The organism is Pseudomonas sp. yb_9 (assembly GCF_043103635.1).
GTDB lineage: Bacteria > Pseudomonadota > Gammaproteobacteria > Pseudomonadales > Pseudomonadaceae > Aquipseudomonas > Aquipseudomonas monteilii.
The window spans coordinates 54,518-109,861 of the sequence record NZ_JBICKA010000012.1 but is presented as its reverse complement, the minus strand read 5'-3'; the positions used below and the strand labels follow the sequence as shown (position 1 = coordinate 109,861).

Sequence of the window (55,344 nt, the reverse complement as noted above, 5' to 3'; positions counted from 1 at the left end):
TTGCACATCCCAGAACTTCACCCCATACACCCGTTCGGCCGGTGGTATCTGATAGGCCGGTCGTGGGTCCTGGGCCAGGCACTGCTCGATCAGCTCTACCAGTGGCTCAGCCAGGCGTAGTGCGTGCTCGCGAGCCTGGGGCAGGGCGTTTTCACCCCACTGCACGGCAATCGCAGCGGGTGCTTCACTGGCCATCTGGTTGCTGGCGCCCGGGATGCTGTCGGCGTAGGGCACATAGGGCTTGATGTCCAGTACCGGCGTGCCATCGAGCAGGTCGATCCCGGACAGCAACAGGCGGCCAGGCTCTACCCCCTCCAGACGCACCACTGACTGGCCTATGCCGTTGGGCCTGTGGGTGGCGCGGGTCGCGAACACACCCATGCTCTTGTTGCCGCCCAGGCGCGGTGGCCGCACTTTCAGGCGGGGTTTGTCTTCCAGGGCCTTGTGGAACAGGAACAGTAGCCAGACATGGCTGACCTGCTCCAGGCCTTCGACCGCATCACCCTGGTCGAACGGCGGCAGCAGTTCGAGCACGCCGCGCGCCGCAGGCGCCAGCTGCGGCTGGCGCGGGATGGCGAACTTCTCCTTGAAGCAGGAGCGCACAATACCGACCGGGGCAACCGTGTGCTGCATGGCCACTCAGCCGCGCACGCGTAGGGTCAGGCCCTTGAGGAAGTTGCGCAGCAGCTGGTCACCGCACGGGCGGTAGTTGTCGTGGCCGGCCTTGCGGAACAGCGCGCTGAGCTCTGGCTTGCTGACCGGGAAGTTGACCGACTTGAGGATCGCGTGCAGGTCGTCTTCCTTGAGCTCGAAGGCCACCCGCAGCTTCTTGAGGATGAGGTTGTTGGTCACCGGCAGCTCGACCGGCAGCGGTGGGCGGCTGTCATCCTTGCCGCGGCGGTGAATCACCAGGCCATCGAGGAAGTGCGCCATCACCCGCTCAGGGCAACGTACGAAACCTTCCTCTTCTTCTTTCTTCAGGTAGGTGGCCAGCACCAGAGGATGCACTTCGAGGCCGGAAAGCCCGATGATTTCAGCCATCTTGGCGTCGTTCACCTTGAGCATGTAGCGCAGGCTGCGCAGGACATCGTTGTGGTTCATTGCTGCAGAATCCTGTTCAGGTGCCACGCGTGTGCGTGGCGTATTGCTTAGAAACGTTCGGTAGTGGCCAGGTAGCGCCATTGGCCTAGCGGCAGTTTGCCCATCGATACGCCACCCAGGCGAATACGGCGCATGCTTACCAGCTCCAGGCGCAGGTAGGCGCACAGCTCGGCGATTTGCCCGGGCTGCGGGTTTTTCAGCACCATGCGCAGGTGGGTCTCGTTTTGCCAGCTGGCTTTGGTCTTAGGCAGTTCGCGATCATTGCGCGTGGCCCCGCGCGCCAGGCGTTCCAGCGCCTGGGGCGTGGTTTCGCCGCGCACTTCGACGATGAACTCCTGCTCCAGGCGGCGCAGGTCGGCGTTGATCTTGCGCGTTACCCGCCAGTCCTGGGTGAATACCTGCAGGCCGGTGGCGCCGCGCTCCAGCGGCGCCACGCACTCCTGCCGGGCAAAATGCCCGTGCAGGGCGCGTACGCCTTCGCGGTGAGCCTCGCTGAGGTTGCCCATGTTCATGCTGGCGCGGGCGGTTTCACTGTCGATACCGGCGGGTTGGTTCATCAGCAGGGTCACCGGTTCCAGCGTTTCGGCGCGGGCGCCCGGTAACAGCTCGACGCGCTGTTGCTCAACCTTGAACTGCGGCTGCTCGACGACCACGCCATCGACCGTCACCCAGCCGCCTTCGATATACAACTCGGCCTCGCGACGGGAGCAACCCAGCTGCTCGATGAGGCGTTTGGACAGGCGGACGGGTTCAGACATGACGGTAATTCGCAAAGGCAGGGAAAGACCCGCATTGTACCTGCCTGCGCGGCGCAGGGGCTGGGAATCTGTGTCATTTACGCCGTTTTGCGCAGGCGCATGTGCAGCAGCGGGTAGGGCTGGCCCAGGCCATCGGTGTCTGAACGGCCGAACACTTCGAAACCTTCATGCAGGTAGAAGCCCAGGGCTTGCGGGTTCTGCTCGTTGACGTCCAGGCGTTCGGCGTTCAGTTCGTCGATCGCATAGTGCAGCAGGCGCTTGCCAACCCCTTGGCCGCGGTACTCAGGTGCGACGAAAAGCATGTCCACGCGCCCGTTGGCGACCCCGGCGAAGCCACAGATACGTTGCCGGTCCTTGCAGCAGACCAGCATCACCGCATCCAGGTAGCGGCGCAGCACGTGGTCGCGCAGCAGCAGGATGTAGCCCTCTGGCAGGAAGTGATGGGTGGCGCGTACCGAGTCCTCCCACACCTGTACCAGCTCGCTGTAGTCGCTCAAGCGCGGCGTTTGCAACGTCAGTGGCGCAGGCATGCCGGTGGTCCTCCATGGCGATAGGGAAAACATAGCAGCCCAACCACCGGTCGGCTTGTCTGTGTAGCGCTTGAACGGCGGGGGGTAGGGGTCTATTAATTAAGCGTGGGAAAAAATCCCACGCAAAGAAAAACTAAAACTGACAACAAGACTTTTACTGATTTGGCGTTCTCGTGGCGACAACCTGGAGACGGACTATGCAAATCCACCTGCTGTTCAAGAAGGCCTTACTGGCGGTTGCCGTAGCTGGCGTGCTTTCGACGTCCATTGTGTTGATCCCTGACACGATTTCTCACAGCTCCAGCGCCTATGCCAAAGATGGTGGCGGTGGCGGTGGTCACGGCGGCGGTGGAGGCGGCGGTCACGGTGGTGGTGGAAGTGGCGGTGGAAGTGGCGGTGGCGGCGGAGGCCACGGCGGTGGTGGGAGTGGTGGCGGAGGCGGAGGCCACGGCGGTGGAAGTGGTGGTGGTGGCCACGGTGGTGGCAGCGGAAGTGGCGGTGGTGGCCATGGCAGTGGCGGAGACGGTGGCGGCCATGCCGGCAACAGTGGCAGCGGCCACGACGGCAATTCAAACGCTGGTCGCAGCAGCAACCATGCTGAAGCGGGTGACGATCATGGCAATCACGTGGGTGGAGAGCCCGGTGACGATCACGGCAATCACGTTGGCGGTGAGCCCGGTGACGATCATGGCAACCATGTTGGCGGTGAGCCCGGGGATGATCATGGTAATCATGTCGGCGGCGAGCCTGGCGATGATCACGGCAATCACGTGGGTGGTGAACCTGGTGACGATCGCGGCAACCCTGTGGGTGGCGAACCGGGTGATGACAACAGCAGGAGCTGACAGGCGTTGATCAGCCCAACTTCTCCCCCTTCGATGTTAAGCGCACTGCGGCGTGTCATGCGTCCGCTGGTGCGCTTGATGTTGCGCAAGGGGGTGACCTACACGGTGTTCGCCGACCTGCTCAAGGACGTGTTCGTCGACGTAGCCCACCGCGAGTTTCGCCTGGACGGCACCCCGCCCACCGACAGCCGTGTCAGCCTGCTCACAGGCGTGCACCGCAAGGATGTCCGGCGGATTCGCAGTGAAGGCGGCACGGCGCTCGCAGCCTTGCCGGCAAACATCACCCTGGGTGCACAGTTGGTCAATGTATGGACCACCAGCCCGCCGTTCTGCTCGGCACCTGGCCAGGCGCTGGCACTGCCGCGTTTGGCCAGTGTCGGCGGCGACTGTTCATTCGATGCCCTGGTGGCCAAGGTCAGCACCGATATCCGTGGCCGGGTTGTGCTGGATGAGTGGTTACGCCTTGGCATCGTCCGGCTCGACGAGCAGGATTGTGTGCACCTGGAGGCCCAGGCATTCGTGCCGCAGACGGGTTTCGATGAAAAAGCCGCCTACTTTGGCCACAACCTGCATGACCATGCCTGCGCAGCGGTGCACAACCTCAGTGGCGAAGGCCAGCCGTTCTTTGAGCGCAGCGTTCACTATGATGCCTTGAGCCTGGCCAGCGTCGAACACGTGCGTGAAGTGGTTTCCACGAATGGCATGCAGACGCTGCTTGCTTTCAGCCGGCTTGCAGCAGAGCTGGAGGGCGCTGATGAGCCCGCCGTCGAGCAGCGTCAGCGCATCACCGTAGGGCTTTATTTCTACACTGAAGCTACCCAGCCCGATTTGTCGAAGACACCCGGCCCATGACTTCTCTTGCGCGCTGCCTCAGTGCTATCACGCTCGCCCTGGTTTTCGGGTTGAACCTGATGGCGCCTGCCGAGGTGGCCGCAGCGCCGGTGTGTGTCAGCCGTGATGAAGTGGGGATGGCCGGTGCCGCAGGCGTGCAGTTTCCGGGAGGGACGGGCGGCACCGGTGTGCGCAGTGAAAACGGTGGTGTTGGCGGCACTGGCGCACCGCATCCGCAGCGCCCCGGTGGCACAGGCGGTACGGGTGCAGTGGCGGAGGGTGTGGACGGCACCTACTTTGATCACAGCAGTGGCGGTGTTGGCGGTACCGGTGCGCCAATCCTGCGCCCGGGCGGTACCGGCGGTACCGGCATTGTCGGCACCATCACCGGGTTTGCCTCGATCTGCGTCAATGGCATGGAAGTGCACTATGGCAAAGACGTACCGGTGAGTCAGAACGGTGCACCGGCCAGCAGTGCTCACCTGGCCATCGGGCAGGTTGTGGCGGTGGAGGCCATTGCCACCCAGCGCGGCCTGCAGGCTGGGCGTATCTCGATCCTCAACGCCTACGAAGGGCCGCTGACGGCGCTCCCCAGCGCTTCGGCCCCGCTGCGGGTGATGGGGCAACCGGTGCGCCTTGCCGCAGGCGCGCGGGTGGCGCAAGGGCTGCGCCCGGGCGAGCCGGTCCGGGTCAGCGGCTTGCGCGATGCCAGGGGCGAAGTGGTGGCGACCCGTATCGAACGGGCCCCGGGGCTGCGAGAGGCCAGTGCCATTGGGGCGATTGATCGCCCTGGTAGCCTTCAAGGGCTGCAACTGGGTACCCGCGTAGCTCCGGCACGGGAACTGCTGGTGCGCGGCCAGTGGACCGGGCGTCAACTGGAAGTGGCGCAAACCCGCCCTGACCCTAGCCTGCCGTTTGCTGGCCGTGTGCAGCAGGCGGTGGTCGAAGGGCTGGTGCAGCGCGCGCAGGCTCGGCAACTGGTGGTTGCAGGCATCAATGTGACGCTGGGGCAGGGCACCGTGATCGTTGGTAAACCGGCGGCGGCGTTGGCGCTCGATCAGCGTGTGCGGGTGAGTGGTGTATTCAATGGCGCTCACGAACTGCGGGCAACGCGTGTGGAGTTCCAGGATGACCGCGCCGACAACCCGGACAGAGGCCATTCGGGGCGTGGCAGCGAGCACGGCAGCAGTGATTCCGGCAGTTCAGGCAACAGTGGCCATGGCACACGCGAAGCGACCGCTGTTGGCACCGAAGGCCGTGAGGATCACAGCGGTGGCAGCGACATTGAGGACGCCAGCGGGCACGGCAAGTCAGACAACGTGGACAAGTCTGGCAAGGCAGAGCCTGTCGAAACGGTAGAGCAGCCTGAAAGCAGCAACAGTGGCCGTTCTGACCGGGTAGAGCGGGTCGAAGTCGAAAAGGTAGAAAAGGCCGAGAAGGTTGAGAAGGTTGAGAAGGTTGAGAAGGTTGAGAAGGTTGAGAAGGTTGAGAAGGTCGAAAAAGTAGAGAAAGTCGAAAAGGTGGAGAAAGTCGAGAAGCCTGAAAAGGTCGAGAAGGTTGAAAAAGTCGAGAAGCCCGAAAAAGTAGAGAAAGTCGAAAAGGTGGAGAAAGTCGAAAAGCCTGAAAAGGTCGAGAAGGTTGAAAAAGTCGAGAAAGTCGAAAAACCGGAGAGGATAGAGACCGCCGAAAAAGTCGAGCATCCGGAGCGTTCCGGGCGTTAGGCAACTAGGCTGGGTAGGTCCGCTCACACTTCCCGACGGGATACCGAGGTGCCGATGAGACCGACCCTCCCGCTTCTCGCCTGCCTGCTGTCATGCACCAGCGTATCAACCTTGGCTGACACCTTCAGCGCGGCCATCGGCATGGACTATTCAAGCGGCGACTATGGCACGGGCACCACGTCGGAAATCTGGTACGTGCCCGTGGTCGGCAAGTATGAAACCGGCCCCATGACCTACAAGGTCACCGTTCCCTGGCTACGCATCACCAACCCGGAAGTCGGCCCGAATGGTGACCCCTTGCCCGGCGGTTGCCGGGATGTGGAAAGCGGGCTGGGCGACACGGTTGCCAGCGCCGGGTACGCTCTGCTCGATGGCATCGACGGCGGCCTGATGCTGGACCTGATCGGCAAGGTCAAATTCCCCACCGCTGATGAAGACCAGTGCCTGGGTACCGGCGAATACGACTACACTGCCCAGGTCGACATCACCAAGGGCTTTGGCTCGGTCACCGGCTTCGCGACACTGGGCTGGAAGAAGTTCGGCGACCCACCCGACAGCGATTTCGACGACCCGGTATTCGCCAGCCTCGGCTTTGCCATGCCTGTGGCTACGGGCACGTCGGCGGGCGCGTCCTACGACTGGCGGCAGAAGGTGGTCTCGACAGGGTCGCAGATCAAGGAACTGACCTTGTTCCTGACCCACAAGCTCAACCCGCAATGGAAAGTGCAACTGTATGCGGTCAAAGGCTTTTCGGACGCCAGCCCGGATGCAGAGGGGGGGCTGATGCTGTTTCGCACGTTCTGACAAAAAAGCCCCTGCGCCGGCTTACCGGGGCAGGGGCTTTTCAGTGTTTCAGCCGCTTCAGATAGGCTCGGCCCACATGTCGTACTCGTCGGCATCCACCACACGGCAGCGTACTTTGTCGCCTGGCTTGAAGCCATGATCGCCGTCGATGAACACGCTGCCGTCGATTTCCGGGGCATCGAAGAAGCTGCGGCCAACTGAACCTTGCTCCTCGACTTCGTCGATCAGCACGTCGATTTCCTTGCCGATGCGCAGTTGCAGGCGGGCGGCGCTGATGGCCTGCTGGTGGGCCATGAAGCGGTCCCAGCGGTCCTGCTTGATGTCGTCCGGCACTTCTTCCAGGCCCAGGTCGTTGGCCGGTGCGCCCTCTACTGGCGAGTACTGGAAGCAGCCCACGCGGTCCAGCTGGGCTTCGGTCAGCCAGTCCAGCAGGTACTGGAAGTCTTCCTCGGTTTCGCCCGGGAAGCCGACGATGAAGGTGGAACGGATCACCAGCTCGGGGCACTGTTCGCGCCAGTTCTTGATGCGCGCCAGGGTGCGGTCTTCGAAGGCCGGGCGCTTCATCGACTTGAGCACTTTCGGGCTGGCGTGCTGGAACGGGATGTCCAGGTACGGCAGGATCTTGCCGGCGGCCATCAGTGGGATCACGTCGTCGACGTTCGGGTACGGGTACACGTAGTGCAGGCGTACCCAGGCGCCCAGGCTGCTCAGTGCTTCGCACAATTCGAGCATGCGGGTCTTGACCGGGCGGCCGTTCCAGAAGTCGGTCTTGTACTTGACGTCGACGCCATAGGCGCTGGTGTCCTGGGAAATCACCAGGATCTCCTTCACCCCGGCCTTGACCAGGCGCTCGGCCTCGCTCAGCACTTCACCCACCGGGCGGCTGACCAGCTTGCCGCGCATTGACGGGATGATGCAGAAGCTGCAGCTGTGGTTGCAGCCTTCGGAGATTTTCAGGTACGCGTAGTGGCGCGGGGTCAGCTTGACGCCCTGAGGCGGCACCAGGTCGATCAGCGGGTTGTGGTCCTGGCGTGGCGGTACCACTTCGTGCACGGCGTTGACCACCTGCTCGTACTGCTGCGGGCCGGTGACCGACAGCACGCTCGGGTGCACATCACGGATGCTACCTTCTTCGACACCCATGCAGCCGGTGACGATGACCTTGCCGTTTTCCTTGATTGCTTCGCCGATCACTTCCAGCGATTCTGCCTTGGCGCTGTCGATGAAGCCGCAGGTGTTGACCACCACCACGTCGGCGTCCTCGTAGGTGGGCACGACTTCATAGCCTTCCATGCGCAGCTGGGTCAGGATGCGCTCGGAATCGACCAGGGCTTTAGGGCAACCCAGGCTTACGAAACCTACCTTGGGGGTGGCGGGCGTGGTGGACATGACTAACCTCGGTATTGAATGCAGGTCGCCCGGCCGGAATCGGGGGCGATCTTGACGGGCGCTTTGGGCGCCTCTGATCAAAAAGTGCGCAATTCTAGCGAGCGTGACGTCGCTTGACCAGCAGAAATACGACGAACGCTGCGCTATGCAAGCCAACCGGACTGTGCACGACTGGTAAAACCTCGAAACACAGCCAGGCAATGCCTCCCCTTGAACCGATGAGCTCCTGTCATCACCCTCTTTCACGCCTATGAAACCTTTTCTTGAACTTATTCAATTCTTATAGTTTTCTTATAAGACTGGCGTGGATATGAATACGATCAACTGGTCACGCAACGCAGTGAAGCAACTCAGGAAAATCGACAAGGTTGATCAACCCAAGGTCTACGACGCCGTTCAGGCGTTGGCGCACATGCCGCACGCTCAAAGCGTCAAGGCGCTGGTCAACCACCATTATGGTTACCGGCTAAGGGTAGGTAACTACCGGGTTCTGTTCGACTGGGATGGAGGCGTGAAAATTGTCAGCATCGAGGAGGTCAAGAAGCGCGATGAGCACACCTACTAATGTACAGATCATCAATGGCGCCGACGGTCGTCCTGCCTTTGTCGTGTTGCCCTATGCCGATTACATCGCCAGCCGCCCGCAACCGGACTTGGTGCCCAACGAGGTGGTTGGCTATATGGTGAAGGACGGCATGACTGCCATTGCTGCCTGGCGCAGGCATCTTGACCTGACTCAGGCTGAAGTCGCCCAGCGCCTGGGGATCTCGCAGTCAGCCTATGCCCAGCAAGAAACAGCAGAGCGCCCGCGTAAGGCTACTCGCGAAAAGATTGCCGCTGCCTTGGGCATACCCATGCAGTGTCTGGACCTTTAGTTTTTGCCGCCATCTCGCTCTGACAAAGGTGGACCAGCAGAAAATCGACGAACGCTGCGCTATGCTTCGCGCCATTGCGTCCGGGGTGTCAGTGTTACCTCGGCGCAGGTGAGAATTCTACTGGCCTAAAAGGCCGTCTGCGGGAGTGGTCGATGGTTCAGGCAAGCAGTCACGCCGAGGGCGGGCACGAGGGGAAGCAGGGCGCGGCGCGGTCGCTGGGCCTGCTCGTGGCGGCGGTCGGGGTGGTTTATGGCGATATCGGCACCAGCCCGTTGTACACCCTGAAGGAAGTCTTCACCGGCGGTTATGGGGTGCCGGTCAACCATGATGGCGTGCTGGGGATCCTGTCGCTGATCTTGTGGTCGCTGTTGTGGGTGGTGTCGTTCAAGTACGTGATGTTCATCCTGCGTGCCGACAACCAGGGCGAGGGCGGCACCATGGCGTTGACCGCGCTGGCGCGGCGTGCCACGGCGGCCTACCCGCGGTTGCGTACGCTGATGGTGATCTGCGGCCTGATCGGCGCTTCGCTGTTCTATGGCGACAGCATGATCACCCCGGCGGTGTCGGTGCTGTCGGCGGTGGAGGGCATGGGCCTGGCGTTTGACGGTATCGACCACTGGGTGGTGCCGATTTCGCTGGTGGTGCTGGTGGCATTGTTCCTGGTGCAGAAGCACGGTACCGAGAAAATCGGCAAGCTGTTCGGCCCGATCATGGTCACCTGGTTCGTGGCGCTGGGCGCACTGGGCGTACATGGCATCTCGCAGAGCCCGGAAGTGCTGAAGGCCTTCAACCCGGGTTGGGCGATCAATTTCTTCGTGGTGCACCCCGGCATGGGCGTGGCCATTCTCGGCGCAGTGGTGCTGGCGTTGACCGGCGCCGAGGCGCTGTACGCCGACATGGGCCACTTTGGCCGCAAGCCGATCGCCCGGGCCTGGTTCATTCTGGTACTGCCCGCGTTGGTGCTCAACTATTTCGGCCAGGGTGCGCTATTGCTGCAAAACCCAGACGCAGCTCGTAACCCGTTCTATCTGCTGGCACCGGGCTGGGCGTTGCTGCCGTTGGTCGGGTTGGCGACCATGGCCACGGTGATCGCCTCGCAAGCGGTAATCTCGGGGGCGTTCTCCCTGACCCGCCAGGCCATCCAGCTGGGCTACATTCCACGCATGCAGATCCAGCACACCTCCAGCGACGAGCAGGGGCAGATCTACATTGGGGCGGTGAACTGGACGCTGATGGTCGGGGTGGTGCTGCTGGTGATCGGTTTCGAGTCGTCCGGCGCCCTGGCGGCGGCCTACGGTGTGGCGGTGACCGGCACCATGCTGATGACCACTATTCTGGTGTCGGCCGTCATGTTGCTGCTGTGGAAATGGCCCCCTGTGCTGGCGGTGCCGATCCTGGTGGGTTTCCTGTTTGTTGACGGGCTGTTCTTCGCTGCCAACGTGCCGAAAATCGTCCAGGGCGGTGCCTTCCCGGTGTTGGCGGGTGGTGTGCTGTTCCTGTTGATGAGTACCTGGAAGCGCGGCAAGCAGATACTGGTCGAGCGTATCGACGAAGGCGCGCTGCCGCTGCAGCTGTTCATCAGCAGTATCCGTATTCAGCCGCCACATCGGGTCGAAGGGACGGCGGTATTCCTCACTGCGCGGGCCGACGCTGTACCCCATGCGCTGCTGCATAACATGTTGCATAACCAAGTGCTGCACAGCCAAGTGGTGTTGCTGACGGTAGTCAGCGAAGACCGGCCGCGCGTGCCGGAGCAGGAGCGTTTCGAAGTGGAAGCTTACGGTGACGGGTTCTTCCGCGTGTTGCTGCACTTTGGCTTCATGGACGAACCGGACGTGCCGGCTGCGTTGAAACTGTGCCATCTCGATGAGCTGGACTTCACCCCGATGCGCACCACCTACTTCCTCAGCCGCGAAACGGTGATTGCTTCACGGCTGGAGGGGATGTCGCGCTGGCGGGGCAACCTGTTTGCGTTCCTGTTGAAGAATGCCAACGGTAACCTGCGCTTCTTCAACCTGCCGCTGAACCGGGTGATCGAGCTGGGGACCCAGGTCGAGATCTAATGGTCAAGGGGCCGCAAAGCGGCCCCAATTATTGTCAGTTCTGTTCGGCGACGCTCGATTTGCCTTGGCGCGTCTCGATCTCACCAATCAAGCGCTTGGCCAGCGCCGGATAGTTCTCGTCGAAGTGGTGCCCGCCTGGCAGTTTCAGGCGCTCACCCACCGCCGTCTTTTCCGTGCAACCGCTTTCATCGGTTTCTTCAACGCCATACACACACACCACCTTGGACGCCGGCAGCCTGGCCATCTCTGGCCCGGTCGGTGCTTCCTGACCTTCCTTGCCCAACCAGCCCTCGACCTCGATCTCGAAGCTGCCACTGCGGGCAAACGCCAGCAGCATTACGGCATCGATACGCTGTTGGTCCTCTGCCGGCAGGCGGTTATAGATGGCTGGCAGCACATCGGCACCGAACGAATAACCTGTCAGCACGAAGCGCTTGGTGCCCCACTTCTGCCGGTAATGTTGCATCAGCTCGGACAGATCGGCGGCGCTTTGCTCCGGGGTCTTGTGCTGCCAGTAGTAGCGCAGCGTGTCGATGCCTACCACCGGGTAGCCCAGCTTGGCCATTTCCCCGGCCACATCACGGTCCAGGTCGCGCCAGCCACCATCACCGGAGAGGAACAGAGTGACTGTGTCGGTCGTCTGCCCGGCCGGTACCTCGACCACCGGAATAGCCAGGGCGTTGCCGTCACGGCCAACCAGGGCCTGGGTCAGCTGGGCCTTGAGCACTTGTGGCAGGTGAATGTCGTAGTCGCTGATGCTGGTTTCGGCGTTCGCCTGGTCACGTACGAAAGCGGCGCTGGCGTCATCCGGGTTGTCGTTCCAGGCGACGTTCCAGTGGCCATGAGGTGCCGCCTTGGGCAGTGGGGCCTGACAGCCGGGTTGCTCCAGGCTGAAGTCCACTGAAATGGCCCGCGCCTTGTCATCGCTCTGGCTGGCCAGCCAACGCCAGGCCTGGGCGGCGCCAGGGCCTATGCCGGCGACCAGCGTCGGCTTTTCCGACAGCTCTGCCAGGGCCTGGTCCATGGCCTGCTGCTGTTTGCTACAGTCGTTCGGCGGCAGCACCACCTGCACCAGCTGGGCTTCGCCGGCCTGGCTCAGGTCCAGCAGTTGCTTGTCGGTCAATGCCTGGTCCTGCGGTACGCCAATGGCCACCCGGGCCTTGGCGTGCACGCCAGGTGTCACCCGGGTGATGTGGGTGTCATTGAGGCTCAGTTGCTCCAGGCGCGCCTCGGGGGCCGGGCGCGTCCACAGCCAGAACGCCAGCGCGCCACCCAGGGCGGCCAGTAGCAGGGGAACCAGCAGGTACAGCCAATAGCGTCGGGTCATCAACGTTTCACCAATCCAGTCAGGCCGCCTGCAATCAGGGCGGCAGTGTCGGCCAGTGCTACCAGCGGGTCGAGCCCGGCCGGCACGGCCATGTAGCGGGGTTCCCAGTCCGGTTGGAACTTGTCCTTGAAGCGGCGAAGCCCCTGGAAGTTGTACAACTGCTCGCCCCGGCGGAACACCATCGAACCCAGGCGCTGGGTCAAGGGCGCACCTCGCCGCGGTTGCAGGCCGGAAAGCGGCACCATGCCAAGGCTGAAGCGGGCGTAGTCATGGCTTTTGTAGTGCAGGATCAAGCCGATCATCATGAACTCCATGGTCAGCTTGGGGGCCTCGGGGTGCGCACGCATCAGGTCGAGGCTTGCCAGTTCGTTGCCATGGGTTTCCAGCAGGTTGGCGAAGGCTACCGGGCGGCCCTGGAAGCGAATCAGCGCGATGCGGAAGTGTTGCAGGTAGTCCGGGCTGAAGCGCCCCAACGAAAAGCCTTTCTCTCGCACGTTCTTGCCGCCGAGCCAGGCATCGGAAATTTCCTTCAGCTCTGCCAGCGGGGCGTGGCCGGGTTCATGGATTTCCAGGCTCAGGCCGTCGCGACCACCGCGATTCCAAGTGTAGCGCAGGTCTTTCATCTCCTTGCCTTTGGCTTCCAGATCGAAGCGGCGCAGGTCGACACGGGCTTCTTCACCCAGCTTCAGCGCTGTCAGGCCAATATCCATGTAGAACGGCAGGTTTTCGGCACGTACTTGGTAGAACACCGGGCGAGCGTGGTGCAGGTCGCACAGATCGCGGAACTGCCAGATCATCTCGGCGCGTTCCTGGGCCGGGCCGATGGGGTCGTATAGGGCCACCAGGCTGCGGCCACGCCGCGCGTACATGAGGAAGGCATTGCCACGCGGGTGGAACAGCAACGCTTTGTCGCCCGTCAGGGCCAGGCCGCCGTCGGGCTGGTCGGAAGCCAGCAAGATACGGTTGGCGCGCTGCAGTTCCGCTTCGTCGGGCAGGTGGATCACAGGAGGGGCGGTGCGCAGCAGCCAGGTCAGCGCCACCGCGGCCAGCAGCAAGGCGCTGCCCATGGCGGCGCGCAGGCCGCGTGGGGCATCGGCATCGAGGGTGAACTGCCACCACAGCTGATGGCTGTAGGGCACATCCTGGTAGGCGAACAGCAGCAGCCACACCGAAGCGCCGACTGCGCAGGCACTGGCCACCAGGAACACCGGCGAGAAGGGCAGCTCCAGCAGGCGGCTGGGGCGGTAGAACGAGCGACGGAACAGGGCAAGCAGGGTCGCGGTAAAGGTCAGCAGGCACGCTTCTTCCCAGTCAAACCCCTTGAGCAGCGACAGCAGGGCGCCCACCAACAACAGCACGGTAGTCAGCAACCAGGCGGCGGACAGGCGCCGACGCAGGCCCTGGGCCAGCAGCAGGCACAGCACGCCGATCAGGCTGGCGCCGAAGTGCGAGGCATCGATCAGCCGGTGCGGCACCAAGAAGCCCATGTGTTCCAGGCGCGTGTCGATTTCGGGTGTGGCGCCCGAGAACAGCAGCACCACGCCGGACAGGAATACCAGAATTGACAGGATCGGTGCGGCCAGTCCGGAAGCTGCCTTGATGGCCTGCTGGGCGAACAGCAGGCGCCGGGCTTCGTTGGCCAGCAACAGTACACAGGCCAGCAGCAATGGCAGTACCACGTAGATCAGCCGGTACAGCAGCAGGGCGGCCGCCAGCGGTGCAGCACCGAGCTGGTCGGCAAAGGCTGCCAGCAGGATCGCTTCGAACACCCCGACGCCGCCCGGCACATGGCTGAGTACGCCAGCGGCCAACGCCAGCAGGTACACCAGCACGAATGCCCCGAAAGGTGGTGCTTCGGGCAGCAGCAGATACAGGACGGTGGCGGCGGCTGCCACATCCAGCGCGGTGATCAGCAGTTGCAGGGCCGCCAGCCGTGTGCCTGGCAGGCGTAGCGTGCGGCGGCCCAGCTGTACCAGCAGGTTGTTCGACAGCGGTTGCTCGGCCAGGCGCCGGCGGTACAAGCCGAACACCAGCAGGGCAGAGGCTACCAGCACGGTGGTGGCGATGCCTGCCAGCAAGCCCGGCGCCAACCCCAGTGCAGCCGAGGCTGCCGGCAGGTCGCTCAAGGTCGCCAAGGCTGCCAGGGGAGGCAGCGCGCAGCCCAGCGACAAGCTGGCAAACACCGTCATGCGAGCGACTTCGCCAGCCCCCAGCCCTTGGCGTGCATAGAGCCGGTAGCGCACCGATCCGCCTGACAGCATCGACAGCCCGATGGCGTTGCCGATGGCAAAGGCACTGAAGCCGCCCAGCACCAGGCTGTGCACTGGCAACTTCACCCCGGCATAGCGGCTGGCCGACCACTCGTAACCCAGCAGGATCACGAAGCCCGCAACCGTCGCCACACAGGCGCCCAGCAACGACTGGGTCGGCACACTGAGCATGGCGTCGTGCAAGGCATAGATATCCAGCTCGCTCAGCAGGTGGCGGCAGGCAATCAAAGCCATGGTGAACAGCACCAAGGTCACTGCCAGGCCGATGGGCTGGCGGTAGCGGCTCAGGCGTTCGAGCAAGGGCAGGCGTTGCACGGCACCGGGCAGTGCCGAGGCGAGCGGCACCTGAGGTTCGGGGTTATGGGAAGTCATGAGTTGCCCCGGGCATGCTGCGCGAGGTAGAGGGAAGGTGCGGCCAAGTGAAAGTCCCTTAGGAAAACGTATCCAATATTACTCCGGCCTCAGGCGCTTTCAGCGGCCTGGCAGGGTTAAAGATAGTTCATCCTGGGGACGATGCCTCAAACCTGCGGGATGGCTGGAGGGGCGGAGAAAATGAAGCGATGAAATGCAGGGGCGTAGAAACAACAAACCCCGCGCTGCTGTTAAACAGGCGGGGTTTGTTCTGACGAATATGGTTGCGGGAGCCGGATTTGAACCGACGACCTTCGGGTTATGAGCCCGACGAGCTACCAGGCTGCTCCATCCCGCGTCAGAGGGGCGAATTCTACAGTCTGCCAATTGAATGTCAAGCATTCGGCTTCAGTTTGAGCGTTTTTATTCGCTGTGCTTTTGAGCGAGCAAAGAAAAAGGCCACTGTGTTAACAGTGGCCTTTTCTTGAATCTGGTTGCGGGAGCCGGATTTGAACCGACGACCTTCGGGTTATGAGCCCGACGAGCTACCAGGCTGCTCCATCCCGCGTCAGTGGGGCGAATTCTACAGTTTGTAATGTGTATGTCAAGCGCTACGCTTTGATTTTTCGAGCTTTTTTTAAAGTTGCCTTTCAGCAGGCAAAGAAAAAGGCCACTGCGTTAACAGTGGCCTTTTCTCGAATCTGGTTGCGGGAGCCGGATTTGAACCGACGACCTTCGGGTTATGAGCCCGACGAGCTACCAGGCTGCTCCATCCCGCGCCTGTGAGATCGAATTCTACGGATTTACTTCCTGCTGTCAAGCAAATATTCAGGAAAAACCTTTTTTGTTCAAACCCTTAGCACTCGTTGGCAAGATGCAGCTCAGGCGCGGCGCGGCTTTCAGGCCAATTGTCGAATGCTGGCGCGGGTAGCTGTTTCAGGGCAGGGCGCATGCGATACTATCTGTATGAATTTACAGTGCTGACGGTCATCCATGTCCTTGCGCAAGATCATCCACGTCGACTGCGATTGCTTTTACGCTGCGATCGAGATGCGTGACGACCCGCGTCTGGCCGGGCGCCCCATGGCGGTGGGAGGTTCACCCGACCACCGTGGGGTGATCGCCACCTGTAACTATGAGGCGCGTGCCTATGGTGTGCGCTCGGCCATGTCGTCGCGCCATGCACTTAAACTGTGCCCCGACTTGCTGATCGTCAAGCCGCGCTTCGAGGCTTACCGGGAGGCCTCGCGCGAAATCCATAGCATTTTCCGCGACTACACCGAGTTGATCGAGCCGTTGTCGCTGGACGAAGCCTATCTGGACGTGAGCGATAGCCAGTGGTACTCGGGCAGCGCCACGCGTATTGCCGAGGATATTCGCCGGCGGGTCGCCCGTACCTTGCATATCACCGTATCGGCGGGGGTGGCGCCGAACAAGTTCCTGGCCAAGATCGCCAGCGACTGGCGTAAGCCCAATGGCCTGTTCGTGATTACCCCGGGTGAAGTGGAGGCGTTCGTGGCTGCCTTGCCGGTGGCCAGGTTGCACGGGGTGGGCAAGGTGACGGCAGACAAACTGGCACGGCTGGGTATTGAAACCTGTCTGGAACTACGCGAATGGTCGCGCCTGGCGCTGGTGCGCGAGTTTGGCAGTTTTGGCGAGCGCTTGTGGGGGCTTGCGCGGGGGATCGACGAACGTGCGGTGCACAACGACAGCCGTCGACAGTCGGTGAGTGTGGAAAACACCTACGACATCGACCTTCCAGACCTGGCCAGCTGCCTGGCGCGGCTGCCCGAGCTGCTGGAAAGCCTGAACGAACGCATCGCCCGCATGGACAGCAGTTACCGGCCGGACAAACCCTTCGTCAAGGTGAAGTTCCACGACTTCAGCCAGACAACCATGGAGCAGGCCGGGGCGGGCAGAGACCTGGAAAGCTATCGACAGTTGCTGGGGCAGGCGTTCGCCCGTGGAGGCAAGCCGGTACGCTTGCTGGGCGTGGGGGTGAGGTTGCGCGATTTGCGCGGGGCGCATGAGCAGTTGGAACTGTTCCCGCCCAAATGAAAGGGGCCGCGACGCGGCCCCAGTGTGTTATTGCGCGCCCGGATCAGCCACCAAACGGCCAGTGGCCTTGGTCAGCGACTGCAGAAACTCCTGCTGCAGTTCTGGATCGTTGCGGGTCAGCTCGATCAGGCTTTGTTCCATTTCACTGGCTTCTTCTTCAAGGCCGAGCTCGGACAGGCGCTTGACCCGGTGGACCCATTGGCCGACATCGTCATCTTCGAGGTCATCGAAGATCAGCTCATGGGCTTCGAGCAGCTTGTTGCGCAGGGTGGCGCTGACCAGCAGGCTGGCATCGCCACGCACCGCGTTGTCCTCGTCGAGTACCTGCAGGTGCAGGGTGCCGATGTGGTTGAGGTTCTGCTCCGAGAACGGGCTGTCGAGCAGGTTCAGGCGCAGCACGCCGTTCCTGTCGGTAGTCAGTTCGTGGGTCATCTTGCCAGCCTTGACCTCGACCAGGCGTTCGCTCCAGGGCACGCTGGTCGATTCCTCACGCTTGCCTTTCTGCACCTCGCTGATCCCGGCCAGGTTCTGCTGGGCGCGGCCGTTGGACGGCACGTTCATGAACGGGTTGAGCCCGTCCACGCCGTAGCTGAGCCAGTCGTGAGTGATACTTTGCGGCAGGTTGCCCAAGGCGAAGACGTTGACCACGTTGGCCCCGACGCCCGCCACCACGGCCACTGCACCCAGCGGGATCTCGTAGATCTCGCGCCAGGGCTGATACGGCGTGTAGCGGTCGTAACGACGGGTAACTTCGAACTCGGTGACTTCGAAGCGCTTCTGCTCATGCACACGCACACGTCGTTGCGGAAGCTCCATCACCTTCGGCTCGCCGACATCGATCTGCAGGGTGTGCTCGAGCAGTTTGCGCTCGACGCGCTCCTCATGGTCGCTGCGCTGGGACATTTGGTTGGCGCAGCCGCTGACGAGCAGGGCGCCGCACAGTGCGGCGCCCCCCAGGGTAAAGGTACTTCGCTTGAACATGATCACTCGTGCATTGGTTATCAGCGGCGAACGCGGGCCTGCAGGAAGCTCAGCACTTCACTGAGCGGCAACGCCTGGGCGTCCTGCTCGGTGCGGTGCTTGTACTCAAGGTTGCCTTCGGCCAGGCCGCGATCGCTGACGACGATGCGGTGCGGGATGCCGATCAGCTCCATGTCGGCAAACTTGATGCCTGGGCTGGTTTTCTTGTCGCGGTCGTCCAGCAGCACTTCAAAGCCGGCGGCGGTCAGTTCGGCATACAGCTTGTCGGTTGCCTCGCGGACCACGTCGGTTTCGTAGCGCAGCGGGACCAGGGCGATCTGGAACGGGGCTAGGGCGTCGTTCCAGATGATGCCTTTGTCGTCATAGCTCTGCTCGATGGCAGCGGCGACCACGCGGGACACGCCGATGCCGTAGCAGCCCATGGACAGGGTTACCGGCTTGCCGTTCTCGCCCAGTACCTGGCACTTCAGCGCTTCGCTGTACTTGGTGCCCAGCTGGAAGATGTGGCCCACTTCGATGCCGCGCTTGATCACCAGGGTACCCTGGCCGTCCGGGCTTGGGTCGCCTTCGACCACGTTGCGCAGGTCGGCAACTTGTGGAACTGGCAGGTCGCGCTCCCAGTTGACGCCGAAGTAGTGCTTGTCGTCGATGTTGGCGCCGATGCCGAAGTCGCTCATCAGGGCAACCGAACGGTCGATGATGCATTCCAGTGGCAGGTTCAACGGGCCGAGCGAGCCGGCACCGGCGCCAATGGCGTCGCGCAGTTCGGCTTCGGTGGCCATGACCAGTGGGTCGGCAACCTGTTCCAGCTTGGTGGCCTTGATTTCGTTCAGCTCGTGGTCACCACGAACGACCAGGGCAATCAGCTTGCCTTCTTCGGCGCCGCGCACGATCAGGGTCTTGACGGTTTTTTCGATGGCCAGGCCGAAGTTTTCCACCAGCTGGGCGATGGTTTTGGCGTTTGGCGTGTCGACCAGTCGCAGCTCCTCGGTAGGGGCAGGGCGCACGGTTTCACGCGGGATGGCCTCGGCCTTCTCGATGTTGGCGGCGTAGTCGGAGCTGTCGCTGAAGATCACGTCGTCTTCGCCGGACTCGGCCAGTACGTGGAATTCGTGCGAATAGCTGCCACCGATCGAGCCGGTGTCGGCCTGCACTGGGCGGAAGTCCAGGCCCAGGCGGGTGAACACGTTGCTGTACGCCTGGTGCATGCGGTCGTAGGTTTCCTGCAGGGAAGCCTGGTCGGCATGGAACGAGTAGGCGTCCTTCATGATGAACTCGCGGCCACGCATCAGGCCGAAGCGCGGGCGGATCTCGTCACGGAATTTGGTCTGGATCTGGTACATGTTGAGCGGCAGCTGTTTATAGCTGGACAGCTCGTTACGGGCCAGGTCGGTGATGACTTCTTCGTGGGTCGGGCCAACGCAGAAATCCCGCTGGTGGCGGTCCTTCAGGCGCAGCAGCTCTGGGCCGTACTGTTCCCAGCGGCCGGACTCCTGCCACAGTTCGGCAGGCTGGATGCTCGGCATCAGCACTTCCAGGGCGCCGGCGGCGTTCATTTCCTCGCGTACCACGGCCTCGACCTTGCGCATTACCCGCAGGCCCATCGGCAGCCAGGTGTACAGGCCGGAGGCCAGTTTGCGGATCATGCCGGCGCGCAGCATGAGCTGATGGCTGATGACCACTGCGTCGGCAGGGGTTTCTTTCTGGGTGGCGAGCAAATATTGACTGGTGCGCATGGTTAGCCGTGTCGATTGCCTAAGACGTTGAAATAGCCCCGCATTGTACGGGGGTGAAACGAAGGCGTACAGGATGCCCCAGGGCGTGACACTTGTCAGCCAAGAAAAAGCCCGGCGTGATCGCCGGGCTTTTCAGGTGCGGGGCACTGCAAGCCAGGCTTACAGGATGCTCAGCGGGTACTCCACGATCAGACGCAGTTCGTCGATCGATGGGGAGCTGTCCAGGTATACGGCGTCGGAGGAACGATACGTAGCCTGACGGATACGGAAGCTCAGGTCCTTGGCCGGACCTTCCTGCAGCACGTACTTGATATCGATGTCGCGTTCCCACTCTTTCCCGTTGTCGCCGCTCGAAACGTTGGCGCCGGTGCCGTGTACGTAGCGGGTCATGAAGGTCAGGCCTGGGATGCCGAATTCGGCGAAGTTCAGGTCGTAGCGAGCCTGCCAGGACTTCTCGTCTTCGGAGTTGAAGTCGGAGCGGGCCACGGAGTTGGCCAGGAAGATGGTGCCGCCGCCGTCCACGCCGTAAGCGTAGTCGCCATCACCGGAGATTTTCTGGTAGGCCAGAGTGAAGGTGTGGGCACCGATATTATAGGCAGCCGACAGGCTGAATGCGCGGTTGTCGAGCTTGTCACCATCGTAGGCGCGGGCCAGGTTGCCGTCGCTCTTGGTGTCATAGATGTTGAAGTCGAACACCAGGCCTTGCTTGTCGGAGATCGGCAGTGCCCAGTTGACGTTGGCGTAGTACTTGCGCCAGTAGTCTTCGACCTTGGAGTAGTAGAGGCTGGTGCTCAGGTTGTCGGTGAAGGCATAGGTGCCGCCGACAACGTTGGCTTCCTTCAGTTGAAGGCTGTCGTGGTAAGTCTGAGCCTGGGCGTTCAGCGCAGTGAAGTGACCGGCGTGCAGGGTCAGGCCATCGATTTCGTTGCTGGTAATCAGGCCACCTTCAGCAACTTCCGGCAGCAAGCGGCTGTCGTCGGTAGCAAATACTGGCAGCGCGGTGAACTGGTCGCCGAACTTGAGCACAGTGTTGGAAATGCGCATTTTCACTGCGCCGCCGCCTTCGGAGTAGTCATCCTGCGAGCGGCCGTCAGAGCCCTCCGGGAACAGGCCGGTGCCGGCGCGGCCTTTGCCGCTGTCCAGCTTGAGACCCAGCATGCCGATGGCATCGACGCCGAAGCCTACGGTGCCCTGGGTGAAGCCCGACTCGAAGGTGCCGAGGAAGCCGAGGCCGGTTTCTTCAACGCGGCTCTGGGCGCCAGACGGGACATTGCGGAAGTCACGGCTGAAGTACAGCATGCGGGTTTTTACGTTCAGCTTGCTGTCTTCGAGGAAACCTTTGGACTCGTCTTGTGCCGAGGCCATTGCCAACTGCGAGGTCCCCGCCGTAACGGCCAGGGCGATCATGCTCCACTTCATCACGCGCATCGTGACTTGCTCCTTTGGTTTTTAGGAAGAGTACTGCTGCGTCCCAAATCTTTTAGTTATAGGGTGCAGCTCTTTCTTGTTATGTCGGCGAAAATGTATAGCACGCTGACTGTTGTTGGCGATATGGCTATAAGCACTCTTTTCGGAACTTTTTCACCCTGTCGCTTTTAGGTATTTCCATGTCGCAAATCACGCCCCGGTTTAAGGGCCGTACAACGCCAGCGCTGTTCCTGTCACCGTAACAAACCTGTAACTACCGGTTCCGGTTAGGGGAACTCCCTGGTAACCAATGCCGCTGTTGTTATTTGTCGCGTTCACCTGCCGTTGCAGATGTCGTGCCGACTTGGCGTGAAGGGAATGCAACAAGCGTGCTCAAAATTCGCAACACTTCATGAAATTTTCACAAAACCTACTACCGAGGGTCGGAAAGTCCCGTAAACACGGGGTGAAGCCGGCTTGCGCTCATGTTGGAGTCGAGAATCATTAAAATTTAAAAAGCTGCCATTAAAGTCAATGTGTTACCGCAAATTGTTCATCCAGAGTCGTTTGTGGGGTGACAGGTGTGGAGAGCGTGGGCAGAAGGCCTCATTTTGGTGCGAAAAGTAGCGCTGTGTTACCGGGAGTGTGCAAGGTATCCTTGCAGGCCTGATTTCCGCTTAAAGCGGGTTGGTTTTGCCTGAAGGAGATATGCCGTGTTCGTCCTCGATTCGCGTTTGCAGCAGGATTCCCTGGTGCTGGGGGAGTTTGCACTGTGCCAGTTGCTGCTGAGCAGGGATGCCAACTACCCATGGTTCATCCTGGTGCCCAAGCGCGCCGGTATCAGCGAACTGTTCGAGCTGGACGCGGCGGAGCAGCAGCAGTTGTGGCAGGAAACAACCCTGTTGGCTGAGGCGCTGAAAGCCAGCTACAGCGCCGACAAGATGAACGTGGCCACCTTGGGCAACGTGGTCAGTCAGTTGCATATGCACGTGATCGTGCGCCAGCGCGACGACGCTGCCTGGCCGGCACCGGTGTGGGGCAAGTGCCCGGCGGTGGCCTACAGCGACGATCAGCTGAATGCCATTCGCCAGCGCCTGCGTGGGCTGCAACTTGCTGGTTATCAGGAGGCCTGAGATGTCGCTGGAGTTACGTATTGTCGAACTGGAAACCCGCCAGGCGTTCCAGGATGACACTATCCAGGCGTTGAATGACGTGGTGGTCGAGCAGGCGCGAGTGATCGAGCGGCTGCAGTCGCAGATGGCCGAGCTGATCAAGCGTTATGAAGAGATGGTCGGCCAGTACGGCAGCGAAGGGGAGGAGGCGCCACCGCCTCATTATTGATGCGTTGCTGAGGCATATTCACCGGCATGCCGGTAAATATGCCTCTGGATGAAGCGGCAATCAGCGGCGGGTGACCGCAACCACATCTTCGGCCTGCAGGCCTTTGTCGCGGTGCATTACCGAAAACTCAACGCGCTGGCCTTCGACCAGAATGCGATGGCCTTCGCCGCGAATGGCGCGAAAGTGCACGAAGATGTCATCACCCGAATCTCGGGAAATGAAGCCAAAGCCTTTCGACGTGTTGAACCACTTGACGGTGCCGGTATCGCGGTTGCCGGCATCCTGAACGGCATGCTGGCTGTTGCGTGCCTTGCGCGGGCTGCGGGCAAAGCCCACGGCCAGGTGCACTGCCACTGCTAGTGCCGCGCAGACCAGTGCCGCGAGGTTGCCCATTTCCGGGCGGGCCAGCAATGTCAGGGTTTGCAGCACCACCGCCACCACCAGCAGGGCGCAGGCAAGGTGCTGCAACTGCTGCCGCGCGCCGCGGTAGTACAGGGGCACGACCGGGGCCAGGACCAGGTTGAGCAGGCCGAGGAGTGTCAGGTAGACCGCGTCAGGTTGTTGCAGGAAGGGTGTCGCGTCGGTTTTCAGGCTGGGTATGAGCGATAGCAGCAAGGCTGCCACGCCCGTCACCAGATGGACGATCTTGAACATGGGGTTGGCTCACAGTTGATAAGGCCGATCACAGGAAGAGCGGGCAGCACGGTGCGCATGAGGTGTAGAGCGCGAACACGTGGCAGGCCAGCCTATGCACCCGGCAATGACAGTCCGCACGGGTGGCACGGTGCCTATTTAACAGTAAAGCCGCAGGCTACTCAAACCGCAGGCCGCCCGGCGGGCAATGTGTTGCGCCATGTCACATGCGGCAGGGGGGAAGTGTTGCTACAGTGGTCCACGTCCGCTTGAGTCTCAAGCCTTATGGAAAGGGGAGCTTCATGGCAATCGATATCGGTATCAGCGAAGAGGATCGCAAGTCCATCGTCGACGGGCTGTCCCGCCTGTTGTCGGATACTTACGTGCTGTATCTGAAAACCCATAACTTTCACTGGAACGTCACCGGCCCGTCGTTCCGCACCCTGCACCTGATGTTTGAAGAGCAGTACAACGAGCTGGCGCTGGCGGTCGACTCCATCGCCGAGCGGATCCGGGCCTTGGGCTTCCCGGCGCCGGGGTCGTATGCATTCTATGCGCGGCACTCGTCTATCAAGGAGGAGGAAGGTGTACCCCCGGCAGACGAGATGATCCGCCAGCTGGTGCAGGGGCAGGAGGCCGTGGTGCGCACGGCGCGCAGCATTTTCCCCGTGGTGGACAAGGTCAGTGACGAACCTACCGCCGACTTGCTGACCCAGCGCATGCAGGTTCACGAAAAGACCGCGTGGATGCTGCGGGTATTGCTCGACGGCAAATAATTGCCCTGAGCCGTGACATAAACCCGGGGGAGCGGGCGTGCCGGCGAACACCGGCGCAGCCGGTGCCATCCACCGCGTTGCCTGCTTCGCGGGCAAGCCCGCTCCCACAGGCTCTATGTCGCGCCAAGTGGTTAGGTGTTTGTGCAGGAAGATTTTGCCGCTGCTTTAAGATCGCCCGTCAGCGCTTCATTGATCGCCTGTTACCGGTGACGAGGAAGTTGGGCGCATGACGCAAGCAAGCAAGCGTGTGGCTGGTCAGGGTGGTTGGCCAGGAAAACAGTGCATTGATCCGTTCAAGGCGGATTTCGACATGTTGCAGATCCAGCCGGTGTCGCGCTCGGTGCGGTTGAACGGGTTTTCCACCTGCTTGCGCCTGGAGGCCGTCTACTGGGGTATCCTGGAGCGTATCGCCGCTGCTAACCGCTGTTCGGTCAGTGCGGTGTTGTCCTACGTGGACCGCGAAGTGCACTTGCGCCAGGGTGGGGTGCGTAACTTCAGTGGGCTGATCCGGGTCATCTGCGTCGCCTGGCTGCAAACCCGCCAAGTGTGCGCTGATCGCCGGGCGGGCTGCGCAGTGCCTGTTAACCATATATAATCCCGCTTTTTGCTGCCCCGGCAGCCAGCGTTGTGGTTGACGAGAGACACCCATGCCCCTTTATGACTATCAATGTGCATCCTGCGAGCACCGCATGGAAGTGCTGCAGAAGATCAGCGCCGCGCCGCTGACCGATTGCCCGGCCTGTCAGGCGCCAGCGCTGAAAAAGCTGCTGTCGGTGCCAGGCTTTCGCCTGAGCGGTAATGGTTGGTACGAAACCGACTTCAAGACCGGGGCAAAAAAGAATCTGGCAGGCGGCGACAAGGCCGACTGAGTTGAATGCTGTGACCGGGTCTTGCAGTATTAGCCCTCCGGGCGGCCAAGGCCTCCACCGAATACACGAATCACGAGAAGCGAAACCACCATCATGATGCGCAGCCATTATTGCGGCCAACTGAACGAGAGCCTGGACGGCCAGGAAGTCACCCTTTGCGGCTGGGTCCATCGTCGCCGCGACCACGGCGGGGTGATCTTCCTCGACATCCGTGACCGCGAAGGCATGGCCCAGGTCGTGTTCGACCCGGATCGCGCCGAAACCTTCGCCGCCGCCGACCGCGTGCGCAGCGAATACGTCGTGCAGATCACCGGCAAGGTGCGCAAGCGCCCTGACGGTGCGGTGAACGCCAACATGGCCTCCGGCGCCATCGAGATCCTCGGCTACCAGCTGAACGTGCTCAACGAAGCGGAAACCCCGCCGTTCCCGCTGAACGAGTACTCCGACGTTGGCGAGGAAACCCGCCTGCGCTACCGCTTCATCGACCTGCGTCGCCCGGAAATGGCCGACAAGCTGCGCCTGCGTTCGCGCATCACCAGCAGCATCCGCCGCTTCCTCGACGAAAACGGCTTCCTCGACGTCGAAACCCCGATCCTCACCCGTGCCACGCCGGAAGGTGCGCGTGACTACCTGGTGCCAAGCCGTACCCACGCCGGTAGCTTCTTCGCCCTGCCGCAGTCGCCCCAGCTGTTCAAGCAGCTGCTGATGGTGGCCGGCTTCGACCGCTACTACCAGATCGCCAAGTGCTTCCGTGACGAAGACCTGCGTGCCGACCGTCAGCCGGAGTTCACCCAGATCGACATCGAGACCAGCTTCCTTGATGAAAGCGAGATCATGGGCTTGACCGAAAGCATGATCCGCAAGCTGTTCAAGGAAGTGCTGGACCTGGAGTTCGGTGAATTCCCGCACATGACCTTCGAAGAAGCCATGCGCCGCTACGGCTCCGACAAGCCAGACCTGCGTAACCCGCTGGAACTGGTTGACGTTGCCGACCAACTGAAAGACGTCGACTTCAAGGTGTTCGCCGGCCCGGCCAACGATCCGAAGTGCCGTGTGACTGCCCTGCGCCTGCCAGGCGGTGCCAGCATGCCGCGCAGCAAGATCGACGAGTACACCAAGTTCGTTGGCATCTACGGTGCCAAGGGCCTGGCCTACATCAAGGTCAACGAGCGCGCCAAGGGCGTTGAAGGCCTACAGTCGCCGATCGTCAAGAACATTCCTGAGGCCAACCTCAACACCATCCTCGACCGCGTCGGTGCCGTAGACGGCGACATCGTGTTCTTCGGTGCCGACAAGTTCAAGGTGGTCAGCGAAGCCCTGGGCGCGCTGCGTATTCGCCTGGGTCACGACTTCGAGCTGCTGACCTGCGAGTGGGCACCGATGTGGGTTGTCGACTTCCCGATGTTCGAAGAAAACGAAGACGGCAGCTTCACCGCGCTGCACCACCCGTTCACCGCGCCGAAGTGCACCCCGGAAGAGCTCGAGGCCAACCCGGCCACGGCCCTGTCGCGTGCCTACGATATGGTTCTGAACGGTACCGAGCTGGGTGGCGGTTCGATCCGTATTCACCGCAAAGAGATGCAACAGGCGGTATTCCGCCTGCTGGGTATCGAGGCAGAAGAACAGGAAGAGAAGTTCGGCTTCCTGCTCGATGCCCTGAAGTTCGGTGCACCGCCTCACGGTGGCCTGGCCTTCGGCCTGGACCGCCTGGTCATGTTGATGACCGGCGCCCAGTCGATCCGTGAAGTGATCGCCTTCCCGAAAACCCAGAGCGCTGCATGCGTCATGACCCAGGCCCCTGGCATGGTCGACGCCAAGGCCCTGCGCGAGCTGCACATCCGACTGCGCGAACAGACCAAGGTCGAGTAAGCAGTCCCGGGCGCATCCACATGGATGCGCCTTTGCGTTTCGGCGCAGGTATTTTTCCGTCCCGCCCCGTACAGGGGCGGGGCTGTTTGTGAAACAAAGGATTCGGAGTCGTTATGGCTGGTCATTCCAAGTGGGCGAACATCAAGCACCGCAAAGAGCGCCAGGATGCCAAGAGAGGCAAGATCTTTACCAAGTGGATCCGCGAACTGACCGTTGCGGCCAAGCAAGGCGGTGCTGACCCGGCATCCAACCCGCGCCTGCGCCTGGCGCTGGACAAGGCCCTGGGCGCCAACATGAGCCGCGACATCATCGATCGCGCTGTGGCCCGGGGTGCCGGCACCAACGAAAGCGACAACGTCGAAGAGCTCAGCTATGAAGGTTACGGTCCGGGCGGCGTGGCGATCATGGTCGAAGCCATGACCGACAACCGCAACCGTACTGCCGCCGCCGTGCGTCATGCCTTCACCAAGTGTGGTGGCAACCTGGGTACCGACGGTTCGGTGGCCTACCTGTTCGAGCGCAAAGGCCAGATCAGCTTTGCGCCGGGCGTGGACGAAGACGCGTTGATGGAAGCAGCAATGGAGGCTGATGCCGACGACGTTGTGGCCAACGACGACGGCTCGTTCGAAGTGTTCACCTCGTTCAACAGCTTCTATGCCGTGCGCAACGCCCTGGAAGAGGCGGGTTTCAAGGCCGCTGACGCGGAAATCGTCATGCAGCCGACCACCAGCGCCGAGCTTGACCAGGAGGGTGCCGAGAAGGTGCTCAAGCTGATCGACATGCTCGAAGACCTGGATGACGTGCAGAACGTCTACTCCAATGCCCAGATTTCCGATGAGATCATGGAAAACCTCGGCTAAGGTTCTTTCGTTGGCCTTGAGGGCCTATTCGCGGGCAAGCCCGCTCCCACAGGGGCCGTGCGGTCTTTGTGGGAGCGGGCTTGCCCGCGAAAGGGCCGGTACATTTTGAACAAACAGGTACTATGACTCTGATTCTTGGTATCGACCCCGGCTCGCGCATCACCGGCTATGGCGTGGTACGCCAGACCGCCCGTGGGTGCGAGTACGTGGCGTCGGGCTGTATCCGCACCGGCAGCGGCGAGCTGCACGAACGGCTGCAGATTGTTTTTCGTGGTGTCAGTGAAATCATCGCCCAGCACGGCCCGGTGACCATGGGCATCGAGCGGGTGTTCATGGCCCGTAACGCCGACTCGGCGCTCAAGCTCGGCCAGGCCCGCGGTGCGGCCATCGTCGCGGCCGCCGAAGCCGGCCTGGAAATCGCCGAATACAGCGCCACCCAGGTCAAGCAGGCAGTAGCCGGCACGGGCGGGGCCAACAAGGAACAGGTGATGATGATGGTCATGCACCTGCTGAAATTGACGCAGAAGCCGCAGATCGACGCCTCCGACGCGCTGGCCATCGCCTTGTGCCATGCCCATACCCGCTCAAGCCTGGTGCCGCACGGCCTGAGCACGGCACGGCGACGCGGCGGGCGCTTGCGTCTGTAGGCGCTTCATGCGCTGATACACATTTTGTTCGGGTGATGCGTTCACCCGCTGCATTTGCTGATAGGGTTGAGCGGTCTTTGACCGGCTCCCCGAGAGGAAGGATCGGAACGTGATTGGACGTTTGCGCGGCACCTTGGCGGAAAAACAGCCGCCGCACCTGATTATCGACGTCAACGGCGTGGGGTACGAACTGGAAGTTCCCATGACCACGCTGTACCGTCTGCCCAAGGTGGGCGAAAGCGTCACCGTGCACACGCATCTGGTGGTGCGCGAAGATGCACACTTGCTATACGGCTTTGCCGAAAAGCGCGAGCGCGAGCTGTTCCGGGAGCTCATCCGCCTCAACGGCGTGGGCCCGAAGCTGGCGTTGGCGCTGATGTCCGGCCTGGAAGTCGACGAACTGGTGCGCTGCGTGCAAGCCCAGGATACTTCCGCCTTGGTGCGCGTGCCTGGTGTCGGCAAAAAAACCGCCGAACGTTTGCTGGTCGAGCTCAAAGACCGCTTCAAGGCCTGGGAAACCTCGCCCGCCATGTTTACCCTGGTGTCCGATGGTCCGTTGCCGGTTGCCAGCGAGTCCACTGCCGAGGCCGATGCGGTCAGCGCACTGGTCTCGCTGGGCTACAAGCCGCAGGAAGCCAGCAAGGCAATCGCCGCGATCAAGGACAAGGCCGGCCTGAGCAGTGAAGAGCTGATCCGCCGCAGCCTGAAAGGGATGATTACCAAGTGATCGAAGCCGACCGCCTGATCGCCGCCAGTGGCCGCGACCGTGAAGAAGTCCAGGACCGGGCGATCCGCCCTCTGCGGCTGGACGAGTACATCGGCCAGCCGGTCGTGCGCGAGCAGATGGCCCTGTTCATCCAGGCCGCCCGTGGGCGCAACGAGTCGCTCGACCACACGCTGATCTTCGGGCCGCCCGGGTTGGGCAAGACCACGTTGGCCAACATCATCGCCCAGGAAATGGGCGTTTCGGTCAAAAGCACCTCGGGCCCGATCCTGGAACGCCCCGGTGACCTGGCGGCCATGCTGACCAACCTCGAACCGCACGACGTCCTGTTCATCGACGAGATCCACCGGCTGTCACCGGTCGTCGAAGAGGTGTTGTACCCGGCCATGGAGGACTTCCAGCTCGACATCATGATCGGCGAAGGCCCGGCCGCCCGTTCGATCAAGCTCGACCTTCCACCGTTCACCCTGGTGGGGGCCACCACCCGTGCCGGCATGCTCACCAACCCGCTGCGGGACCGCTTCGGCATCGTCCAGCGCCTGGAGTTCTACAGCGATAAGGACCTGGCCACCATCGTCAGCCGTTCGGCCAACATCCTTGGCCTGGTCATCGACGATCAGGGCGCCTACGAAATTGCCCGCCGTGCCCGTGGCACGCCGCGTATCGCCAACCGCCTGCTGCGCCGCGTGCGCGACTACGCCGAGGTGCGCGGTAAGGGCCAGATCACCAAGGCCGTGGCCGACATGGCGCTGAACCTGCTGGACGTCGACGAGCGCGGTTTCGACCATTCCGACCGCCGCCTGCTGTTGACCATGATCGAGAAGTTCGATGGTGGCCCGGTAGGCGTGGACAACCTGGCGGCGGCGATCAGCGAAGAGCGCCACACCATCGAGGATGTGCTCGAACCGTACCTGATCCAGCAAGGCTATATCATGCGCACGCCACGCGGCCGCGTGGTTACCCGGCATGCCTACCTGCACTTTGGCCTGAATATTCCCGGGCGCCTGGGGGAGGGCGGTGATTTTTCGGAACCAGGCGATGAATGACAGATCGAATGCGACTTTTCGTGGTCCTACCGCTGGCATGCCCAGGGTGCGCTGGCAATAAGACATTAATGAAGAAAAAACAGTTGCCACAGCGGATTGGCAAGCTGAGGAGTAAGCACTAGAGTATGCGCGCGCAAAATCAGCTCGAACCGTTCGCACACCGTTGTCGCGTCTATTACGAAGACACCGATGCGGGCGGCGTGGTGTATTACGTCAACTACCTGAAATTCATGGAGCGCGCGCGCACCGAACGCCTGCGGCACCTGGGCTTTTCCCAGTCGCAACTGGCCGAAGACAACCTGCTGTTCGTGGTCCATTCCAGCGAAGCGCGCTATCACGCGCCGGCGCGGCTGGATGACGAATTGCGGGTAACCGCGCAAGTACTTGAACTCAATCGCGCCAGCCTGCGTTTCGTGCAGCAGGTCTGGCGGGAAAAGGATGAAACGCTGCTTTGCGAAGGGCAGTTCCTGGTGGCCGCCGTGCGCGCCGACACTTTCAAACCCCGAGCCATACCCCCCCAGCTGCGCGACGCCTTTGCGGCGGACGGCTCGGGTAATCAATCGAATGCAGGAGAATAAGCGTGGAAGCTAACGTCGTCGACCATACCTCCATGTGGAGTCTGGTCAGCAATGCCAGCGTGGTGGTACAGCTGGTAATGCTGACCCTGGTGGCCGCATCGGTCACTTCATGGATCATGATCTTCCAGCGCAGCACCATGCTGCGCGCCGGTCGTCGTGCGCTGGATGCCTTCGAGGAGCGCTTCTGGTCGGGCATCGACCTGTCCAAGCTGTACCGCCAGGCAGGCAGCAACCCAGACCCGGACTCCGGTGTAGAGCAGGTATTCCGTGCCGGCTTCAAGGAGTTCTCGCGCCTGCGCCAGCAGCCGGGCGTTGACCCGGATGCGGTCATGGAAGGCGTTGGCCGTGCCATGCGCGTGGCCATTTCGCGCGAGGAAGAAAAACTCGAGCAGAGCCTGCCATTCCTGGCCACGGTTGGTTCGACCAGCCCGTACATCGGCCTGTTCGGTACCGTGTGGGGCATCATGAACTCCTTCCGTGGCCTGGCCAGCGCCCAGCAGGCCACCCTGGCCACCGTTGCCCCGGGTATCGCCGAAGCGCTGATCGCTACCGCCATTGGCCTGTTCGCGGCAATCCCGGCGGTCATCGCCTACAACCGTTTCGCCGCGCGCAGTGAAGTGCTGATCGGTCGTTACTACACCTTCGCCGACGAGTTCCAGGCGATCCTGCACCGCAAAGTGCACACCAGCGAAGAGTAATCAGGTAGAAGCCCATGGCCCGAGTTCGCCACAAACGCAAGCCCGTCGCCGAGATGAACGTGGTGCCCTACATCGACGTGATGCTGGTGCTGCTGGTCATCTTCATGGTGACGGCGCCCATGCTCAACCAGGGCGTGAAGGTCGACTTGCCCAAGGTTTCCAGCGAAGCCTTGCCGCAGGACAACAACGTCCAGATCCTCACCATCTCCATCAAGGCCGATAAAACCTATTACTGGAACCTCGGCAGCGAAGTCGATACCGACAAGCAGATGGACAAGGCCATGACCTTGCCCGCCATGACCGACGCCGTGACCAAGATCATTGCTGCCGGCCGTGACCAGGGCAAGCAGACCCAGGTGTTCATTCGTGGCGACAAGGCTGTCGACTATGGCGCGGTCATGGGTGCCATGGGCGGGTTGCAGAAGGCCGGTGTCGGTAACGTTGGCCTGATTACCGAGGCGCCCTGATGCAACAGCGAGAGCCATCCGCCTCGGAAAGCTACTTCTGGCCCAGTGTCTGGGCCATCGGCCTGCATGTGTTGGTGTTCGCCCTGCTGTTCGTCAGTTTTGCCATGACGCCTGAGCTGCCGCCATCCAAGCCGATTGTTCAGGCTACCCTTTACCAGCTCAAGTCCAAGAGCCAGGCGACTACCCAGACCAATCAGAAGATTGCCGGGGAAGCGAAGAAAACGGCTTCGCGCCAGACCGAGGTCGAGCAGCTGGAGCAGAAGAAGGTCGAGCAGGAAGCCGTGAAGGCCGCGGAACAAAAGAAAGCCGACGCTGCTCAAAAGGCCGAAGAGGCCCGCGAAGCCGCCGAGGCAAAAAAAGCCGAGGACGCTGCCAAGGCCGCCGAAGCCGCCAAGGCTGCCGAGGCCAAGAAAGCCGCCGAAGCCAAGAAGGCCGACGAGGCGAAGAAGGCCGCCGAGAAGCAGCAGGCCGACATCGCCAAGAAGAAGGCCGAGGAAGAAGCCAAGAAAAAAGCCGAAGAAGAGGCCAAGAAAGAGGCCGCTGAAGAGGCGAAGAAACAAGCCGCCGAGGACGCCAAGAAAAAGGCAGCCGAAGAGGCCAAGAAGAAAGCAGCCGAGGACGCCAAGAAGAAAGCGGCGGCCGAGGACGCGAAGAAGAAGGCAGCTGAAGAGGCCAAGAAAAAGGCCGCTGCAGACGCCCAGAAGAAAAAGGCACAGGAAGCGGCCCGTAAGGCGGCAGAAGACAAGAAAGCCCAGGCCCTGGCCGAGCTGTTGTCCGACACCACCGAGCGGCAGCAAGCGCTGGCCGACGAGCAGGGTGACCAGGTGGCCGGCGACTTCGACGACCTGATCCGCATGCGCGCGGCCGAAGGCTGGGCGCGTCCGCCTTCCGCGCGCAAGGGCATGACGGTGGTCCTGCAGATCAACATGTTGCCGGACGGTACCATCACCAGTGTCAGCGTGGCCCGTTCCAGTGGTGACGGCCCGTACGACAGTTCGGCGGTGGCTGCGGTGAAGAACATTGGTCGTTTGACCGAGATGCAGGGTATGAAGCCGAGCGATTTCAACCAATATCGTTCGTTCAAGATGACATTTACACCTGAGGATCTAGCGTTGTGATTAAACGTCTTAGAGGACTGCTGGTCATGCTGTGCTGCGTGGCAGGCATGGCCGTGGCAGAGGAAAAGAACATCCTGGTCACCAGCGGCAGCGACCGGGCAACGCCCATCGCGGTAGTGCCGTTCGGTCTGCAGGGCGGCAGCGTGTTGCCAGAAGACATTGCCGATATCATCGGCAACGACCTGCGCAACTCAGGCTACTACTCGCCAATTCCGCGGCAGAACATGATCAGCCAGCCGTCGCAGGCCAGCGAAGTGATCTTCCGCGACTGGAAAGCACTGGGTGCACAGTACGTGATGGTGGGCAGCATCGTGCCGGCAGGCGGTCGCCTGCAGGTGCAGTACGCGCTGTTCAACGTCGCTACCGAGCAGCAAGTGCTGACCGGCAGCGTCGCGGGTAGCACCGACCAGTTGCGCGACATGGCGCACTACATTGCCGACCAGTCGTTCGAGAAACTCACCGGCATCAAGGGGGCGTTCTCCACCCGCATGCTGTACGTGACGGCCGAGCGTTTCTCCACTAACAACACCCGCTACACCCTGCAGCGTTCGGACTACGACGGTGCGCGTGCAGTTACCCTGCTGCAATCGCGTGAGCCGATCCTGTCGCCGCGCTTTGCGCCAGATGGCAAGCGTATCGCCTATGTGTCGTTCGAGCAGAAGCGCCCGCGCATCTTCATCCAGAACATCGATACCGGCCGCCGCGAGCAGGTGACCAACTTCGAAGGCCTGAACGGTGCGCCAGCCTGGTCGCCGGACGGTTCGCGCCTGGCGTTTGTATTGTCGAAAGACGGCAACCCGGACATCTACGTGATGAACGTGGCTTCGCGCCAGATCAGCCGTGTTACCGCAGGCCCGGGTATCAATACCGAGCCATTCTGGGGTAAAGATGGCAACACGCTTTACTTCACTTCCGACCGTGGCGGCAAACCGCAGATCTACAAACAGTCGGTCGGTGGCGGTGGTGCCGAGCGCGTAACCTTCGTGGGTAACTACAACGCCAACCCGAAACTTTCGGCAGACGAAAAAACCCTGGTGATGATCCATCGCCAACAGGGCTTTACCAACTTTAAAGTGGCGGCACAGGACTTGCAGCGCGGAAGTGTAAAGATTCTGTCTGAAACAAGTCTTGATGAGTCTCCCACTGTTGCGCCTAACGGCACCATGCTAATCTACGCCACCCGCCAGCAGGGCCGGGGAGTCTTGATGCTCGTGTCGCTTAATGGCCGCGTGAGGCTCCCACTTCCTACCGCTCAAGGCGAAGTCAGAGAACCGTCCTGGTCCCCTTACCTGAACTGATTGCGGCGTAATACATTTTGCTTAACACACTGGGGTTTCATTAGGAGTTTCACGATGGAAATGCTGAAGTTTGGTAAATTTGCTGCGCTGGCTCTGGCCATGGCCGTAGCTGTAGGTTGCTCCTCGAAGGGCGGTGACAACGCAGGCGAAGGCGCTGCTGTAGACCCGAACGCTGGCTACGGTGCCAACACTGGCGCAGTTGACGGCTCCCTGAGCGAAGAAGCTGCCCTGCGCGCAATCACCACCTTCTACTTCGAATACGACAGCTCGGACCTGAAGCCAGAAGCCATGCGCGCTCTGGACGTTCACGCCAAGGACCTGAAGTCCAACGGCAACCGCGTTGTTCTGGAAGGCAACACCGACGAGCGCGGCACCCGCGAGTACAACATGGCTCTGGGTGAGCGTCGTGCGAAAGCCGTTCAGCGCTACCTGGTTCTGCAGGGCGTTTCCCCTGCTCAGCTGGAACTGGTTTCCTACGGCGAAGAGCGTCCAGTTGCCACCGGCAACGACGAGCAGTCCTGGGCTCAGAACCGTCGCGTAGAACTGCGTAAGTAAGTTCTTATGCGTATGTGCCGCCGTGTAGTAACCGTCCTCGCACTCAGCCTGCCGCTTGCGGCCTGGGCTGAGGTCCCTGTAGTAGATGACAACGCAGGCGCTTATCCGCCTGCGGGTTATGGCACGAGCGGCGCCTATGCCGGGTCGGGGGCTTCGGCCCCTGCCTCTGCACAGGGCCAGCTGTTCATGCAGCTGCAACAGATGCAGGACCAGCTTTCCCGCCAGCAAGGCATCATCGAAGAGCTGCAAAACGATGTGTCGCGCATGAAGCAGGAAAACCTGGAGCGATACCAGGACCTGGACCGTCGCATCAACAGTGGCGCTGCGCCTGCCGCAACCCCTGACAATTCCTCCGGTGGTGGTGCTTCCAATGCCGCCCCCGATGCAGCAGCAGGTGCTGCTGCGCAACAACCGGCCGCCAGTAGCGAGCCCGGTGATCCGGCGAAAGAAAAGCTCTACTACGATGCCGCTTTCGACCTGATCAAGCAGAAAGACTTCGACAAGGCCAGCCAGGCGTTCAATGCCTTCCTGCGCAAGTACCCCAACAGCCAGTACGCCGGCAATGCCCAGTACTGGTTGGGTGAAGTGAACCTGGCCAAGGGCGACCTGCAAGGTGCCAGCCAGGCCTTTGCCCAGGTCAGCCAGAAGTACCCGAAACACAGCAAAGTGCCGGATTCGCTCTATAAGCTGGCCGATGTCGAGCGCCGCATGGGCCACACCGACAAGGTCAAGGGCATCCTGCAACAGGTCATCACCCAGTACCCCGGCACCTCTGCCGCGCAACTGGCTCAGCGTGACCTGCAGAAGCTCTAAGCGCTGTAGCTGTACCTTTCGAAAGAAACCCGCGCCAGTCGCGGGTTTTTTCGTTAGAATCACTGCCCTTTTTTCGTAAACACGCTGCCGCGGATAACGCTATGTCGAGTCCGCGACAGTGCCTGACGGAGGCGGACAGCCTGTTTAGCTGTCACGCCCGTGGCGAGCATGCAAGACACACTACGCATCACCGAAGTCTTTTACTCTTTGCAGGGTGAAACGCGAACGGCTGGGCTGCCCACGGTTTTCGTGCGCCTCACCGGTTGCCCCCTGCGTTGCCAATACTGCGACAGTGCTTATGCCTTCACCGGCGGCACCATTCGCACCCTCGATTCGATCCTTGAGCAGGTTGCCGGCTTCAAGCCCCGTTATGTCTGTGTCACCGGCGGCGAGCCGTTGGCCCAGCCGAATGCCTTGCCGTTGCTGCAGCGTCTGTGCGACGCCGGTTACGAGGTGTCGCTGGAAACCAGCGGCGCGCTGGATATCGCTGGCACCGACACGCGCGTTAGCCGCGTAGTCGACCTGAAGACCCCGGGCTCTGAGGAGTCGCACCGTAACCGCTACGAGAATATCGAGCTGCTGACCCGCAATGACCAGGTCAAGTTCGTCATCTGTTCCCGAGAGGACTACGACTGGGCGGTGTCCAAGCTGATCCAGTACAACCTGGCCGAGCGTGCTGGCGAGGTGTTGTTCTCGCCGAGCCACCATCAGGTGAATGCCAGCGACCTGGCAGACTGGATCGTAGCGGACAACCTGCCTGTACGCTTCCAGTTGCAGTTGCACAAGCTGCTGTGGAACGACGAACCCGGACGTTGATTGAGGAGCAAGCACACATGACAGAAAAGCGCGCAGTAATCCTGTTGTCCGGCGGCCTGGACTCCGCCACCGTGGTCGCCATGGCCAAAGCAGAAGGCTATAGCTGCTACACCATGAGCTTCGACTACGGCCAGCGCCACCGTGCCGAGTTGAACGCTGCCGCACGCGTGGCCCGCGACCTGGGTGCGGTCGAGCACAAGGTGATTGGCCTTAACCTTGACGGTATTGGTGGTTCGGCGTTGACCGACAGCAGCATTGACGTGCCGGAAGCCCCCAGTGAAGGTATCCCGGTCACCTACGTACCGGCCCGCAACACCGTATTCCTGTCGCTGGCCTTGGGTTGGGCAGAAGTGCTGGAGGCGCGCGACATCTTTATCGGCGTCAATGCCGTGGATTACTCCGGTTACCCGGATTGCCGCCCCGAGTTCGTCGAGGCCTTCGAGTGTATGGCCAACCTGGCGACCAAGGCGGGTGTAGAGGGGCAGGGCTTCCGCATTCAGGCGCCGCTGCAGAACATGAGCAAGGCGCAGATCGTGCAGGCTGGTATCGCCCGCGGTGTGGACTACAGTTTGACTGTTTCCTGCTATCAGGCCGACGATGACGGCCGTGCCTGTGGCAAATGTGACAGCTGCCGCCTGCGTGCAGATGGCTTCAAGGCAGCCGGTGTCGAAGACCCGACACGGTATGTTTGACAAAAAACCTTTGATGGAGTGTTGATTTCCCGTTAGAAATCAGTATTATACGCGCCATCCAACGGGTCGTTAGCTCAGTTGGTAGAGCAGTTGGCTTTTAACCAATTGGTCGTAGGTTCGAATCCTACACGACCCACCATACTCAGTACGTCAAAGCCCGCTACCGGCAACGGTCGCGGGCTTTTTCGTTCTCGGCGCGTCATGCGCTCCCAGCTTACTCAGCCCACTCCGGATCCCCGGTGAACACCACCGTCAGCCAGCGGTCCGGCCCTTCGCCACCTACGGCATCACCAATCTCGTTGCGCCATGCATCCCATTCATCGATGGTCTTCGCCGCCATGGCTTTTGGCACGATGAAGTACAGCTCGATCTCCCGCGAGCGCCCGACCTTGGCCACATAGGCGCGGTATGACTGCAGCCCGTGGCGGGCAACGAAGGCCTTGGCCACCTCATCCACATGCAGCTTGAGGTCGCCGGGAGTGACCAGAAATATTTCTGACAGCGCCTGGCGCACCACCGACATCGGCAACGGCACGATTACCAGGCACACCAGCGCCAGCACGGCCGGGTCGATGTACGGTGATACCCACTCCAGCGACGTGCCCTGCACCGCGTAACCAAAGCAGAACGCAATCAGCAGCGCGGCGGTGATGCTGGCCGACATCACCCAGCCCTTGACGTCCATGCGCACGAAGTCTGATTTCAGCTTGCGGTTGGCGCGGGCTTCGACCACGGCGATGGTCACGCAGGTGATCACGGTCAGCACCGCATAGATCATGGCAATGCCGAATTCGAGGTGACGGCCGCCCTGCAGCAGGCTGCTGACGGCGTTGATCAATGCGTAGATGGCCACGCCGCTGAGCAGAATGCCGTTCAGTGCCAGCACCATGGGTTCCAGGTGCCAGAAACCCATGGTGAAGCGTTCGCGCAGCTTGCGCGACATCTGCACGCTGGTGGTATGCGAAGTGATCAGTTTGACCACAACAAGCGACAGGCCACTCATGCTGGCATCGACCAGCGAATAGACGCCGTCGAAGACGATGGAGTAGGAGCCGGAGGCCACGCCGAAGGCGATACCGATGCTGGCGATGAACAGGGTGACGGCAATCGAGGTGCGTAACAGGCCCTGTTCGCTGGTGATGTCGAAAAAGGTGGATCGGGTTGCGGTTTGCATGAAGTGTGCTCAGTAAAAACGATAATGCTGTGGAGTCTGTGGTGGCCTCTTCGCCGGCTCGCCCGCTCCCACAGGATTTGCACAGACCTTGAAGTCGGCAGCGGACCTGTGGGAGCGGGCAAGCCCGCGAAGAAGGTGCATTGGCCTTCACAGACTAGACGCGGAATTGCTCCATCAGCGCCTGTTGTTGATTGGCCAGCCGGTTCAGCGCCTGGCTGATGCGTGCCGATTCGTCGGCCTGGCCCGCCAGCGACTCGGTCACATCCCGAATGCCGGCGACGTTGCGGTTCACTTCCTCAGCCACCGCGCTCTGCTCTTCCGCGGCCGAGGCAATCTGCAGGTTCATGTCGCTGATCACGGTCACCGCCTCGCCAATGCGCTGCAGTGCCGGTAGTGCCTGTTCCATGCGCGCTGCGCTGTCCTGTGCCTGGCGCTGGCCTTCGTGCATGGCGCCCACGACATCCTGGGTACCTTGCTGCAAGCCTTCGATGACCTGGCGAATCTCCTCCACCGACACCTGCGTGCGCTGGGCCAGCCCGCGTACTTCATCGGCGACCACGGCAAAACCGCGCCCGGCCTCGCCAGCACGGGCCGCTTCGATGGCGGCATTCAGCGCCAGCAGGTTGGTCTGCTCGGCGATGGTGCGGATCACTTCCAGCACCGAGCCGATCCGCCCGCTGCGGTCTTCCAGGGCACGTGCCTCGTCCATGGCGGTGTCCATGCCGGCAGCCAGGCGGTCGATGCCCTGGCGGGTGCTGTCGATCAGCTGCAGGCCTTCGCGGCTGGCCTGGTCGGCGGCGCGCGCGGCCTGAGCCGCCTGCGAGGCGTTGTGGGCGACATCCAGCGCGGTGGCGCTCATCTCGTTGGCAGCCGTGGCCACCTGCTCGATTTCCCGGTGCTGCTGTTGCATGCCGTTGCTGGTCTGGCTGGCGATGGCGGCTGACTGGTCGGCTGTGCTGCGGGCCTCCTGCAGTGAGCCTTTGACCTGGGCGATGATCGGCTGCAGCTTGTCGAGGAAGCGGTTGAACCACCCCGTGAGCTGGCCCAGTTCGTCGTCGCGGGCGTATTCCAGGCGGCGGGTCAGGTCGCCTTCGCCGCTGGCGATGTCTTTAAGACGCGCAGCCACGGCCAGGATGGGCCGGGTAACGCCGCGTGCGGTCAGCCATACCAGCAGCAAACCCATCACCGCCGCGCCAAGGCCGATCAGCAGGCTGGTGAGGTTGGCGCTCTGGTTGTGTGCGTCCAGGCGTTGATTGAGGGCCACGGCGGGTGCCTGCAGCACGCTTTCTGGCAACTCCAGCAAAACCTGCCACGGCGCTGCATCAGGGATTGGCGTGAAGGGGTGGGCCACGCGCAGCAGGCCGTCGGCTACCGCCTTGTCCATGGGCTGGCCGAGCGCGCTGTCGTCGCGGCTGTTGCCTGCCAGCAGGCCGGCAGCGCTGGCGATACTCACCTGGCCCTGGCCATCGAACAGTTCGCGGCGGCCCTCCACGCTCAGTTGCTGGAGGTTGGCAAGGCCAATGTCCAGGCCGACCACGCCGATCACCTTGCCGTGCTCCAGCAGCGGCAAGGCGATGCTGGTCATCAGCACCTGGCGGCCGTTGACGTCGTCCAAATACGGCTCGAGCATGCACGTTTTGGCGGTGTCCTGCGGGCAGGTCAGCCAGCGGTTCTTCGCCGCGCCGTTGCTGCCGATGCTGGCATCGCCGAGCATCGATTCCGGCATGGCCTCACGTTCCAGTGCGCCGTGGCTTGGCTGCGACCAGTACAACGAGAAACGCCCGCTGTCGTTGCTGCCTGCGGCATCCTGGCCGACGAACTGGCTGTCCTGCTGGTCCAGCGCGTTGGGCTGGAATACGAGGTACAGGCCTATCACGTCCGGGTTGCCGGCCAGGCTGGCATGCGCCTGGCGGGTCAGCTCGGCGCGCAGGTCACTGCCGCCACGGTCCTTCAGTACCTGTACCAGGCGGGCAAAGCCATTGCCGTACTGGTAAGCGTCCATGAAGTAGCGCTGGATACGCAGGGCCTGGGTTTCAGCGTGGGCCTGCAGGCGCTGGCGGGCGCTGCTGTCGAGCATGGCGGTGTTGGCCTGGTTGACCAGCGCGGCACTGCGTTGTGCCTGGGTCAGCGAAGTGGCCACCAGCAAGGCGACGATGGCCAGCAGGCACAAGCCGGCGAGCAGGGTGATCTTCCATTGGATGGAGAGGCGACGCAGCGGCATGAGGGCTTTCCTTTTCGAACAAGTACAACGCCCGCAGTCAGGCGCGGGCGTTGTTGGCAGCGTGGGTCATTCGGCGACGTAGTTGGGCGGTGCCGACCGGAAGGCTTTGGTCAGCCAGCCCAGGTAGATCAGCCCGAGCGCAGCCCAGATGCCGCCAAACATCAGCGAATGCGCATTCAGGTCCAGCCACAGCGAGACGATGATGCAGAAGCCGACGGTAGGCAGTACCAGGTATTTCAGCTGGTTGGCCAGGCCTTTGCGGTTGCCTTCGCGCAGGTAGCAGTGGTTGATCACCGACAGGTTGACGAAGCTGAACGCGACCAGGGCGCCGAAGTTGATGATCGAGGTGGCGGTCACCAGGTCGAAGAAGATTGCCGACAGCGAAATCAGCCCCACTACCGCAATGTTCAGCACGGGTGTCTTGTAGCGTGAATGCAGGCGGGCGAAGACGCTGGCCGGGATCACGTTGTCGCGGCCCATCACGTACAGCAGGCGCGACACGCTGGTTTGCGAGGCCAGGCCAGAGGCGATGGTGTTGATCACGGTGCAGGCGATGAAAATCGACTGGAACAGTTTGCCACCCACGTACAGGGCGATTTCCGGCAGGGCCGCTTCATGGTCGTGGAAGCGCGCCATGGTCGGGAAATAAGCCTGGATGAAGTACGACACGGTGATGAACACCACGCCGCCGATCAGCGCAGTGAGGAAAATGGCACGTGGGATGGTCTTGCTCGGGTCACGGGTTTCCTCGGACAGGCAGGTAACCGCGTCAAACCCCAGGAACGAGAAGCACAGGATGGTCGCGCCAGCGGCCAGGGCGCTGAACTGGGTCTGGCTGTCGCCGAAGGGGACCAGGCTCCAGGCGGTACCCAGCCCTTCACCGTGGTCCAGGCCGCGCACGCACAGGTAGATGAACACCGCGATGATGGCTACCTGCACACCCACGAACAACAGGTTGAAGTGCGCCACCAGGTTCACGCTGCGCATGTTGATCAGGCTGATCAGGGTGACGAAACCGGCCACCCACAGCCACTCTGGTACTTCCGGGAACATGGCCGAGAGGTAAAGCTTGGCCAGCAACGCGTTGACCATCGGCAGCAGCAGGTAATCCAGCAGCGACGACCAGCCGACCAGGAAGCCTACATGCGGATTGATGGCGCGTTGGGTGTAGGTGTAGGCCGAGCCCGACTGCGGGAAGCGCTTTACCAGGGTGCCGTAGCTCACGGCGGTGAACAGGATGCCGGCCAGCGCCAGGATGTAGGCGCTGGGTACGTGGCCGGCGGTAATCCCGCTGACGATGCCGAAGGTGTCGAACACGGTCATCGGCGTCAGGTAGGCCAGGCCGATGATGATCACATGCCAGAGACGCAGGGTTTTGCGAAGTTGGCCGTTGCCGGTAGCGCTGTGGTCATGCTGCATGCTGGCATGGCTCCTGCGGCTGGGCGTAAACGGCGGGCACGGTGTATTGCGCATGCGGCAAGGGCGAGCGGGTGGGCTCCATGTTGTTCACCTTTTATGTTGGAGCGGCGGAAGGCGCGGGGGACGCGCAAAGTGGTGAAAATAAAAAACGATGGGTAGGTGGGTGTCAAGTTAAACATGACAAGATGTTACTGAATTGAAACATTTATCGATTTAAAGGCTGTTTTGTTCGGTTTTTGCGCAGTTTTTTGCGATTTTGATCAACTTGAATGTTCGTAAAAATTAACGATTGGGCAGCGTCGTTGGGCTGGGTGTCAGACGCTTCCCAAAAATGCCATTTCTCGATCCGCACCCGCCTGTGTCACCTGTTGCAGTGGTAATCTTCGCTGCGCGGCCTTTGGTCGCCCAACAAGCCCTTACGGACAGCATTCGGTTCTATTCATGAAGAAATCAGTTGGCATCCTTTCCGGCCTGGCTATCGCCATTGCCGTCGCAACCACCGCTGGCGCCTGGTACACCGGCAAGCAGCTGCCGGCCGAGCTGGACAATGCCCTTGCCCGCAGTAACGCCGAGCTGAAGAAAGCCCTGGTGACCACTGGTGGCAGCATGAGCATCGAGCGGGTGTCGCTGGAGCAGCATTTCTTCAGCAGTACCGCCCAGTACCGCCTGAAGGCACGCGACATCAATGTGGGTGACGGCGAGGTGTTGAGTTTCGACGTGGGCGTGACCGACCAGATCGAGCACGGCCCGTTCCCCTGGTCGCGGGTCAAGGCGTTCAAGCTGATGCCGGTGCTGGCGGTCAGCAACAGTAGTTTGCAAAAGGACGAAGCCACCGCAGCGTGGTTTGCCGCAGCGGGTGAGCAGGCGCCGGTCAGCGCCCAAACCAGCCTGGGCTACGGCGGTAATGTGGTCAGCCAGGTGCGGCTGGCGCCGGTCAAGCTCGACGAAGCGGACGGCAACAGCCTCGACTTCTCGGGTATGCAGCTGGAGGTCAGTGGCGACAAGGAAGGCAAGGCATCCAGATTCCACGGCCAGGCCGACCGCTTTGTGATGAAACTGGTGCGTGACGACCAGCCGCCTGCCACGTTCGAGCTCAAAGGCCTGAAGCTTGGCGGTAACCTGACAGCCACCGCGCACGACGCCATCTATGTCGGTAATGCCGACCTGGTGCTGGCTGAAACCAAGGTCACTCTGGGGCCCAAACAGCAGGTGCTGCTGATCAAGGGCTTTGAGCAAAATGCCCTGCAGACCCTTGATGGCCCGGATACCGTGGGCGGTCGCGTGGAGTACAAGGTTGGCGACATCACCTGGGATGGTCGTGCAGTGGGTAAGGCACAGATGGCGGTGAGCATTACCTCGGTCAATGCACCGGCGCTGCAGGCATTGTCGAAGTGGTACCAGGCGCATCTGCCGGAATTTGAAGCTGCCTCTGCTGCGGGCCAACCCGTGCCGCAGATCCAGATGGATGATGCGGAAAAGGCAAGGTTCCAAGGGGATCTGAAGCAACTGCTGGCGGCAAAACCGAAGGTGGCGATAGAAAACCTGTCGTTCAAGACCGCCAATGGCGAGAGCCGCTTCAACCTGTCGATGGACTTTGCTGCCCCGGTCAGTTTCGACCTGCCGCCGGACCAGCTGAGCAAGCAGATGATCACCGAGGTGAAGAGCAAGCTCTCGTTGTCCAAGCCGATGATGGGTGACCTGGCGACCTTGCAGGCCCTGCTGGAGGGTCAGACTGACGCTCAGGCGATTGCCATGCAGTCGAGTCAGGCGGGGGAGATGGTTGGCATGATGGCGCTGCAGAGTGGCATGGCGACTGTCGAAGGTAATGATGTGGTGAGCAGCCTGCACTATGCCGATGGCATGGTTGACTTCAACGGCAGGAAAATGACCGTGGAAGAGTTCGCCATGCTGATGGCGGCGCACCTGGCTGCGTTGTCGCCGCAGGGTTGATCGCCACCCTGTACTGGCCTCTTCGCGGGTAAACCCGCGAAAGGGCTGGTGCAGCCAACACAAAAACCACTTTAGAATTCGCTGGATTGTCTGTAGCCTTCGGCCTCCGATAATAATCCGTGCCCGCAGAGGGCCGTGGCGGGCAGTATGCCGTCCGGCACCCTTAGCCGATCTGTCAGGGCCGGGTGATACACTCGATTTGACGCGCACGCGCGCCTGCAGGTCCAGCGATCATGACCCAGATTTCCGAACGCCTGTTGGTTCAGGCCCACCTCGACGCCAAGCAGCCCAACCCGCTGACAGCCGAGCAGGAGGCCGAATACCGTGCGGCCATCGCTGCCGAGCTCAAGGCCCAGAACGCAGTGCTGGTTGCCCACTATTACTGCGACCCGGTCATCCAGGCGCTGGCTGAAGAAACCGGCGGCTGCGTGTCCGACTCGCTGGAAATGGCCCGCTTCGGCAAGAACCACCCGGCCGAGACCGTGATCGTGGCTGGCGTGCGTTTCATGGGCGAAACGGCAAAAATCCTCACCCCGGAAAAGCGCGTGCTGATGCCGACCCTGGAGGCGACCTGCTCGCTCGACCTGGGTTGCCCGGTGGAAGAGTTTTCTGCGTTCTGCGACCAGCATCCTGAACGCACCGTGGTGGTTTACGCCAACACGTCCGCCGCCGTGAAGGCCCGTGCTGACTGGGTCGTGACCTCAAGCTGCGCGCTGGAAATTGTCGAGAGCCTGATGGATAACGGCGAGACCATCATCTGGGGGCCGGACCAGCACCTGGGCCGTTACATCCAGAAGCAGACCGGTGCCGACATGCTGCTGTGGGACGGTGCCTGCATCGTTCACGAAGAATTCAAATCGCGTCAGCTGGCCGACATGAAGGCGCTGTACCCGGACGCCGCGATCCTGGTGCACCCTGAGTCGCCGGAAGCGGTCATCGAACTGGCCGACGCAGTGGGCTCTACCAGCCAGCTGATCAAGGCAGCGCAGACCCTGCCGAACAAGACCTTCATCGTCGCCACCGATCGTGGCATCTTCTACAAGATGCAGCAGCTGTGCCCGGACAAGGAATTCGTCGAAGCGCCTACTGCCGGCAATGGCGCGGCCTGCCGCAGTTGCGCGCACTGCCCGTGGATGGCGATGAATACCCTGGAGCGCGTGCTGCACTGCTTGCGTAATGGCGGTGATGAGATTTTCGTCGACCCGGCGCTGGTGCCCAAGGCGATCAAACCGTTGAACCGAATGCTGGACTTTACCCAGGCTGCAAGGCTGAAACTGTCCGGTAACGCCTGACGACAGACCGCGTCGTCTTCTTCGCGGGCTCGCCCGCTCTCACAGATACAGCGCCGCGCTCGCAGGCGGTGCAATCCCTGTGGGAGCGGGCGAGCCCGCGAAAGGGCCCTCAGCGCCCCATCATTTCCCGAACCATGCGTTGCTGCTCCATGATCTCGCGCTGGCGCTGGTCAATCTGCGAAGCCAGCGGGAAGTTGCTGCCCGACCGGCGTTTGGCGTAATCCAGTTGCTGGATCGCCTGGTCAAAGTCCCCCACCAGGGTGAAATACTCGGCCCGTGCGCGGTGCAGGCCAATGGTATTGCCCGACAAGCCCCGCACTTCAGCCATGTCGTACCACACGTCCGGGTCATCCGGCCGGCTCTTGACCAGTTCGTTCAGCACCTTCTCCGCTTCGGCAGGCTTGTTCTGCTTCACCAGCAAATCGGCGCGGACCTGTTTCAGGGGGTAGTTGCCCGGGTACAGCCCCTGCATCCGCTCGGCCCGCTGCTGCGCGTCGGCCAGGCGATTGTTGGTGATGTCCAAGTCGATCTGCGCCAGGTTGTAGGTGATGTCGTTGGGTGCCTTGGCCAGTAGCGGCTTGAGCATTTCACGTGCTTCGTTCAGCTGCCCGCCTTTGATCTGAGCCAAGGCCAGGCCGTAACGCGCGGCGTCCAGCTTCGGGTCTTCGTCCAGCTGGGCACGGAAACGCTTGGCCGCAAGCCCCGGTGTACCTTCGTAGGTCAGCGCCACCCGGGCGCGAATCAGTTGGTAGCGCATGCTGTCTTCAATGCCGCCCTTGGGCGCCTGGTCGGCCCGGTTGCGGGTATCGGCAATACGGGATTCGGTCACCGGGTGGGTCAGCAGGAATTCAGGCGGCTTGGCGTCATAGCGGTACTGGCGTGCCAGGCGCTCGAACATGGTCGGCATGTTGCGCGGGTCGTAGCCGGCCTTTTCCAGGTTCTGGATACCGATACGGTCGGCTTCCTGTTCGTTCTGGCGCGAGAAGCGGCGCTGTTCCTGGATTGCCGCCGCCTGGGTACCGGCAATCATGCCGATGCCCGCATCGCCGGCGCCACCGGCGGCCAGCACGATACCGGCCAGCAACGCCGCCATCATCGGCAGCTGCATGCGCTGCTGCGCCTCGACGCCTCGGGCGAAGTGGCGCTGCGACAAGTGTGCCAGTTCGTGCGCCAGTACCGAGGCGTACTCGCCTTCGGTCTGGGCGTTGAGGAACAGCCCGCCGTTGACCCCGACAATGCCACCCGGGGCGGCAAAGGCGTTTAGCTCGCGGCTGTCGATCAGGATGAATTCCAGGCGCCGGTCCTGCAGCTGGCTGGTTTCGGCCAGTTTGTACACGCTGGTTTCGACATAGTCCTTGAGCTGTGGGTCGTTCAGCTGGTTGACCTGGCCACGCAGCAGGCTCAGCCAGGCGCGGCCCAGTTGGTGCTCCTGTTGCGGCGAAACGATCGCGGAACTGGCGTCACCCAGTGATGGCAGGTCGTCAGCATGGCCGGGAAGGGCCATCAGGCAGGCCAGCGTCAGCAGGGTAGGGCGCAGTAGATTCATGCATGAAGCTCGCGTCGGTCAAAGATACCTACTGTAGCGGGCTCACACGTTGGCGACCAGTGGCGCTATCCTAGCCGACCCTGTCAGCAAGCAGTCTGGCAACGCTTTTGGAGACCCTGCGATGAGTGACACCCTGACCTGCGATGCCGAACTGGACGCCAGCGGGCTGAATTGCCCTTTGCCGCTGCTCAAAGCCAAGATGGAGCTCAACCGCCTTGCCAGTGGCGCGGTACTCAAGGTGATCGCCACGGATGCCGGGTCGCAGCGTGACTTTCGCACTTTCGCCCAGTTGGCCGGTCATACCCTGCTGCGGGAAACGGCCGAGGCCGGCACCTATACGTACTGGCTGCGCAAGGCCTGAGTTTTTACCAAGGATCGTCAATGTTCAAAGTGCTTCGCGACTGGATGCAGCGCTACTTCTCCGATGAAGAAGCAGTGGTGCTGGCGGTCCTTCTGTTTCTGGCTTTCACGGCCGTTCTCACCTTGGGCGGCATGCTCGCGCCCGTGCTGGCGGGTATGGTGCTGGCGTTCTTGATGCAGGGCCTGGTCAACGCCCTGGAGCGTGTGCGGGTACCGACGCGGCTGGCGGTAATGTTGGTGTTCGCCCTGTTCATGGGCGCGCTGGCGCTGTTCATGCTCGTGCTGGTGCCGCTGCTGTGGCACCAGCTTATTACCCTGTTCAACGAGCTGCCGGGCATGCTCGGCAAGTGGCAGTCGCTGTTGCTGCTGCTGCCCGAGCGCTACCCGCATCTGGTATCGGACGAGCAGGTGCTGCATGCCATCGAGTCGGTGCGTGGCGAAATCGGCAAGTTTGGCCAGTGGGCGCTGACCTTCTCGCTGTCGAGCCTGCCGTTGCTGGTCAATGCCATGATCTATTTGGTGCTGGTGCCGATCCTGGTGTTCTTCTTCCTCAAGGACCGCGAACTGATCGGGCGCTGGGTGAGCGGCTATCTGCCGCGCCAGCGCACCCTGCTGAACCGGGTGGGCAGCGAGATGAACCGGCAGATCGCCAACTACATCCGTGGCAAGGGCATCGAAATTCTGATTTGCGGTATTGCCACCTACATTGCCTTCATCAGCCTGGGGCTCAACTACGCCGCACTGCTGGCGCTGCTGGTGGGGCTGTCGGTGGTGGTGCCCTACGTGGGGGCAGTGGTGGTGACGGTGCCGGTGACGCTGATTGCGCTGTTCCAGTGGGGCTGGGGCGACCAGTTCATCTACCTGATGACGGTGTACGCGATCATCCAGGCGCTGGATGGCAATGTGCTGGTACCGCTGCTGTTCTCCGAGGCGGTAAGCCTGCACCCGGTGGCGATCATTTGCGCGGTACTGCTGTTCGGCGGGTTGTGGGGGTTCTGGGGGATTTTCTTCGCCATCCCGCTGGCGACTCTGATCAAGGCCGTGCTGGATGCCTGGCCGCGGCAGGAGCCTAGCGTTTCACCGATGCTTTGATGTGATTGGGGCCGCGTTGCGGCCCCAAACGATCTCAAGCCTTGTTCAGCGCTTGGGCTGCTGCCAACACGGCATCCACATGCCCAGGCACTTTTACCCCACGCCATTCCTGGCGCAGTACACCCTTCTTGTCGATCAGGAAGGTGCTGCGGTCAACGCCCATGTATTCCTTGCCGTACAGCTTCTTCAGCTTGATCACGTCGAACAGCTGGCACAGGGCTTCGTCCTTGTCGCTGATCAGCTCGAACGGGAAGCCTTGCTTGGCCTTGAAGTTCTCGTGCGACTTCATGCCATCGCGCGACACGCCGAACACCACGGTGTTGGCGGCGGCGAAGGCGTCATACTGGTCGCGGAACCCCTGGCCTTCTGTGGTGCAGCCCGGCGTGCTGTCCTTCGGGTAGAAGTAAACCACCACTTGCTGGCCCTTGAGTTCGGCCAGGCTGACGGTTTGCCCGCTGGTGGCCTGGGCCTGGAAGTCGGCAACAGGTTGGTCGAGTGCTACAGCCATGGTGATTTCCTTACATGGGGTTCTGTGGGCGCCAAGGTTCGATCAGCGCGTCCAGGTTCAGCGCATCGGCAAAGTCCAGAAACTGGTCACGCAACCAGCTGATTTGCGTGCCGGCTGGCAGGATCACGGTGAACTGGGCGTTGAGCATGCTGCTGCCGGTCTGCGGGGCCAGGTAGGTGTCGCAGGTCATGGCTTCCAGCTCGACGCGGTGGTCGAGGAAGAACTGGCACAGCTCGTTGATGATGTCCGGGCGGTAGGCGGCGCTGACGTAGGCCACGTACGGCAGGGCCTGCGGGCGCACTTCCTGGTCGGCGCTGCGCACCACGTCCAGGGTCAGGCCATGTTTTTTGCCCAGGCCCGGCAGGGTGGACTCCAGGCGCGCCAGGGCGTCCCAGCTGCCGCCCACTTGCAGCACCAGGGCGCTGGTCTCGCCGTGGCGGCTCAGGCGCGAGGTGACCACCGCGCAGCGGTTTTCGAAGGCAGCGCGGCTGAGGACGTTGGCCAGTTCCATGGGGTTTGGGCCCAGGGCACTGATGACAAGGAATTGTTCGCGGACGGTGGGGGTGGACATGCAGCGTTCCTAAAGCGATGAGCGGTCGGTACAGGACGGGCGAAAGCCTCCTGTCGGCAGGGCCCGGGGCTCGCATGCGAGGTCGTGGACGCTGGCGGGGAGCAAGGTCGACGGCCCGGCGGGCCGCGCTGCACCGATCAAAGGATCAAGGGTAGCGAAATAAGGCGCCGAGGGGAATGCTCCGCCTGCCTGCTTCGCTTGTGCAAGGCCGATGCCCCCAGTACCATTACGGCTCTCTTTTTCCGGCAGGAGCAGTTACATGATTGCGGGCAGTATGGTGGCATTGGTCACACCCATGGATGCACAAGGGCGTGTGGACTGGGGCAGCCTCGACAAACTTGTAGACTTCCACCTGGAAAACGGCACCCATGCGATCGTCGCTGTCGGCACCACTGGTGAGTCCGCCACGCTGGATGTCGAAGAACACATCCTGGTCATCAAGCACGTGGTCGAGCGCGTCAAGCGCAGCAACAAACCGATCCCGGTCATCGCCGGCACCGGTGCCAACTCCACTGCCGAAGCCGTGCACCTGACCCAGAACGCCAAAAATGCCGGCGCCGACGCCTGCCTGCTGGTGGTACCGTACTACAACAAGCCGACGCAAGAAGGCCTGTACCAGCACTTCAAGCACATCGCCGAAGCCGTCGAGATTCCGCAGATCCTCTACAACGTACCCGGGCGCACCTCCTGCGACATGCAGGCCGAGACCGTGATCCGCCTGTCGACCGTGCCGAATATCATCGGCATCAAGGAAGCCACCGGCGACCTGGTCCGCGCCAAGGCCATCCTCGATGGCGTCAGCAAGGACTTCATCGTCCTGTCCGGCGATGACCCGACTGCCGTCGAGCTGATCCTGATGGGCGGCAAGGGCAACATTTCTGTTACCGCCAACGTCGCCCCGCGCGAAATGGCCGATCTGTGCGAGGCCGCCCTTGAGGGCAATGCCGAGAAGGCCCGCGCAATCAACGAAAAACTCATGCCGCTGCACAAAGACCTGTTCTGCGAAGCCAACCCGATCCCGGTGAAATGGGCGCTCGTCGAAATGGGCCTGATGCAAAAGGGTATTCGCCTGCCACTGACCTGGCTGAGCGAAGGCTGTCACGAAAAAGTCCGTACTGCCTTGCGCCAGTCCGGCGTACTGGTTTAAGAGGAAGTACACCGCATGAAGCGACTGGCTGGTCTTTCCGCCCTTGCCCTGATTATCTCCAGCACCAGTGGGTGTGGCTGGCTGTGGGGCGAGGATGGCTATTTCCGCGACCGCGGCAGCGACTACCTGCAGGCGCACCCGACTGCGCCGATGCAGCTGCCGCCGGACGCCAGCAACGTCAAGCGCCTTGACCCGCTGCTGCCCATTCCGCGTAACGTCGCCGACGATCACGTCACGGGCGAGTTCGAAGTGCCGCGCCCGCAACCCATGACTGGCGGTGCCGCCCAGGTCACCGACTACAGCCTGCAACGCAGCGGCAGCAGCCGTTGGGTGCTGGCCCAGCACTCGCCAGCCGAAGTGTGGCCGGTGGCTCGCCAGTTCTTCGAGGACAACGGCTTCCGCATCGCTGAAGAGCGCCCGCAGACCGGTGAGTTCAACACCACCTGGCAGCGTTTCGACGAGTTGTCGGCATCGCTTGGCCAGCGCCTGGCGAGCACCGCCAGCAGCGGTGACAGCGAAGTGCGCGTACGTGTGCGCATGGAGCCGGGCGTGCAGCGCAACACCTCCGAGGTGTATGTGGTCAGCGTCGAGCGCCCGGCCGGCAGCACCGCCGAGCCTGACTTCCCGTCCACCTCCAGCAACACGGGCGCCGATGCCCTGCTGGTCGACGAAATGCTTGCCAGCATGAACCGCAGCGCCGAGAAAGGCGGTTCGGTATCGCTCCTGGCTGCGCGCGATTTCGACGCGCCAAGCCGCGTCAGCCTGAGCGAAGACGGCAGCGGCAACCCGGTGCTGTACCTGGGTTCCGACCTGGACCGTGCCTGGTCTGGCGTAGGCCGTGCCCTGGAGCAGGGGGGCGAGTGGCGTGTTGAAGACATCAACCGCAGCCTGGGCCTGTACTACATCAACCTGTCGGAAAAACCGGACGACAAGCAGAACCAGCCTGGCTTCTTCAGCCGCATGTTCGGCAGCGAGCCAACCAAGGAAGAGCGTGAAGCCCGTGCCGAGCGCTATCAGGTTCGCCTGAGCAAGGTGGGTGAGAGCGTGCAGGTCACGGTCGAGAAAAACATCAACACCGTGGCCCCGGCCGATGTTGCCCGCCGCGTGCTGAGCGCCATTCAGGACCACCTGGGCTAAGTGCGCTTCGCGGTACTCGGAAGCGGCAGCCAAGGGAACGGCACGCTGATCGCCAGTGGTGACAGGTTCATCCTGGTCGATTGCGGCTTTTCCCTGCGCGAAACCGAGCGGCGCCTGGCGCTGCTCGGTGTGTCGGCGGCTCAGCTCAGTGCGGTGCTGGTGACCCACGAACATGCCGACCACGTGCATGGGGTGGGCTTGCTGTCGCGGCGCTACAATGTACCGGTCTACCTCAGCCAAGGCACGCTGCGCGGTATGCGCAGGCCGGTGGAGGTGGCCGGTTTTCTCGCTTGTGGCCAAAGCCTGCGTATCGGCAGCCTGGAAGTGACCGCCGCGCGGGTCGAGCATGATGCCTACGAGCCGTTGCAATACGTCATCAGCGATGGCCAGCGGCGCTTCGGCATGCTGACCGACCTGGGCTCTTATGACGCGCTGTTGCTGGAGCGTTACCAGGGCCTGGATGCATTGCTGATCGAGGCCAACCACTGCCGCGACCTGCTGGCACGCGGTCACTACCCGGCCTTCTTGAAGCAGCGGGTGGGTGGCATGCAAGGGCATTTGAACAATCACCAGGCCGCGCGCCTGGTGCACGAGTTGGGCTGGAACAACCTGCAGCACCTGGTGCTGGCCCACCTCAGCAGCAAGAACAACCTGCCACACTTGGCCCGCCAGTGCTTCGTCGACACCCTAGGGTGCGACCCGGACTGGCTCCAGGTGGCGAATCAGGAACACGGGCTCGACTGGCGCGAAATCGCCTAGCCCAACACCTCAAGCAAGCGGAGCCCAATCATGGAAAAACGCGACGAACTCTACCGCGGCAAGGCCAAATCGGTTTACAAGACCGACGACGCCGACCGCTTGATCCTGCTGTTCCGTAACGACACCTCGGCGTTCGACGGCAAGCGCATCGAACAACTCGACCGCAAAGGCATGGTGAACAACAAGTTCAACGCCTTCATCATGCAGAAACTGGAAGAAGCCGGCGTGCCGACCCAGTTCGACAAGCTGCTGGGCGACAACGAGTGCCTGGTGAAGAAGCTGGACATGATCCCGGTCGAATGCGTAGTGCGTAACTACGCTGCCGGCAGCCTGGTCAAGCGCCTGGGCGTGGAGGAGGGCATCAAGCTGGAGCCGTCCACCTTCGAGCTGTTCCTGAAGAACGACGAGAAGGGCGACCCCTTCATCAACGAATCCCACGTTGTCGCGTTCGGCTGGGGCACCGCCGAGCAGCTGGTCGAAATGAAGAAGCTGTCGCTGAAAGTCAACGAAGTGCTGAGCAAGCTGTTCGATGACGCCGGCCTGCTGCTGGTCGACTTCAAGCTGGAGTTCGGTGTCTTCCACGGCCAGATCGTGCTGGGCGACGAGTTCAGCCCGGACGGCTGCCGCCTGTGGGACAAAGAAACCCGCAAGAAGATGGACAAGGACCGCTTCCGCCAGGGCCTGGGCGACGTGATCGAAGCCTACGAAGAAGTTGCCAAGCGCCTGGGCGTGCCGCTGTAAGCGGCGCGTTCACGCAAGCGCCTGATACCACGCGATTTTTTTGAAAAAAAGGTTTGCGTTTTAAAAAAACGCTGGTAAGATGCGCGGCATTGGAGAGATGCCGGAGTGGTCGAACGGGACGGATTCGAAATCCGTTGTACTGGCAACAGTACCTAGGGTTCAAATCCCTATCTCTCCGCCATACGCGAAGTAGCCGAAGCCCCCGAAAACGTTGATGTTTTCGGGGGCTTCGTCGTTTTCGAGCAGATGTTTAGGGCAGATTTAGGGCATAATTTGGCCTCGATAGGCCGCGTTGGACCTTGTCAGTCCAAGACGCCGGGTCGTTTCTTGGGGAGGCTGGCTGGGCGGTTCACTTATGGAGGAGGGCTGCCCTGCGGTGGTAGCAAAATTGTATGATGTGGAAAGATATCGGCATCGGTGTTTTATTTGGTCTCTTCTTCGCGTTTCAATTGGTCTTGTTTTTTTTTGCGTTCTACCCGCCAGCCACCAGCCTCGTTGACCAGGTGTTAATTTCATATTCTAAGGATGTAGTGGGCCCAATTTTTACAGGTCTCGGCGGTGCAATGCTTGGTGCTTTCGCTGCTTACGCATTTCAAAAGAATTCCGAGGTAACTAGAGAATTTAATGATTCGCTTAGGGTTTTGCGGATAGTCAAATTTCAACTTTTACATAAGTTGAGTGAGCTGGTATCTGTAAAAAAACTTCGCTGCTTCCTTTTGATGATAATCAATTTCGTTTTCTTGCAATCGAACCTCTGCCCGAGTCTCCAGGAATTCGGGACTTCGTAGATAATAAAATATTGGACTTGCTCGCTAACGAGAAAGCGGCCAAAGCTATAGAATCAATTCTGCTAGGCGATCAACGTTACTTTGCATGTTTCTCAAATTTTAAAGAGAGAAATAAGTTGCTAGAGGGTTATCGCGAAGCAGTGAGCTCTGCTGGTTTAAATACCGAAATGAACTGCACCCTTCAGCAAGTGGTAGGCGCGGTTGAGCCTGGAAGATTGTTAGCGCTGTACAGAATTAGCGAATTGAGTGTTACGGTTATTGATGAGGCTATACAAACTTTAGACTTGGCATTGACTGAGATAGGTGGCGCCTTGGATAAAAAATTTTCAATCAATGGCGCCTCTAGTTTCAAATATGAAAAAATTGATCCGACGTTGTTTGATTCGCTTAAGAAGCCTTACTTTTCGTTTGATGAGTTTGAAGCGCTTGTAGAGCGTATCAGGCAGGGTCGAAAGTGATCATTTTTTTGGATTGCTAAGATGATCTCAAATCCCATCATCTTGGATACAATATCTGCCATGCTCTTAGTATCTTTAGAAATCCAGCGGCCGTAGTGTTTGCGCACCATGGTCGGCCCAGATCGCAATCGTCATGCGAGCGCGTCCGGTAGGGGTATTCACCATGTTCCGTCATTCCCTTGAAATTAGAAGGCGGGCGGTGGAGCAGGCACACCGCCCTGAAGATGCAGGTTCGAAGCTACTGGTTGACCAGTGCCAGCTCTGCATCGGGGTAGCGCGCGCCGCTGATTGGCGCTGCCGCGAATACACGATCGATGGCGGACAGGTCGCTGGCGCTCAGCACTACCTGCGTAGCTCCTACGTTGTCTTCCAGGTGCGCCAGTTTGCGTACTCCCGGAATCGGCACAATGTGCTCACCCTGGCTGAGCAGCCAGGCCAGCGACAACTGCGCAAGGCTGCAGCCTTTTTGCGTTGCCAGCGTCTGCAACTGCTGCAAGACCGTCAGGTTGTCTTGCAGGGCCTGCTCCTGGAAGCGTGGCAGGGTCTTGCGAAAGTCGTCTTCGGCCAAGGTCTGCGCGGTCTTGATGGCCCCGGTCAGAAAGCCGCGCCCCAGCGGGCTGTAAGGCACAAAACCCACCCCCAGGCGTTTGCACAGCGCCAACATGCCGGCCTCCGGTTCCCTGGACCACAGCGAATACTCGCTTTGTACTGCCGCGATGGGGTGCACAGCGTGGGCACGCTCCAGCGTTTCGGTGGAGACTTCGGACAACCCGATAAAGCGGACTTTGCCACAGGCCACCAGCTCCGACAGGGTGCCGACGACATCTTCGATGGGCACGGCAGGGTCGACGCGGTGCTGGTACAACAGGTCGATGGTTTCGATGCCCAGGCGCTGCAACGAGGCATCCACGGCCTGGCGAATGTGCACGGGGCGGCTGTCAACGCCAGCCATGCGGCTCAGGCCGCTGCCGTGAGGGAGGATCTTGAAGCCAAATTTGGTGGCGATCTGAACTTTCGACCTGATAGGCTTTATCGCTTTTCCAAGGAGTTCTTCATTGGTATAGGGACCATACACTTCGGCGGTATCCAGAAATGTGATGCCCCGTTCCACCGCTTGGTGAATGGTGTTTATCGACTCCTGCTCGGGAGCGCCGCCGTAGGCGAAGCTCATGCCCATACACCCAAGGCCCAATTCCGAAACGTTCAGTCCTTCCTTGCCCAATACACGTCTTTTCACGCCCAAGCCCCCTGTAAGTGGTTGATGCGTAAACCTTAACGTACGGTTAAACGGGCAAGAACTGAAATTCCCGGGCATGCCTCAGTGAAAAAAAATC

At 61.5% G+C, this 55,344-nt stretch carries 53 protein-coding genes, 5 tRNA genes and 2 pseudogenes (1 of these 60 running past the window's edge); 38 read left to right on the top strand and 22 right to left on the bottom strand.

All coding sequences use genetic code 11. The annotated features are described in order from the left end of the window. From tsaA to ACF8MI_RS03900, 4 genes are all read right to left on the bottom strand, one after another. Positions 1-633: the 5' portion of a tRNA (N6-threonylcarbamoyladenosine(37)-N6)-methyltransferase TrmO gene (tsaA, locus tag ACF8MI_RS03915; RefSeq protein WP_060498603.1), read on the bottom strand. 60 nt of this gene lie to the left of the window's left edge; 633 of the gene's 693 nt are visible here — the first part of the coding sequence; it begins with the start codon at positions 631-633; its stop codon lies beyond the left edge, outside the window. 6 nt (positions 634-639) lie between these two features. Further along, positions 640-1,101 (bottom strand): DUF1456 family protein, encoded by a 462-nt coding sequence (locus tag ACF8MI_RS03910; protein ID WP_060498604.1) that lies wholly within the window; start codon positions 1,099-1,101, stop codon positions 640-642. 47 nt (positions 1,102-1,148) lie between these two features. Then, positions 1,149-1,859 carry an rRNA pseudouridine synthase gene (locus tag ACF8MI_RS03905; RefSeq protein WP_060498605.1) on the bottom strand — a complete coding sequence of 237 codons (711 nt, stop codon included), beginning with the start codon at positions 1,857-1,859 and terminating at the stop codon, positions 1,149-1,151. A 77-nt stretch (positions 1,860-1,936) separates the two neighbouring features. Then, a complete protein-coding gene (locus ACF8MI_RS03900; protein ID WP_060498606.1) occupies positions 1,937-2,389 on the bottom strand; it encodes a GNAT family N-acetyltransferase in 453 nt (150 codons plus the stop codon). A gap of 309 nt (positions 2,390-2,698) precedes the next feature. Between ACF8MI_RS03900 and ACF8MI_RS03895 the strand changes: the two genes are divergently transcribed. The 4 genes from ACF8MI_RS03895 to ACF8MI_RS03880 are packed head-to-tail and all read left to right on the top strand — an operon-like array spanning position 2,699 to position 6,590. Continuing rightward, positions 2,699-3,244 (top strand): hypothetical protein, encoded by a 546-nt coding sequence (locus tag ACF8MI_RS03895; RefSeq protein ID WP_200929153.1) that lies wholly within the window; start codon positions 2,699-2,701, stop codon positions 3,242-3,244. Positions 3,245-3,291: 47 nt separating this feature from the next. Then, positions 3,292-4,086 carry a DUF6502 family protein gene (locus ACF8MI_RS03890; protein ID WP_060498608.1) on the top strand — a complete coding sequence of 265 codons (795 nt, stop codon included), beginning with the start codon at positions 3,292-3,294 and terminating at the stop codon, positions 4,084-4,086. Beyond that, the gene (locus tag ACF8MI_RS03885) at positions 4,083-5,786 is read left to right on the top strand and encodes a DUF5666 domain-containing protein (RefSeq protein ID WP_392517368.1); all 1,704 of its coding nucleotides are present in this window, start codon (positions 4,083-4,085) and stop codon (positions 5,784-5,786) included. The genes ACF8MI_RS03890 and ACF8MI_RS03885 overlap by 4 nt, the downstream gene beginning before the upstream one ends. Before the next feature lie 54 nt (positions 5,787-5,840). Next, positions 5,841-6,590 carry a hypothetical protein gene (locus ACF8MI_RS03880; protein ID WP_164524196.1) on the top strand — a complete coding sequence of 250 codons (750 nt, stop codon included), beginning with the start codon at positions 5,841-5,843 and terminating at the stop codon, positions 6,588-6,590. Positions 6,591-6,647: 57 nt separating this feature from the next. Here ACF8MI_RS03880 and rimO read toward each other — a convergent pair whose 3' ends face one another. Beyond that, complete coding sequence (gene rimO / locus ACF8MI_RS03875) at positions 6,648-7,979, bottom strand: 30S ribosomal protein S12 methylthiotransferase RimO (RefSeq protein WP_060498611.1); 1,332 nt, start codon at positions 7,977-7,979, stop codon at positions 6,648-6,650. 310 nt (positions 7,980-8,289) lie between these two features. On the opposite strand from rimO, the gene ACF8MI_RS03870 reads away from it, so the two are divergent. The 3 genes from ACF8MI_RS03870 to ACF8MI_RS03860 all read left to right on the top strand — a co-directional run bounded on the left by ACF8MI_RS03870 (position 8,290) and on the right by ACF8MI_RS03860 (position 10,917). Then, on the top strand, positions 8,290-8,544 hold the full coding sequence (locus ACF8MI_RS03870; protein WP_060498612.1) for a type II toxin-antitoxin system RelE/ParE family toxin: 255 nt from the start codon (positions 8,290-8,292) through the stop codon (positions 8,542-8,544). After that, the gene (locus ACF8MI_RS03865; RefSeq protein ID WP_060498613.1) at positions 8,528-8,854 is read left to right on the top strand and encodes a helix-turn-helix domain-containing protein; all 327 of its coding nucleotides are present in this window, start codon (positions 8,528-8,530) and stop codon (positions 8,852-8,854) included. Before ACF8MI_RS03870 ends, ACF8MI_RS03865 begins: the two co-directional genes overlap by 17 nt. A 152-nt stretch (positions 8,855-9,006) precedes the next feature. Then, positions 9,007-10,917 (top strand): potassium transporter Kup, encoded by a 1,911-nt coding sequence (locus tag ACF8MI_RS03860; protein ID WP_104833285.1) that lies wholly within the window; start codon positions 9,007-9,009, stop codon positions 10,915-10,917. Positions 10,918-10,951: 34 nt separating this feature from the next. On the opposite strand, the gene ACF8MI_RS03855 is transcribed toward ACF8MI_RS03860, so the two are convergent. The 5 genes from ACF8MI_RS03855 to ACF8MI_RS03835 form a co-directional block, all read right to left on the bottom strand. Further along, complete coding sequence (locus ACF8MI_RS03855) at positions 10,952-12,244, bottom strand: virulence factor family protein (protein ID WP_060498615.1); 1,293 nt, start codon at positions 12,242-12,244, stop codon at positions 10,952-10,954. Next, complete coding sequence (gene mprF / locus ACF8MI_RS03850; protein WP_200929155.1) at positions 12,244-14,886, bottom strand: bifunctional lysylphosphatidylglycerol flippase/synthetase MprF; 2,643 nt, start codon at positions 14,884-14,886, stop codon at positions 12,244-12,246. Before mprF ends, ACF8MI_RS03855 begins: the two co-directional genes overlap by 1 nt. Positions 14,887-15,146: 260 nt before the next feature. Continuing rightward, positions 15,147-15,223: transfer RNA gene (locus ACF8MI_RS03845), tRNA-Met, on the bottom strand. A gap of 133 nt (positions 15,224-15,356) precedes the next feature. Next, positions 15,357-15,433, bottom strand: a tRNA-Met gene (locus tag ACF8MI_RS03840). 134 nt (positions 15,434-15,567) lie between these two features. Next, positions 15,568-15,644 (bottom strand) — tRNA-Met (locus ACF8MI_RS03835). 220 nt (positions 15,645-15,864) lie between these two features. Here ACF8MI_RS03835 and dinB point away from each other — a divergent pair. Then, on the top strand, positions 15,865-16,923 hold the full coding sequence (gene dinB / locus ACF8MI_RS03830; protein WP_200929456.1) for a DNA polymerase IV: 1,059 nt from the start codon (positions 15,865-15,867) through the stop codon (positions 16,921-16,923). 27 nt (positions 16,924-16,950) lie between these two features. Here dinB and ACF8MI_RS03825 read toward each other — a convergent pair whose 3' ends face one another. The 3 genes from ACF8MI_RS03825 to ACF8MI_RS03815 form a co-directional block, all read right to left on the bottom strand. Then, positions 16,951-17,904, bottom strand: a complete 954-nt coding sequence (locus ACF8MI_RS03825; protein ID WP_060498618.1) for a hypothetical protein — start codon at positions 17,902-17,904, stop codon at positions 16,951-16,953. A 20-nt stretch (positions 17,905-17,924) separates the two neighbouring features. After that, complete coding sequence (locus ACF8MI_RS03820) at positions 17,925-19,640, bottom strand: proline--tRNA ligase (protein WP_060498619.1); 1,716 nt, start codon at positions 19,638-19,640, stop codon at positions 17,925-17,927. A 159-nt stretch (positions 19,641-19,799) separates the two neighbouring features. Then, positions 19,800-21,068: an OprD family porin gene (locus tag ACF8MI_RS03815; RefSeq protein WP_156868089.1), complete on the bottom strand. Its 1,269-nt coding sequence runs from the start codon at positions 21,066-21,068 to the stop codon at positions 19,800-19,802. Between the two features lie 692 nt (positions 21,069-21,760). Here ACF8MI_RS03815 and ACF8MI_RS03810 point away from each other — a divergent pair. Both ACF8MI_RS03810 and ACF8MI_RS03805 read left to right on the top strand, forming a co-directional pair. Then, a complete protein-coding gene (locus ACF8MI_RS03810; protein WP_060498621.1) occupies positions 21,761-22,180 on the top strand; it encodes an HIT domain-containing protein in 420 nt (139 codons plus the stop codon). A 1-nt stretch (position 22,181) separates the two neighbouring features. Beyond that, positions 22,182-22,388, top strand: coding sequence for a SlyX family protein (locus ACF8MI_RS03805; protein ID WP_016712002.1), 207 nt, complete (start codon positions 22,182-22,184; stop codon positions 22,386-22,388). Positions 22,389-22,448: 60 nt separating this feature from the next. On the opposite strand, the gene ACF8MI_RS03800 is transcribed toward ACF8MI_RS03805, so the two are convergent. Beyond that, the gene (locus ACF8MI_RS03800; protein ID WP_104833283.1) at positions 22,449-23,042 is read right to left on the bottom strand and encodes a cold-shock protein; all 594 of its coding nucleotides are present in this window, start codon (positions 23,040-23,042) and stop codon (positions 22,449-22,451) included. Positions 23,043-23,323: 281 nt separating this feature from the next. On the opposite strand from ACF8MI_RS03800, the gene ACF8MI_RS03795 reads away from it, so the two are divergent. The 18 genes and pseudogenes from ACF8MI_RS03795 to ACF8MI_RS03710 all read left to right on the top strand — a co-directional run bounded on the left by ACF8MI_RS03795 (position 23,324) and on the right by ACF8MI_RS03710 (position 36,986). Continuing rightward, on the top strand, positions 23,324-23,797 hold the full coding sequence (locus tag ACF8MI_RS03795; protein WP_003254783.1) for a Dps family protein: 474 nt from the start codon (positions 23,324-23,326) through the stop codon (positions 23,795-23,797). 226 nt (positions 23,798-24,023) lie between these two features. Further along, positions 24,024-24,352 (top strand): annotated as a pseudogene (locus ACF8MI_RS03790) (ribbon-helix-helix domain-containing protein). A gap of 92 nt (positions 24,353-24,444) precedes the next feature. Further along, a complete protein-coding gene (locus ACF8MI_RS03785; RefSeq protein ID WP_003254776.1) occupies positions 24,445-24,666 on the top strand; it encodes an FmdB family zinc ribbon protein in 222 nt (73 codons plus the stop codon). A 93-nt stretch (positions 24,667-24,759) separates the two neighbouring features. Continuing rightward, positions 24,760-26,535: an aspartate--tRNA ligase gene (gene aspS / locus ACF8MI_RS03780; RefSeq protein WP_019098464.1), complete on the top strand. Its 1,776-nt coding sequence runs from the start codon at positions 24,760-24,762 to the stop codon at positions 26,533-26,535. A 113-nt stretch (positions 26,536-26,648) separates the two neighbouring features. Further along, entirely contained in the window at positions 26,649-27,395 is a 747-nt protein-coding gene (locus ACF8MI_RS03775) for a YebC/PmpR family DNA-binding transcriptional regulator (RefSeq protein WP_060498624.1), read from the top strand. A 122-nt stretch (positions 27,396-27,517) separates the two neighbouring features. Then, positions 27,518-28,042, top strand: coding sequence for a crossover junction endodeoxyribonuclease RuvC (ruvC, locus tag ACF8MI_RS03770; RefSeq protein WP_003254769.1), 525 nt, complete (start codon positions 27,518-27,520; stop codon positions 28,040-28,042). A gap of 109 nt (positions 28,043-28,151) precedes the next feature. Further along, complete coding sequence (ruvA, locus tag ACF8MI_RS03765; RefSeq protein WP_016711996.1) at positions 28,152-28,769, top strand: Holliday junction branch migration protein RuvA; 618 nt, start codon at positions 28,152-28,154, stop codon at positions 28,767-28,769. Beyond that, on the top strand, positions 28,766-29,812 hold the full coding sequence (gene ruvB, locus ACF8MI_RS03760; RefSeq protein ID WP_060498625.1) for a Holliday junction branch migration DNA helicase RuvB: 1,047 nt from the start codon (positions 28,766-28,768) through the stop codon (positions 29,810-29,812). The genes ruvA and ruvB overlap by 4 nt, the downstream gene beginning before the upstream one ends. Before the next feature lie 125 nt (positions 29,813-29,937). Beyond that, positions 29,938-30,390 (top strand): tol-pal system-associated acyl-CoA thioesterase, encoded by a 453-nt coding sequence (ybgC, locus tag ACF8MI_RS03755; RefSeq protein ID WP_016711994.1) that lies wholly within the window; start codon positions 29,938-29,940, stop codon positions 30,388-30,390. A 2-nt stretch (positions 30,391-30,392) separates the two neighbouring features. Beyond that, entirely contained in the window at positions 30,393-31,088 is a 696-nt protein-coding gene (gene tolQ / locus ACF8MI_RS03750; protein ID WP_010952367.1) for a protein TolQ, read from the top strand. A 14-nt stretch (positions 31,089-31,102) separates the two neighbouring features. Further along, a complete protein-coding gene (tolR, locus tag ACF8MI_RS03745; protein ID WP_003254760.1) occupies positions 31,103-31,555 on the top strand; it encodes a protein TolR in 453 nt (150 codons plus the stop codon). After that, positions 31,555-32,673, top strand: coding sequence for a cell envelope integrity protein TolA (tolA, locus tag ACF8MI_RS03740; RefSeq protein WP_016711993.1), 1,119 nt, complete (start codon positions 31,555-31,557; stop codon positions 32,671-32,673). Before tolR ends, tolA begins: the two co-directional genes overlap by 1 nt. A gap of 26 nt (positions 32,674-32,699) precedes the next feature. After that, positions 32,700-33,971, top strand: a complete 1,272-nt coding sequence (gene tolB, locus ACF8MI_RS03735) for a Tol-Pal system beta propeller repeat protein TolB (RefSeq protein ID WP_019098470.1) — start codon at positions 32,700-32,702, stop codon at positions 33,969-33,971. A 54-nt stretch (positions 33,972-34,025) separates the two neighbouring features. Then, the gene (pal, locus tag ACF8MI_RS03730) at positions 34,026-34,526 is read left to right on the top strand and encodes a peptidoglycan-associated lipoprotein Pal (RefSeq protein WP_012273762.1); all 501 of its coding nucleotides are present in this window, start codon (positions 34,026-34,028) and stop codon (positions 34,524-34,526) included. A 6-nt stretch (positions 34,527-34,532) separates the two neighbouring features. Next, on the top strand, positions 34,533-35,339 hold the full coding sequence (gene ybgF / locus ACF8MI_RS03725; protein ID WP_016711991.1) for a tol-pal system protein YbgF: 807 nt from the start codon (positions 34,533-34,535) through the stop codon (positions 35,337-35,339). Between the two features lie 168 nt (positions 35,340-35,507). Beyond that, positions 35,508-36,155 carry a 7-carboxy-7-deazaguanine synthase QueE gene (queE, locus tag ACF8MI_RS03720; RefSeq protein WP_060498626.1) on the top strand — a complete coding sequence of 216 codons (648 nt, stop codon included), beginning with the start codon at positions 35,508-35,510 and terminating at the stop codon, positions 36,153-36,155. 17 nt (positions 36,156-36,172) lie between these two features. Further along, positions 36,173-36,847 carry a 7-cyano-7-deazaguanine synthase QueC gene (queC, locus tag ACF8MI_RS03715; RefSeq protein WP_060498627.1) on the top strand — a complete coding sequence of 225 codons (675 nt, stop codon included), beginning with the start codon at positions 36,173-36,175 and terminating at the stop codon, positions 36,845-36,847. Positions 36,848-36,910: 63 nt separating this feature from the next. Next, positions 36,911-36,986, top strand: a tRNA-Lys gene (locus ACF8MI_RS03710). Between the two features lie 75 nt (positions 36,987-37,061). Here ACF8MI_RS03710 and ACF8MI_RS03705 read toward each other — a convergent pair. The 4 genes and pseudogenes from ACF8MI_RS03705 to ACF8MI_RS03690 all read right to left on the bottom strand — a co-directional run bounded on the left by ACF8MI_RS03705 (position 37,062) and on the right by ACF8MI_RS03690 (position 41,661). After that, positions 37,062-38,021, bottom strand: coding sequence for a cation diffusion facilitator family transporter (locus ACF8MI_RS03705; protein ID WP_060498628.1), 960 nt, complete (start codon positions 38,019-38,021; stop codon positions 37,062-37,064). Positions 38,022-38,175: 154 nt separating this feature from the next. Further along, the gene (locus ACF8MI_RS03700) at positions 38,176-38,931 is read right to left on the bottom strand and encodes a methyl-accepting chemotaxis protein (RefSeq protein WP_374754789.1); all 756 of its coding nucleotides are present in this window, start codon (positions 38,929-38,931) and stop codon (positions 38,176-38,178) included. 102 nt (positions 38,932-39,033) lie between these two features. Continuing rightward, a pseudogene (locus ACF8MI_RS03695) lies at positions 39,034-40,023 on the bottom strand (HAMP domain-containing protein); the annotation flags it as partial. A 285-nt stretch (positions 40,024-40,308) separates the two neighbouring features. Further along, a complete protein-coding gene (locus ACF8MI_RS03690) occupies positions 40,309-41,661 on the bottom strand; it encodes an APC family permease (protein ID WP_060498630.1) in 1,353 nt (450 codons plus the stop codon). Between the two features lie 441 nt (positions 41,662-42,102). Here ACF8MI_RS03690 and ACF8MI_RS03685 point away from each other — a divergent pair, with 441 nt between their 5' ends. Together ACF8MI_RS03685 and nadA are read left to right on the top strand one after the other, a co-directional pair. Continuing rightward, positions 42,103-43,611 carry a YdgA family protein gene (locus tag ACF8MI_RS03685; RefSeq protein ID WP_060498631.1) on the top strand — a complete coding sequence of 503 codons (1,509 nt, stop codon included), beginning with the start codon at positions 42,103-42,105 and terminating at the stop codon, positions 43,609-43,611. Between the two features lie 233 nt (positions 43,612-43,844). Then, entirely contained in the window at positions 43,845-44,903 is a 1,059-nt protein-coding gene (nadA, locus tag ACF8MI_RS03680) for a quinolinate synthase NadA (RefSeq protein ID WP_016711984.1), read from the top strand. A gap of 109 nt (positions 44,904-45,012) precedes the next feature. Here the strand turns inward: nadA and ACF8MI_RS03675 are convergent, their stop codons facing one another. Next, positions 45,013-46,449, bottom strand: coding sequence for a M48 family metalloprotease (locus ACF8MI_RS03675; protein WP_016711983.1), 1,437 nt, complete (start codon positions 46,447-46,449; stop codon positions 45,013-45,015). A gap of 121 nt (positions 46,450-46,570) precedes the next feature. Between ACF8MI_RS03675 and ACF8MI_RS03670 the strand changes: the two genes are divergently transcribed. Both ACF8MI_RS03670 and ACF8MI_RS03665 read left to right on the top strand, forming a co-directional pair. Then, the gene (locus tag ACF8MI_RS03670) at positions 46,571-46,810 is read left to right on the top strand and encodes a sulfurtransferase TusA family protein (RefSeq protein WP_008097503.1); all 240 of its coding nucleotides are present in this window, start codon (positions 46,571-46,573) and stop codon (positions 46,808-46,810) included. A gap of 20 nt (positions 46,811-46,830) precedes the next feature. After that, positions 46,831-47,901 carry an AI-2E family transporter gene (locus tag ACF8MI_RS03665; protein WP_019098477.1) on the top strand — a complete coding sequence of 357 codons (1,071 nt, stop codon included), beginning with the start codon at positions 46,831-46,833 and terminating at the stop codon, positions 47,899-47,901. Positions 47,902-47,935: 34 nt separating this feature from the next. Here the strand turns inward: ACF8MI_RS03665 and ACF8MI_RS03660 are convergent, their stop codons facing one another. Further along, a complete protein-coding gene (locus tag ACF8MI_RS03660) occupies positions 47,936-48,409 on the bottom strand; it encodes a peroxiredoxin (RefSeq protein ID WP_060498632.1) in 474 nt (157 codons plus the stop codon). A 10-nt stretch (positions 48,410-48,419) separates the two neighbouring features. Next, positions 48,420-48,980: a glycine cleavage system protein R gene (locus tag ACF8MI_RS03655; RefSeq protein ID WP_003254741.1), complete on the bottom strand. Its 561-nt coding sequence runs from the start codon at positions 48,978-48,980 to the stop codon at positions 48,420-48,422. 259 nt (positions 48,981-49,239) lie between these two features. Between ACF8MI_RS03655 and dapA the strand changes: the two genes are divergently transcribed. The 6 genes from dapA to ACF8MI_RS03625 all read left to right on the top strand — a co-directional run bounded on the left by dapA (position 49,240) and on the right by ACF8MI_RS03625 (position 54,010). Next, a complete protein-coding gene (gene dapA, locus ACF8MI_RS03650; protein ID WP_060498633.1) occupies positions 49,240-50,127 on the top strand; it encodes a 4-hydroxy-tetrahydrodipicolinate synthase in 888 nt (295 codons plus the stop codon). Positions 50,128-50,142: 15 nt separating this feature from the next. Continuing rightward, positions 50,143-51,264 carry an outer membrane protein assembly factor BamC gene (gene bamC / locus ACF8MI_RS03645; RefSeq protein ID WP_060498634.1) on the top strand — a complete coding sequence of 374 codons (1,122 nt, stop codon included), beginning with the start codon at positions 50,143-50,145 and terminating at the stop codon, positions 51,262-51,264. Beyond that, positions 51,265-52,023 (top strand): MBL fold metallo-hydrolase, encoded by a 759-nt coding sequence (locus ACF8MI_RS03640; RefSeq protein WP_200929159.1) that lies wholly within the window; start codon positions 51,265-51,267, stop codon positions 52,021-52,023. It abuts the gene before it with no gap. A gap of 30 nt (positions 52,024-52,053) precedes the next feature. Next, entirely contained in the window at positions 52,054-52,764 is a 711-nt protein-coding gene (gene purC / locus ACF8MI_RS03635; protein WP_011535129.1) for a phosphoribosylaminoimidazolesuccinocarboxamide synthase, read from the top strand. 91 nt (positions 52,765-52,855) lie between these two features. Beyond that, positions 52,856-52,945, top strand: a tRNA-Ser gene (locus ACF8MI_RS03630). 618 nt (positions 52,946-53,563) lie between these two features. Next, positions 53,564-54,010 carry a hypothetical protein gene (locus ACF8MI_RS03625; RefSeq protein ID WP_200929160.1) on the top strand — a complete coding sequence of 149 codons (447 nt, stop codon included), beginning with the start codon at positions 53,564-53,566 and terminating at the stop codon, positions 54,008-54,010. Positions 54,011-54,248: 238 nt separating this feature from the next. Here the strand turns inward: ACF8MI_RS03625 and ACF8MI_RS03620 are convergent, their stop codons facing one another. Continuing rightward, a complete protein-coding gene (locus tag ACF8MI_RS03620) occupies positions 54,249-55,247 on the bottom strand; it encodes an aldo/keto reductase (protein WP_104833274.1) in 999 nt (332 codons plus the stop codon). Between the last annotated feature and the right edge of the window lie 97 nt (positions 55,248-55,344).

Excerpts from the sequence above, each read along its gene's own strand:
- ACF8MI_RS03880 (WP_164524196.1), top strand. The coding sequence starts at position 5,841 with ATGAGACCGACCCTCCCGCTTCTCGCCTGCCTGCTGTCATGCACCAGC.
- queE (WP_060498626.1), top strand. The coding sequence starts at position 35,508 with ATGCAAGACACACTACGCATCACCGAAGTCTTTTACTCTTTGCAGGGT.
- ACF8MI_RS03895 (WP_200929153.1), top strand. The coding sequence starts at position 2,699 with ATGCCAAAGATGGTGGCGGTGGCGGTGGTCACGGCGGCGGTGGAGGCG.
- ACF8MI_RS03855 (WP_060498615.1), bottom strand. The coding sequence starts at position 12,244 with ATGACCCGACGCTATTGGCTGTACCTGCTGGTTCCCCTGCTACTGGCC.
- aspS (WP_019098464.1), top strand. The coding sequence starts at position 24,760 with ATGATGCGCAGCCATTATTGCGGCCAACTGAACGAGAGCCTGGACGGC.
- tolB (WP_019098470.1), top strand. The coding sequence starts at position 32,700 with ATGCTGTGCTGCGTGGCAGGCATGGCCGTGGCAGAGGAAAAGAACATC.
- ACF8MI_RS03655 (WP_003254741.1), bottom strand. The coding sequence starts at position 48,980 with ATGTCCACCCCCACCGTCCGCGAACAATTCCTTGTCATCAGTGCCCTG.
- ACF8MI_RS03665 (WP_019098477.1), top strand. The coding sequence starts at position 46,831 with ATGTTCAAAGTGCTTCGCGACTGGATGCAGCGCTACTTCTCCGATGAA.
- ACF8MI_RS03885 (WP_392517368.1), top strand. The coding sequence starts at position 4,083 with ATGACTTCTCTTGCGCGCTGCCTCAGTGCTATCACGCTCGCCCTGGTT.
- ACF8MI_RS03805 (WP_016712002.1), top strand. The coding sequence starts at position 22,182 with ATGTCGCTGGAGTTACGTATTGTCGAACTGGAAACCCGCCAGGCGTTC.
- rimO (WP_060498611.1), bottom strand. The coding sequence starts at position 7,979 with ATGTCCACCACGCCCGCCACCCCCAAGGTAGGTTTCGTAAGCCTGGGT.
- ACF8MI_RS03685 (WP_060498631.1), top strand. The coding sequence starts at position 42,103 with ATGAAGAAATCAGTTGGCATCCTTTCCGGCCTGGCTATCGCCATTGCC.
- ACF8MI_RS03820 (WP_060498619.1), bottom strand. The coding sequence starts at position 19,640 with ATGCGCACCAGTCAATATTTGCTCGCCACCCAGAAAGAAACCCCTGCC.
- ACF8MI_RS03890 (WP_060498608.1), top strand. The coding sequence starts at position 3,292 with ATGCGTCCGCTGGTGCGCTTGATGTTGCGCAAGGGGGTGACCTACACG.
- ACF8MI_RS03795 (WP_003254783.1), top strand. The coding sequence starts at position 23,324 with ATGGCAATCGATATCGGTATCAGCGAAGAGGATCGCAAGTCCATCGTC.
- queC (WP_060498627.1), top strand. The coding sequence starts at position 36,173 with ATGACAGAAAAGCGCGCAGTAATCCTGTTGTCCGGCGGCCTGGACTCC.
- ACF8MI_RS03825 (WP_060498618.1), bottom strand. The coding sequence starts at position 17,904 with ATGTTCAAGCGAAGTACCTTTACCCTGGGGGGCGCCGCACTGTGCGGC.
- ACF8MI_RS03660 (WP_060498632.1), bottom strand. The coding sequence starts at position 48,409 with ATGGCTGTAGCACTCGACCAACCTGTTGCCGACTTCCAGGCCCAGGCC.
- ybgF (WP_016711991.1), top strand. The coding sequence starts at position 34,533 with ATGCGTATGTGCCGCCGTGTAGTAACCGTCCTCGCACTCAGCCTGCCG.
- ACF8MI_RS03815 (WP_156868089.1), bottom strand. The coding sequence starts at position 21,068 with ATGCGCGTGATGAAGTGGAGCATGATCGCCCTGGCCGTTACGGCGGGG.
- ACF8MI_RS03690 (WP_060498630.1), bottom strand. The coding sequence starts at position 41,661 with ATGCAGCATGACCACAGCGCTACCGGCAACGGCCAACTTCGCAAAACC.
- mprF (WP_200929155.1), bottom strand. The coding sequence starts at position 14,886 with ATGACTTCCCATAACCCCGAACCTCAGGTGCCGCTCGCCTCGGCACTG.
- pal (WP_012273762.1), top strand. The coding sequence starts at position 34,026 with ATGGAAATGCTGAAGTTTGGTAAATTTGCTGCGCTGGCTCTGGCCATG.
- ACF8MI_RS03860 (WP_104833285.1), top strand. The coding sequence starts at position 9,007 with ATGGTTCAGGCAAGCAGTCACGCCGAGGGCGGGCACGAGGGGAAGCAG.
- ACF8MI_RS03785 (WP_003254776.1), top strand. The coding sequence starts at position 24,445 with ATGCCCCTTTATGACTATCAATGTGCATCCTGCGAGCACCGCATGGAA.
- ACF8MI_RS03910 (WP_060498604.1), bottom strand. The coding sequence starts at position 1,101 with ATGAACCACAACGATGTCCTGCGCAGCCTGCGCTACATGCTCAAGGTG.
- ACF8MI_RS03865 (WP_060498613.1), top strand. The coding sequence starts at position 8,528 with ATGAGCACACCTACTAATGTACAGATCATCAATGGCGCCGACGGTCGT.
- ACF8MI_RS03700 (WP_374754789.1), bottom strand. The coding sequence starts at position 38,931 with ATGCAACAGCAGCACCGGGAAATCGAGCAGGTGGCCACGGCTGCCAAC.
- dapA (WP_060498633.1), top strand. The coding sequence starts at position 49,240 with ATGATTGCGGGCAGTATGGTGGCATTGGTCACACCCATGGATGCACAA.
- ACF8MI_RS03670 (WP_008097503.1), top strand. The coding sequence starts at position 46,571 with ATGAGTGACACCCTGACCTGCGATGCCGAACTGGACGCCAGCGGGCTG.
- ACF8MI_RS03905 (WP_060498605.1), bottom strand. The coding sequence starts at position 1,859 with ATGTCTGAACCCGTCCGCCTGTCCAAACGCCTCATCGAGCAGCTGGGT.
- tolA (WP_016711993.1), top strand. The coding sequence starts at position 31,555 with ATGCAACAGCGAGAGCCATCCGCCTCGGAAAGCTACTTCTGGCCCAGT.
- tolR (WP_003254760.1), top strand. The coding sequence starts at position 31,103 with ATGGCCCGAGTTCGCCACAAACGCAAGCCCGTCGCCGAGATGAACGTG.
- ruvC (WP_003254769.1), top strand. The coding sequence starts at position 27,518 with ATGACTCTGATTCTTGGTATCGACCCCGGCTCGCGCATCACCGGCTAT.
- ACF8MI_RS03900 (WP_060498606.1), bottom strand. The coding sequence starts at position 2,389 with ATGCCTGCGCCACTGACGTTGCAAACGCCGCGCTTGAGCGACTACAGC.
- nadA (WP_016711984.1), top strand. The coding sequence starts at position 43,845 with ATGACCCAGATTTCCGAACGCCTGTTGGTTCAGGCCCACCTCGACGCC.
- ACF8MI_RS03870 (WP_060498612.1), top strand. The coding sequence starts at position 8,290 with ATGAATACGATCAACTGGTCACGCAACGCAGTGAAGCAACTCAGGAAA.
- ybgC (WP_016711994.1), top strand. The coding sequence starts at position 29,938 with ATGCGCGCGCAAAATCAGCTCGAACCGTTCGCACACCGTTGTCGCGTC.
- ACF8MI_RS03800 (WP_104833283.1), bottom strand. The coding sequence starts at position 23,042 with ATGTTCAAGATCGTCCATCTGGTGACGGGCGTGGCAGCCTTGCTGCTA.
- bamC (WP_060498634.1), top strand. The coding sequence starts at position 50,143 with ATGAAGCGACTGGCTGGTCTTTCCGCCCTTGCCCTGATTATCTCCAGC.
- ACF8MI_RS03775 (WP_060498624.1), top strand. The coding sequence starts at position 26,649 with ATGGCTGGTCATTCCAAGTGGGCGAACATCAAGCACCGCAAAGAGCGC.
- purC (WP_011535129.1), top strand. The coding sequence starts at position 52,054 with ATGGAAAAACGCGACGAACTCTACCGCGGCAAGGCCAAATCGGTTTAC.
- ACF8MI_RS03675 (WP_016711983.1), bottom strand. The coding sequence starts at position 46,449 with ATGAATCTACTGCGCCCTACCCTGCTGACGCTGGCCTGCCTGATGGCC.
- ACF8MI_RS03705 (WP_060498628.1), bottom strand. The coding sequence starts at position 38,021 with ATGCAAACCGCAACCCGATCCACCTTTTTCGACATCACCAGCGAACAG.